Genomic DNA, 57671 nt, shown 5'->3' with positions numbered 1-57671 from the left:
CGGCCAGCTCGACGAGGAAGCCCCCGCCGCCAAGCCCGAGGCTCCGTCGCTGTGGACCAACCCGATGGGAGTCTTCAAGCGCGCCATCGAGCCGATCGCCCCGCCCGAGCCCAAGGTGGACCGCTACCTCACGGTCCAGGGCCTGTCGGCCCTGACCCGCGGCTACGCCCCCGGCGCGGCCCCGGAGCCGGCCGCCCGTCCCGAGACGGTGCTGGGCCGGATGCAGACCGTGGTGCGCGGCCCCTACCCGACCATCGCCTACTGGGATCCCAACCGCGTACGCATCGCCGTGCGTCGGCCGGACGACAAGTCCAAGGCCACGATCTTCACCTTCCAGCGGCGCGAGCTGTTCGTCTGGAAGCTGGTGCACATCCGCCTGCCGGCCGACGAACGCTGACCACCGGACGGGAGCGCTCATGGTGTCATCCGACGCTCATTTCGCCCCGCCCGCAGCGCCGACGCTTGGCCAAGCGCCGCTTTGACCCCGGCGTGGCGGCGATGCTATCCAGCGACCCGCGTTTTCCGCCGAGGCCCCCGCGTATGACCCTTCCTTCGCCGTCGCAGGCGCGTTCGACATGATCGCCCTGACGCTGGAGGTGCTCGCGCGCGCTCTGCCGTTCTTCCTGCTTGTGGGGGCGGGCGTGACCCTGGCCCGGCTGCGGCTGCTCGACGGCCGCATGGCCCAGGGCCTGTCGGCCTATGTCTACTGGATCGGCTTTCCGGCCCTACTGGTGCATTCGCTGTCGCGCATGGGCCGGCCCGGCCACGACCTGACCCTGGGCCTGGCCGCCTATGCCGGCTGCCTGGGCGTGATCATGGCGGTGATGGTCGGCCTGGGCCTGGCCTTGCGCTGGAACCGGGGCGAGCGCGCGGGCGCGGCCATGGCCGCCGGCGTCGGCAACAGCGCCTTCCTGGGCCTGCCGGTGGCGGCCGCCGTGTTCGGCCCCGAGGTCGCCCGCGTCGGCGCCGGCATGGTCGCCATCGATTTCGTGCTGGCCACCGCGGTGGGCGTCGCCCTGTTGGGCTGGGCCGGCGGGCGTTCGGTGTGGCGCTCGACCATGCAGGCGTTCCGCAACCCGATCGTCGCCGCCGCCCTGTTCGGCACGGCCCTGGCGCTGCTCGGCCTGCAACTGCCCGGCGTGCTCGACCGCGCGGTCGGCGCGGCCGCCGCTTCGGGCAGTCCGGTGGCGCTGGTGGCGCTGGGCGTCGTGCTGGGCCTGCCGGCCGAGGCCGACGCCGCCCCGCCGCGCTGGAGCCCCGTGGCCGCCGCCGCCATCGCCAAGCTGGCGATCCTGCCGGTCCTCGTGTGGTTCGTGGTCGGCCTGACCCCGGCGCCGCCAGCCTTTCACCTGGCCGCCACCTTGCTGGCGGCCACGCCGACGGCGGTCAACGTCTTCATCCAGACCCGCGCCTATGGCGTCTTCGCCCGCGGCGGCGCGCGCACCGTGGCCCTGACCACGGCGATCGCCTGCGTGACCCTGTCGGCCGTAGCCGTGTGGCTGAAGGCCTGAGCGCTACTTCTTCCTTCCCAGCCGCGCGAACCACGGCTGGGTCGGATAGGCGATCGAGCCGGCGACGCTCAGCGCAATGGTCGTGCCCTTGCCCGAGGCGCTCTCGATAGCCAGCTGGGCGCCCATCTTGCCGGCCCGCTCGTGCATGCCGATCAGGCCGTAATGGCCCTCGCGGCTGGCCCAGGCCATGCGGTTGGCGCCGATGCCCACCCCGTCGTCGCGGATGGTCACCTGCAGCTGGCGAACACCGTACGAGACCTTCACCAGCACCTGGCTGGCCTTGGCATGGCGGGCGGCGTTGAACAGCGCCTCGCCGGCGATGCGGACGATCTCCTCCTGCACCAGCGGCTGCACCGGACGCGGTGTTCCCTCCGCGGCCAGCTCGACCTTCACGCCAGGCTCGAACGGCTGCTCGGCCATCAGCTCGCGCAGCACCAGGTCGAGGCGTCGCACCTCGGCCCCGCGCAGGTCGCGCACCCGGTCGCGGCCCTCGACCAGCATCTGGTCGGCCCGGTCGAGGGCCTGGTTGATCACCTCCCGCGCCGGCAGGTCGTCGGGGATCTGGTAGGCCACCGACTGGAACCGCATGATCAGGCCCTGCACGCTCTGCAGCAGGGTGTCGTGCAGCTCGCGGGCGATGCGTTCGCGCTCGGCGGCGCGCTGCTCCAGCCGGTCCTTGATCTGGGCCGACACCCGCCGCAGGCGCAAGGCGTAGACGCCCCACAGCGCCAGGGCCACAGCCAGCACGCAGGCGGCCCGAAACCACCAGGTCTCCACCAGGGTCGGCGGAATCTCGACGGTCAGGGTCGCGCCCTGCTCGTTCCAGACGCCGTCGCTATTGGCCGCCTTCACCCGGAAGTGGAAGGTCCCCGGATGCAGGTTGTCGTAGATGACCTCGCGCCGGTCGCCGGCCTCGATCCAGTCCTTGTCGACACCCTCCAGGCGGTACTGGAAGCGCACGCGGTCGGGCGCCGGGAAGCTCAGCGCCGTATAGTGGATGCGCAGGCCCCGCGTGCCGGCCGGCAGGCGAAGGGCGGCCGGATCGCGAAAATGCTGGTCTCCGACCATGACCGCGCGGATCGCCACCGGCGGCGGCAGGGTGTTGACGCTCAGGCGGGCGGGATCGACGACCACGACGTTGCGGCGGGTCAGGATCCAGATGCGGCCGTCGCCCCCTGCGGCGATCTGCTGGCCCGGCGACTTCTGCACGAAGCTGTTGAGACCGTCGCGGAAGTCGAACACCCGGCGCGGCAGCGCCGCGCCCGGCTTGTCGAGGGCCTGGTCGAGATCGGCCGAGCGCATGCGCACCACGCCGGCGTCGCCGATCGTCCAGGTGTCGCCGGCCGGGGTCTGGACCAGGCCGTTGACGGAGGTCAGCCAGGGATAGCGCTCGGCGTCGAGGCTGGCGACCGCCCCGCCCCGCAGCCGCGCGAAGCCCTGGCCGCCGCTGACATACAGAGCCTCTCGTCCCGGCAGCAGGCCCTCGATCTCGCCGATGCTGAACCGCGCCTTGTGGATAGGCTCGAACGGCGGACGGCCTTGAAGCGTCGGGGCGTTGCGGAACAGGATCGCCGCCCGGCCGTCCGGCTGCAGCGCGGCGTTGGAGGCGATGCCCTGTCCGCCGGACCAGCGGCTCCACGCCCCGCCCTCGCGCCAGTAGAGCCCCTTGTCCAGCGCCGCCATCCACAAGCGGCCGTCCTCGCCCTCGGCGCAGCCATAGGCGCTGGCCTCGGCCGGCTTGGGGAAGGTCTCGACCTTGTCCCTCCGCACCCGCAGCACCGTGTCGCGCAGCGTCACCCAGACCGCATCGCTCCCCGCCGCGCACAGCGATCCGGCCGACCAGTCGGTTCTCAGGACCGGCCTGGGCGCCCGGCCCGGCGCGATGGCGTAGAGGGTGTGGGCGTCGGCGACCCAGACCGAACCGTCCGCCGTGGCGGTCATTCGGTAGCCGCGCGCGGAGTTGGGCGGGATGGCCTGCTCCACCGTCACCGCCGCCGGCCGCATCATGTCCAGGCCAAGCTCTGTGCCGAACCAGATGTTGCCCTCGCGGTCCTCGAACACGGCGTGGGTCTGGTCGGAAGTCAGGCCGTGGACGGCCTTGTAGGACTGGATGCGCAGGGCGCCGGTGTCGGCGCTGCGGGCGGCCACGCCGGGCGCCGGGATATGCACTACGCCGTCGGTCCAGGTGGCGCCCCACAGGTCGCCCTTGCGGTCGAACAGGATCCGCGAGGCGCCCACCTCGTCGCGCCGTGGATAGGCCTGGGTTAGAGAGGAGGCGGCCGGGGCCTCGCCGCTCATGAGGCGCGTGCTGGTGGAATCCGACAGCCACAGCCGTCCCAGGGCGTCCTGCGCCAGGCTGGCGCGGCGGGCGACCTTGGCGCCGGTGGGCGAGAAGCGGGTCTCGCCGGGCGCGCGGCGCAGCACCGTGTTCGTCAGCACCAGCCACTGGACGCCTTGGCGGTCGAAGAAGACCTGCCAGATCTCCTGCTCGGGCAGGCCAGCCTCCGGGCCGAACTCCGTCCAGCGGCCGTCATGCCAGCGGGCCAGGGTCGCGCGCTTGCGGCCGCCCCGGGCGACCCAGATCCCGCCCTCGCGGTCTTCGGCCAGGCTGGTGACCTCGCGCGAGGGATCGGGCATGCGGGCGTCGATCAGCCGGCCGTCGCGATAGACCACGACGCCGCCCCCGCGCCCCAGGCCCGCCCACAGCGCTCCCGAGCGCGCGCCCAGCACCTGCGAGACGTTCAGCCGCCCGGGCTTCGGCCCGTCGCGCTGAATCGGCTCGAAGGCCACGCCGTCGAAGCGGAACAGTCCATCGACGCTGCCGATCCACAGATAGCCGTCCCTGGACTGTCCGATGGTGTTGACCCGGCTGGGCGCCCCGCCCTCGATCGACCAACTGACGCGCTTGTATTCTGCCAGGGGTTCGAGCGCTGGCGCGGCCTGGGCGATCGCCGCCAGCCCCAGGGCGAGCGCCGCGCCCGCCAGTCCGATGCGGAGCCCCCCTGCCCGGCTCAAAGGTCGATGATGCCGCGCTTGGCGGCGACGGTCACCGCATGGGTCCGGTCGTTCACATAGAGCTTGGCGAAGATGCTCTTGATGTTCGACTTGATGGTGTCTTCCGACAGGTTCAGCTCGCGGGCGATGTGCTTGTTGGAATTGCCGTTGGCGATCAGCTGCAGGACGGTGATCTCGCGGGCGTTCAGCGCCTCGTCGATCGCGTGGATGGCGATGCGCTCGGCCACCTCGGCCTGCAGATGGCGGCGGCCGGCGTGTACGCCGCGGATGGCGTCCAGCAGGTCGCGACGCAGGCTGCTCTTCAGCAGATACCCGGCCGCCCCGGCCCGCAGGGCGTGCAGGGCCTGGGCGTCGCCGGTGAAGGTGGTCAGCACGATGATCCGCGCCTCGGGGTGCGAGCGTCGAATGGTCTCGATGGCCACCACGCCATTGCCTGGCATCTGCAGGTCCATCAGCGTGATGTCGGGACGCAGCCGCTCCCATCCGGCGATCGCCTCGTCGCCGGTGGCGGCCTCGCCGACCACCACCATGTCGGACTGTGTCTCGAGCACCGCGATCACCCCTTCGCGCAGCATGGGATGGTCGTCGGCGATCAGTACGCGGATACGGTCGTCGCCGGCCTGCGTGCTGGCGGGGTGTTCATTCATTCGGCGGCGTCCGGGGACCGGTCCTTGCGCATGGGACTCATACAGTTGGCGTTTGGCCAGTTGGCGGGTTTGGCGAACCGCGACCATACACGAAAGCGGCGCACGATTACCCTTTCGGGGCTTGACCCGGAAGCGTCGCGCGAACGGCGGGCGCCGCGGCCCTCCCATTGGCCAGCGCCCAGTCGAGGGCGAAGTCGGCGACGTCCTCCCAGCCCGACTCGTTGCACAGCCAGTGCGAGCGACGCGAGAAGCATTGCAGGTCGGTGCGCGAGGCGGCCCTGCGCTGGTGGCGCGCGGCGGCGGCGACCATGGCCGGCGGGGCCATGCGGTCCTCGTCGCCCGCGATCAGCAGCAGCGGCGGACGCCGTCTGGCGGCCCCGGACGCGCGGCCGTTCCGCCCCAGCAGGGCCTGGCGCACAACCCGCGCGGGCGCGGGAACCACGTGCTCGGCATAGGCCGCGATGCGCTCGCCCACCGGCAGGGCCTGGGCGAACAGCGACGCGAAGCCATGCGGTGACAGCGGCGCGGCGCCGCCCCAGCGGGTCAGCAGCCGCCGCAGCGCCCAGGCCGCACGCGGCCGGGCCAGCAGGCCCAGCGGCGGAGTCGAGGCGATGGCCACACCGCAGGCGCCGCAACCGCCGTCCAGCAGCCGCTGCACGATCAGTCCGCCCATGCCGTGGCCGATCAGGATAGGCGGCTCGACCAGGGCCACCGCGTGGGCGGCGTAGGCGTCGACCACCGCGTCCAGGGTCAGCCGGCCCAGGACGCGCGGCGACAGGCGGCGCAGATCTTCCACCGGCGCGTCCAGCAGCGGCCAGGCGGGCGCGACCACCGTCAGCCCCTGGGCCTCGTAGCGGGCCTTGAAGCGGTCCCAGGCGCGCGGCGTCAGCCAGGCGCCGTGGATCAGCATGACGGCGGCGGTCACGGGTCTGTCTCTCCGTTCAGCCGACCGCGGCCATCTGCCAGTTGCTCTCGACCTCGGCGGCGTCGGACGCCCCGCCGCGCAGACGCCGCCAGACGCTGGGCGAGACGCCCTCGAAGCGGCGGAACATGCGGCAGAAGTGGGCCTGGTCCGAAAGCCCGCAGGCCAGGGCGATGGCGGCCAGCGAGTCGCCGCTTTCCAGCATCATGGTTTTGGAGCGGGCGATGCGGCGGCGGTTCACATAGGCCTTGGGCGCATCGCCGAAGCTGATGCGGAAGGCCCGCGAGAAGTGGCTGGGGCTGAGACGGGCTTCGGCGGCCATCTCGGCGCTGGAGATGCGCCCCGTGAGGCGGGCCTCGACCAGGGCCTTGACCCGCAGCACCTGCCAGGGCGCCAGGCCTCCGCGCTGAATGACCGGGGCGGCGAAGACCTTGGGCTCGCGCGTGGCCGCGTCGATCTGGGGCAGCAGGCGCACCGCCACGGCGATGCAGCGCTCGGCGTCGGCAGGGTCGGTGGCCAGGGCATGGCGGGCCTGCATCAGCAGCAGGCGGATCTGGTCCCTGGCGGGCTCCGAAAGGGATTCTGGGGCCGGTTCAGGGACGCGTGTCGATACTGTGTGGGCTTGCATCGTCGCTCTCTTCGGCTGGTCTTCGGCGCGCCAGCGCGGGGCCGGCGTGTAGCGAAACTCAACCAATGGGCGCCCCTCCGCCATTCCCGCCCGGGTGAACCTCAGCTACCCAGGCGGGTGAAGCCCGCGACCCGAATGGGACCGTTACCCCCGCTGGCTGCGGGCCTCGGCCGAGAACAGCGACAGGAAAGCCAGCACGGCCGACAGCGAGAACGCCCACGTCCCGCCGAAGGCGAAGGCCAGGGCGCCCAGGCCGCAGCCGGCCGCGAACAGGCCCACGGCCGCCGACAGCTTCCTGATCCGCGCCACCGAGGCCGCTCGGTCCGGACCGCCGCCACGGATCAGTTCGGCCACGTCGAGCATGATCTGGGTGGTCGAGCCGGTCATCAGCGTGGTCGGCGGGGCGGTCGGAATGTGCACCCGGTGAGCGGCGTTCTGGATGGCCATGGCGCAGACGAACAGCACCGCCACCAGGATCAGCTGCCAGCTGTCGCCCTTGGCGAACGGCGCCAGCACGACGGCGGCGACCGAACCGGCGATCAGCAGCACCGTCTTGACCGCCAGCATGATCCGCAGGGTCGGCAGATTGGCCGCCTCAAGCTTGAAGGTCACCAGCCGGCTGATCACCACCGCCGCGCAGAACACCGGCAGCACCAGCAGCTTGGCGATCGCCCCGTCCGCGCCATGGATCATGGCCGCGCCGAAGGTGACGAAGTTGCCGGTCACGTGGGCGACGAACACGCCCTGCAGCGCCAGGAAGCCGACCGTGTCGAGATAGCCGCCATTGAAGCTCATCAGCTGGGAAAGGCTCGGGAATCTCATGGTCACCATCCGTACTTGAGCTCGACGCCGAGATAGTCGCTGTCGTCCCGGCCAGAGGCGCGCAGGGCGCTTCCGGCTTCATAGTAGACGGCCTCGATGGTCCCGGTCAGGCTCGGGTTGAAAGCATAGTCCGCCCGCAGGTGGGCGTAGGCCCCGGTCCAGCGTCCGCCGCGCCCAGCGGTGCCGGACAGGGGGATGAAGGGCTGGGCGTAGATCGCGTCGGTCGTTTCGCGCCGCCACTGGCCAGCCAGGGCGGCGGTCACCGAGAGGCCCTTGACGGGCGTCACGGTCACCGACGGCTTGACGTGCACGAGGTTGGCGTAGCCGGTGTAGGCCGCGCGGGTGAAATAGGCGGCGTTGGGATAGAGGGGGTCGAAGGTCCCCACCTTCCCGTCGCCGGCGCGGTCGTCGCCGCTGGCCGTGTCGACCTGGAAGCCCAGACGCGGCTTCCAGGCCAGGCTCTTCAGCGTCCAGCCGATCCGGCCGCCGGCCGCCCAGGCGCGAGCGTCGCTCGCCCCCACATCGCCGCGCTGGACCATGGCCTCCAGATCCCAGTCCAGCGCCCCGGCCGCACCGAGATAGCGCAGGTCGTAGGCCAGGCGGTCCTCCTCGCCGACCGCGTCGACATAGCGGGCGGTCGAGCGGGCGAACCGGGCGGCATAGGTTGAGATCGCACCGCCGGGCGCGCGGCGCTCGACCCGAACGAGGTCGAGCCGCACATTGCCGCTAGAGGTGTCGTCGAACGCCTCGCCGTCATGATACTGCACCGGTTGGCTGACGAAGCCGGCCAGCTTCCAGTCGCCGCGCGACCAGTCGGCCCACACCGCGTCGAACGACTGGCGCACGCCCGGACCATCGCGCGCCGACAGGAACCGCTGCTGGTCGATCGGGAAGTCCTGGCGACCGACGCGCACATTGGCCTTCCCGCCCCAGACCTCGGCCTGATAGCCGACGAAGGCCAGGCGCAGGTCCAGGCGGTTCTGGTCGGCCGGACCGATGTCGCGACGACCGAAGGCGCGCACGTCCTCGAGCTGGACGAAGCCCTGCCAGCCGCCCTTGCGGGCGTCGGCGTGGACCTGCAGGCGCTGGGACAGGCTGGTGTCCGACGGCTCGCCGCCGAAGCTGGCCGCGTCGCCCGTCTCGACCCGCTCGCGCAGGGTCAGACCGAGGGTCAGGGACGTATCGGGCCGGTCCTCCTGCCAGCGGTTGGCCTTGATCGCGGGGCGCTCGGCCGCGAGAGCCGGAACCGCGACGAGAACGAGCGCCGCGGCCGCCAGCGTTCTCATGACCTGTCTCGCGGTTGCAGGTCGTGCCAGGCCGCCAGCAGGAAGCCGCCGATAAGGCCCAGGTGCTCGAAGAAGCTGTTGGTCGCGCCGAAGCGTTCGGGCGGGGCCATCTCCCAGAAGCGGTTGGCCATGAAGGTGGCCCCCAGGGTGAAGGCCGCCAGGGCCAGCGCCCCCAGCCAGCGTAGCCGGCCGGTGAGGATCATCAGCGAGGCGACGAGTTCCAGCACGATCACGAGCACCGCGAAAGGCGCGGCAGGCGACAGGCCGAAATGGGTCATCTCGGCGAGCGCGCCCGGGAAGTCGAAGGCCTTGGTCAGGCCGCCCTGGATATAGGCGGCGCAGAGGCCCAGCAGGGCGATCCAGCGCACCGCCGGCGCGAGGAAGGCCCCGCGCAGGCGGTTGTCGACAGAGGCGTTCATCAGACGGCCCAGCACGCGCAGCCCAGCGCGCCCCAGAACGACTTCAGGTCGGCGATCGGCAGGCTCTTGGTCCAGGCCGTGGCGTGGTCGTGGCCGTGGACGCCGCAGCTGCTGGCGCAGCCGCACGAGGCCGCCGCCTGGCGACGCAGGGTCTTGTCGGTCTCCGGCTCGGCCCAGGCCGCATAGCCGCCGAACACCCGCACCGGCGACCAGTCGGGCATGGCGGGCGGCACCTCGTTCTCGTCGAGCTTGGAGAAGTCGCCGGCGCCGTAGACGATCTTGCCGCCGACCATGGTCAGGTCGGAGGTCATGTCGGCGATCTCGTCCTCGGGCACGCCGAAGAAGTCGCGGTCGGGCACGATCAGGTCGGCCAGCTGGCCTTCCACGATCCGGCCCTTCTTGCCTTCCTCGTTGGAGAACCAGGTCACGTTCTCGGTCCACATGCGAAGCGCGCTCTCGCGGTCCAGGCAGTTGCGCTGCGAGTAGATGCGCGTGCCCCCGACGGTCTTGCCGGTGATCATCCAGGCCAGCGAGACCCAGGGATTGTACGAGGCCACGCGCGTGGCGTCGGTGCCGGCCGAGACCTTCAGGCCCTTCTCCAGCATCTTGGCGATCGGCGGCGTCGCCTCGGCGGCGGCCGCGCCGTAGCGCTCGACGAAGTATTCGCCTTGGTAGGCCATGCGGTGCTGCACGGCCACGCCGCCGCCCAGGGCGGCGATGCGGTCGATCGACTTTTCCGAGATCGTCTCGGCGTGGTCGAAGAACCAGTTCAGGCCCCCTAGTGGAACATCCCGATTGACCTTCTCGAACACGTCCAGCGCCCGATCGATGGTCTCGTCATAGGTGGCGTGCATCCGCCAGGGCCAGCGGTTCTGGGCCAGGATGGTGACCACCTCCTCCAGCTCGCCCTCCATCTGCGGCGGCATGTCGGGGCGCGGCTGGCGGAAGTCCTCGAAGTCGGCGGCCGAGAACACCAGCATCTCGCCGGCGCCGTTGTGGCGGAAATAGTCGTCGCCCTGCTTGTACTTCGACGTCTTCGTCCAGTTCAGGAAGTCGTCCTTCTCTCCCTTGGGCTTCTGGGTGAAGAGATTGTAGGCGAGGCGGATGGTCAGCTGGTTCTCGTCGGCCAGCTTCTGGATGACCTCGTAGTCGTCCGGATAGTTCTGGAAGCCGCCGCCGGCGTCGATCGCCCCGGTCACGCCCAGGCGGTTCAGCTCGCGCATGAAGTGGCGGGTCGAGTTGACCTGGTAATCGAACGGCAGCTTGGGACCCTTGGCCAGGGTGGCGTAAAGGATCTGGGCGTTGGGCTTGGCCAGCAGCAGGCCGGTGGGGTTGCCCTGGCTGTCGCGGATGATCTGGCCGCCGGGCGGTTCGGGGGTGTCGCGGTCGTAGCCGATGACGCGCAGGGCAGCCTGGTTCAGCAGGGCGCGGTCATAGAGGTGCAGGATGAACACCGGGGTGTCGGGCGCCACCGCGTTCAGTTCCTCGATGGTCGGCAGGCGCTTTTCGACGAACTGGTGCTCGGTGAAGCCGCCGACGACCCGCACCCACTGCGGCGGCGGGGTGATGGCCACCTGGCGCTTGAGCATGCCCATGGCGTCGGCCAGCGAGCGCACGCCGTCCCAGCGCAGCTCCATGTTGAAGTTCAGGCCGCCGCGGATGATGTGCAGGTGGTTGTCGATCAGGCCCGGCAGCACCCGGCGGCCCTTCAGGTCGACGACCCTGGTGTTGGGGCCGGCCAGGGCCATGACCTCGGTCTCGGTCCCGACGGCGGTGAAGCGCCCTTCGGTGACGGCGACGGCCTGAGCGTTCGGGTTGCTGCGGTCCAGGGTGGTGAAACGGCCGTTGCGCAGGATCAGGTCGGGCGAGGTCATGGGCGGAACTCCGGGAGAAACTTCGGGGGACGACGGACTTGGGGGAGACGCGTCTTCAGGCCTTGGGGGCGGCCGGCGGCTCGCTCTGGGCCAGCTGCGTCGGCTTCTCGCCGCATGGCAGCGGGCCGAACATGTGCGGCTTGACCTGGTGGTTCAGCCACGAGACGGCGGCGGGCTTGCGAGCCATGAAGCCCTTGACCAGCGGCGGGATCTGCTCGCCGACGAGAATGCCGAACAGGCCGACCAGGGCCACGACCGGCGGCGCGGGCGAGCGCACTTGCAAGAGGCCGTAGAACACGCCGACCGCAAGGCCCGCGGCGAGCGAAAGGATATAGATCTTCATCATGGGACGCCTTGCTGGGGCGCGCCGCGCCGGCCCGGGATCGAGCCGGCGCGGGCGGGCTCTTTAGCCTTCGTGGGCGTTGAACATCGACTTGGCGTAGATGATGCCCAGGCCGTAGCCGCCGCCGTAGGTCTTGGCGATGCCGGTGGTCATGTCGTAGGTCTCGGTGCGGGCCCAGTCGCGCTGCATTTCCAGCAGGTACTGAAGCGCGGTGATCGGGCGGGCGCCGGCCTGGACCATGCGGTCGATGGCGCGCTCGTGGGCCTCGGCCGAGACGTCGCCGCAGGCGTCGGTGATCACATAGACCTCATAGCCCTGGGCCAGCGCCGAAAGCGCCGGGCCGACGATGCAGACGCTGGTCCACAGGCCGGCCAGCACGATGCGGTCCTTGCCGATCTTGTTGATCTCCTCGATCACCGGGGCGTCTTCCCAGGTGTTCATCGAGGTGCGGTCCAGCAGGGTCTTGCCCGGGAAGGGCGCGGTGACCTCGGCGAACATCGGGCCCGAGAAGCTCTTTTCGGCGACCGTGGTCAGGATGGTCGAGACGCCGAAGCCGGCGGCGGCGCTGGCCACCAGGCCGGCGTTGTTGCGCAGGGTGATCGCGTCGATCGAGTGGGTCGCGAACGCCATCTGCGACTGGAAGTCGATCATGATCAGGGTGTGGTCGGTCGGCGTCAGCAGCTGGGCGCCGGGGGTCGGGGTGGCCTTGATCGGCATCGACTTTGTCCTTGGATGAGGAGTGGAAGAAGTCCGCGGAATGTGTCGACGGCGACAAGAACGGTCTTGTTCAGTCGCCCCGCGATTTGGCCAAGCGGGCCATCGGGGCGAGAACCGACGTTCGTCGTGAACTCGAAGCGTAACCACGCTATGATGCGCCCAAGGGTTGAAGACCAGGGAGGGGCGCCATGGCTCACGTCTATGCGGGGCTCGGCCACGACGGGCGGAAGATCTTCCTCTACGCCGCCGACCGGAAGACCAAAGCGCGCCAGGTGCTGTGGGGCGACTGGCTCAGCCTCGACGGCGAAGAGCCTGACGGCTGGCTACGCATCAAGTGGTCGCCCAACGCCAATCCCCAGACCCTCTACATCCCCAAGGCCGACACGGTCGCGACCCGGCCGCTGGAGATCGTGTTCCTCGACGTAGGCCAGGGCGACGGGGCGGTGCTGATCACCCCCGAGACCGGCGAGAAGGAGGGCGTGATCGTCGTCGACGCCGGCGAGGGCGACAACATGGAGCGGTTCCTGAACGGGCGCTTCAAGGCCTATCGCGGCTTTTCGTTCGACTCCGCGGTGATCACCCACCCCGACAGCGACCACTACCAGGGCTTCGAGGCGATCTTCGCCAACCCCAGGATCGGCTTCAAGCGCATCTGGCAGAACGGCCTGGTCGAGCGGGCCGTGTCGGGAACCTGGGCCAAGCTCGGCGCCTTCGTGAAAGACCCCGCCAGCAAGATCACCTACCAGACCGAGCTGGCGCAGACCGAGGCCGACGTCCGCGCCCAGCTGCCCGACCGCAAGGCCAACGCCAGGTACGGCTATCCCAGCGTGATGCAGGCCGCGCTCGACAATCCCAAGGTCGGCGAGATCGGCATGTTGTCGACCGAGCACGGCCAGGTCGAGGACGGCCGCAGCTACATGCCCGGCTACGCCCCCTCGGACGGCCGCGGCTACGCCATCGAGGTGCTGGGTCCGGCGGTCGAACGCGACGCGGGCGGCAAGGCCCGCCTGCGCCGCATCGGCGGCTCGTACGGAGAGACCAAGAACGGCCACTCGATCCTGCTGCGCCTGACCTACGGCCGGTTCAGCGTGTTCTTCGGCGGCGACCTCAACGAACCGGCCGAGCGCTACCTGCTGACCCGCTACGCCGGCCTCTCGGCCTTCCCGGCCGCCGGCGGCGCCGAGTACCGGATGATGGTCGGCAAGGTCGCCCAGCGCCTCCGGTCCGACATCATGAAGGTGTGCCACCACGGCTCGGAGAAGGTCACCGACGCCTTCCTCGAAGCGGTCAGCCCCGCCTGCTTCATCATCTCGTCGGGCGACGAGGAGGGCCACGTCCATCCCCGCCCCGACCTGCTGGGGCGCCTGGGCCGCGCCGGCCGAGGCGCCTCGCCGGTGCTGCTGTCGACCGAGCTGCAGCGCTCGACCCGCGAAAAGAGCGACCAGGTGCTGATCGAGAAGGTGAGCAAGGCCGTCGCCGAACTGGCCGCAGCGCCCTCCCCGGCCCTGGCCGAGACCATCAAGGCAGACCTAGCCAAGCTCTCCAAGACCAATGTCGACGTCTATGGCGCGATCTACCTGAAGACCGACGGCCAGCGCCTGATCACCGCCTTCAAGATCGAGGCGAGCAGCCCGACGGACCTGTGGTTCTACTATGAATACGTTTTCACGCCAGGCGGGGAGCTGGTGCTGGTGACCTAGAACGGCGCCAGCCGCACGTTGGCCGGCAGGGTGACCTGGGCCTTCGCCTCTCCGCCCTCGACCTTGGTGGCGATCGCCTTCAGCACCATCGCCAGGGTGGCCGAGTTGGGGCCGTGACCGGCGCCCAGGACCGTGAACATCGCGCCCTGGCGATGGGCGGCGACCGCCTCGGCCTTCAGCGCCTCGCCATGGCCATAGGGAATGACCGGGTCGGCGTCGCCGTGGATCAGGAACAGCGGCTCGTCCAGCGAGGCGATCGCGCCCTTGTTGTCGTAGCGGTCGGTCAGCAGCGGGCGGGCGATGGCCGGGGCCATGGCCGACAGCCGCGTGAAGGTTCCGATGGTGACCAGTCCGTCCAGCTTTCGCCGGCTCGCCAGGCCGAAGGCCACGCCGCCGCCCAGGCTGTGCCCGACGACGATCAGCTTGCCCGAGCCGGCGACCACCCTGGCCCGGTCGAAGAAGGCGTCGGCGTCGGCCGCCAGGCCCTTCTCGCTGGCCCGGCCGGGGTTGCCACTGTACTCGCGGTATTCGGCCGCCACCACGCCGTAGCCCTCGGCGACCAGGGGCGCGAGCCAGCGCACCGAGTTGGTCGCGCTCGACCCATTGCCGTGGAAGATCAGGAAGGTGGGCTTGCCCTCGCGCGGCGGCGCCTCGACGCCGCGCAGCGCCAGACCGTCCTCGGTCTTCACCGTGATCAGCTGCGCGGCCGACGGCAGGCCCGCAAGGTCCAGCGGCTGCTTCGGCGCGGGATAGATCCGCTCGTGGATCTGCGCCCTCGCCTCGCTCGATGCGACCGGACCCAGGAGCAGGAGAGCTGCCACGACGGCGCTAGCAAGGCGTTTCATGCCGCGATGTTATCGCCCTGGTGGCGCCCGGCAAGCCTCTCGCGCGGCCAGGCGTCGACAATGGCGCCAAGGCCCGTCGATTGGGCTTGTCGCCCCCGGTCAAACCGCTAGGACGGACGTTTCGTGTTTCATATGTGATGCGGATGCGACACCGGGGGGCTGCCGGCGTCGGGCCGCCGCTTTTGCTATGTACGGACGGACAGCCTGACCAAGTTCATCAAGACCTCGCAGTTCACCTTCCGTCGCCGTCGCTGGACCCCGTGGCGGATCGCCGCGGCCGCCGCCGGCGTGGCCGTGCTGGGCGCCCTGACCTTCGGCGTCGTGCGCTGTACGCGCGCCCCCCAGGCCGCAGACGACAAGACCATCGCCGCGGCCGCCACGCCCATGGTGCTGCCGCTGAAGCCTCAGGACTGGCGCGGCGAGATCGACTACCGCGCCCTCGACAACCGCGTCCAGGCGATGATGCGCGACCGCTCGATGACGGGCCTGGCCGTCGCCGTGGTCGAGGACGGCCGGCTGTCGTTCGTCAAGGGTTACGGCGTCACCATGCCCGACGAGGGCGAGGCGGTGGGTCCCGACACGGTGTTCCGCTGGGCGTCGCTGTCGAAGACCATCGCGGGCTCGCTGAGCGCCCGCCTGGCGCAGGACGGGGCGTTCTCGCTGAACGATCCGCTGGGCAAGTTCGACACCAGCCTGCGCCTGCCGGCGGGCGCCCAGGCGACCCTGACCATCGAGCAGTTGCTGTCCCAGCGCACGGGCCTGCCGCGCAACGCCTATGACGGCTGGCTGGAGGGCGGACGCGCACCCAAGATGATCCGCCAGGCCCTGGGCGATGTACCGCCCCAGTGCCCGCCGGCCACCTGCCACACCTACCAGAACGTCGCCTTCGACACGATCCGCGAGATCGTCGAGACCGCCACCCGCCGGCCCTATGCCGAAGAGGCCCGCCAGCGCCTGTTCCTGCCGCTGGGCATGAGCAGCGCCACCATCGGCATGACCGAACTGAGCGACGCCAGGCACTGGGCCCGGCCCACCCGCTACGGGCGCCGCCTGACCCTGGCCGAGGCCTATTACCTGACCCCCGCCGCCGCCGGGGTGAACTCCAACATCGTCGACCTGGCGCGCTGGATGCAGGCCCAGATGGGCCTGGCCCCCGCCGTGCTGCCCGCCAATGTGCTGGAGGAGATCCAGCGTCCCCGCGTCAACACCGGCAAGCCCTACGGCAACTCGCCGCTGGGCCGCACGCTGGAGAAACCCGGCTACGGCCTGGCCATGCGCAGCTTCGGCTACCAGGGCCACCGCCTGGCCGGCCACAGCGGCGCCGTCGACGGCTATCGCGCCACCATGATGTTCGACCCCGCCAGGAAGACCGGCGTCGTGATGCTGTGGAACAGCGAGAGCAGCCTGCCCTTCAAGCTGCAGGCCGAGGTCTTCGACCTCTACTACCACCTGCCCTTCAACGACTGGCTGGAGCTGGGCAAGGGCCAGGCGCAGCTGGATCCGTAGGGTCGGCGTCTACCGCTTCTTCTGTTCCGCCAGGAGGCGCATCATCTCCTGGCAGACCGGGGCCGACAGCGAGGTGTCGGCCTTGCCGCGCTCATAGGCGCCAGCGATGTGAGCCTGAAGCGGGGTCGGGGCCTGCCCGGCGGCGGGCGTGAAGCCGCGCTTGACGCCCTTCACCTGCTCGGGCGTGAAATGGCGCTCGCAGGATCCGAGCGTCGTGAAGATCTTGGTCATGCCCTCAAGCGCGGCCTGCCCCTGGGCCTGGGCGTCGTCGGGCGACGGCCCGGCCGAAGCCTGCGTGGCGAGGATCGCGGCGATGAGCAGGCCGATCATGGGAACTCCATCAACTGATGGAGGCGACCCTGGCCTACCGGCAAGGCGAGTTCAACCCAGAGACGCCAAAACCGGGGCGACGATGTCGCCCCGGCTACCAGGGCCTATCAACCAGCCAGCACGGCCTTGATCGCCGCCAGGCCGTCGTCGGCCTTGCTGGCGTCCGGGGCGCCGCCCTGGGCGAAGTCGGGCTTGCCGCCCGCGCCCTGGCCGCCCATGGCGATCACGGCGGCCTTGGCGAGCTCGGCGGCGCTGAACTTGCCGACCAGATCGGCGGTGACGGCTACGGTGACGGCGGCCTTGCCATCGGTCGTACCGACCAGGGCGACGACGCCCGAGGCCAGCTGCTTCTTGAACTCCTCGGCGACGCCGCGCAGCTCCTTGCCGCCGACGCCGTCGAGGACGCGGGCGATCAGGGCCGTGCCATTGACGTCTTCCGGACCGGAGGCCGCGCCGCCGCCGCCCAGGGCCAGCTGCTTCTTGGCCTCGGCCAGTTCCTTCTCCAGCTTCTTGCGCTCGGCCACCAGGACGTCGACGCGCGAGAGGACCTCGGCGACCGGGGTCTTGAACTGGTCGGCCAGGGCCTTGGCGACGCCGGCCTGGTCGAGCAGGAAGCGGCGGGCCGCCTCGCCGGTCAGGGCCTCGATGCGGCGCACGCCGGCGGCCACGCCCTGCTCGGAGACGATCTTGAACAGGGCGATGTCGCCGGTGCGGGCCACGTGGGTGCCGCCGCACAGCTCGACCGAATAGGCCTTGCCGGCTTCGGTCAGGCTGTCGCCCAGCGTCAGCACGCGCACGCTGTCGCCGTACTTCTCGCCGAACAGCGCCACGGCGCCGGCCTCGATGGCCTCCTGCGGCGCCATTTCCTTGGTCTGGGCGGCCACGTTCTGGCGGATGACCGCGTTGACCTCGGCTTCGATGCGCTCGATCTCGTCGGCGCTCAGCGGACCGCCGTGGCTGAAGTCGAAGCGCATGCGCTCGCCGTCGACCATCTGGCCCTTCTGGGCGACGTGCGGACCCAGCACATGGTGCAGGGCCGCGTGCACCAGGTGGGCGGCGGAGTGGTTGGAGCGGGTGGTGTGGCGGCGCTCGGCGTCGACGCTGGCCACGACCTGGTCGCCGACCTTCAGAGGCCCGGCCAGTTCGACACGGTGCACGTGCAGCTCGCCGGCCTGCTTCTGGGTGTCGAGGACGCGGCTTTCGGCGCCATTGGCCTCGATCACGCCGGTGTCGCCGGCCTGGCCGCCGCTTTCGGCGTAGAAGCTGGTGCGATCGAGCAGCACGTCCACGGTCTGGCCGGCCTGGGCGGACTCGACCTCGGCGCCGTCGGCGACGATGGCCTTCACGACGCCCGTGGTCTCGGTGGTCTCGTAGCCGACGAAGTCGGTGGCGCCGGCCTTTTCCTTGATCGAGAACCAGGCGGCCGCCGCGCCCTGCTGGCCCGAACCGGCCCAGTTGGCGCGCGCCATCTCGCGCTGCTTCTGCATGGCCGCGTCGAAACCGTCGGTGTCGACGGTCAGGCCCTTGGCGCGCACGGCGTCCTGGGTCAGGTCGAGCGGGAATCCGTAGGTGTCGTAGAGCTTGAAGGCGGTCTCGCCATCCAGCACGTCGCCGGTCGACAGGCCCGCGGTGGCTTCGTCGAGCAGGCCCATGCCGCGACCCAGCGTGGTGCGGAAGCGCTCTTCCTCCTGGCGCAGGGTCTCGACGATCGAGGCCTCGGCGCGGCGCAGTTCCGGATAGGCCTGGCCCATCTCGGCCACCAGGGTCGGGGCCAGGCGGTGCATCAGGGGCTCATTGGCGCCCAGCAGGTAGGCGTGGCGCATGGCCCGGCGCATGATCCGGCGCAGCACGTAGCCGCGGCCTTCGTTCGACGGCGTCACGCCATCGGCCAGCAGGAACGACGACGAGCGCAGGTGGTCGGCGATCACGCGGTGCGACGGGGCCTGGTCGCCCTCGGCCTTGACGCCGGTCAGTTCGACCGAGGCCGCGATCAGCGCCTTGAACAGGTCGATGTCGTAGTTGTCGTGCTGGCCCTGCAGCACGGCGGCGATGCGCTCCAGGCCCATGCCGGTGTCGATCGAGGGCTTGGGCAGCGCCACGCGCTCGCCGCCGGCCATCTGCTCGAACTGCATGAACACCAGGTTCCAGATCTCGATGAAGCGGTCGCCGTCTTCATCGGGGCTGCCCGGAGGGCCGCCGAAGATGCCTTCGCCGTGGTCGTAGAAGATTTCCGAGCACGGGCCGCAGGGACCGGTGTCGCCCATGGACCAGAAGTTGTCGCTGGTCGGGATGCGGATGATCTTGTCGTCCGACAGGCCGGCGATCTTCTTCCACAGATCGGCCGCCTCGTCGTCGGTGTGGTACACCGTGACCAGCAGCTTGTCCTTGGGCAGGGCGAACTCGCCGGTCAGCAGGGTCCAGGCGTGGGTGATCGCCTGTTCCTTGAAGTAGTCGCCGAACGAGAAGTTGCCCAGCATCTCGAAGAAGGTGTGGTGACGGGCGGTGTAGCCGACATTGTCCAGGTCGTTGTGCTTGCCGCCGGCGCGGACGCACTTCTGCGAGCTGGCCGCGCGCGGATGGGCCGGCGTCTCGGCGCCGGTGAACACGTTCTTGAACGGCACCATGCCCGCATTGACGAACAGCAGGGTCGGATCGTTCTGCGGCACCAGCGGCGCCGACGGCGTGACGGCGTGGTCGGCCTTGCCGAAGTAGTCGAGGAAGGTGCTGCGGATCTCGTTGAGGCTAGGCATCGTCGTCTCGGGAATCTCGAAAGGTCCGGCAGCGCCGGAAGTCGGGGCTGCATAGCGCGGTTTCAAGCTTTGTGGAAATCCAACGTCGAGATGGTCGGCCCGCGGCGCGCCGGCAAGACGTTTGTGACGCTTTTCATTCAGCGCGATCATCCCGGCCTCGCGCCTCATGCGAGGACGTCTTGCCCGCCCGGGCGAGGGATGCCTAGCGTAGGGCGGGCAGGCTCAGCGGAAGCTGAAAGCGCCCCCCTTCCGGCCCGTCGGGCCACTTCCCCCAGAGGGGAGGATCTTGGGGCGGCGCTCCGTCACTCGCTCCCGCCGTCACGAGACAAGGGGGTGGATCTCAACGAAATCGGACGCCTGGCATGGGGTCCAGGCGTCCGGGGATCGCGGCCGTCGACGGCGGTGTCGTTCCGCCGTGGGCTATAAGGCGGGGTCGCCCTCGGCGGGCGGCGGCCGCGAAGTTCGGCGCAGGCGCGCGCCGAATGGCTTAGTCTTCGTCGCCGTCCTCGGGACCACCGACCAGCAGTTCTTCCTCGATCTTCTGCGAGGCCTTGCGCACGGCCGTCTCGATCTCGTTGGCCAGGTCCTTGTTGTTCTTGAGGAACTCGCGGACGTTGTCGCGACCCTGGCCAATGCGCTGGCTGTTGTAGGAGAACCAGGAGCCGGCCTTGTCGATGATGCCGCCCTTGACGCCCAGGTCGATGATCTCGCCGAGCTTGGAGATGCCCTCGCCGTACATGATGTCGAACTCGACCTCGCGGAACGGCGGGGCCACCTTGTTCTTCACCACCTTGACGCGGACGTTGTTGCCGATGATCTCGTCGCGGTTCTTGACCGAGCCGGTGCGGCGGATGTCCAGGCGCACCGAGGCGTAGAACTTCAGCGCGTTGCCGCCCGTGGTCGTTTCCGGGCTGCCGTACATCACCCCGATCTTGTGACGGATCTGGTTGATGAAGATGACGATGGTGTTGGCCTTGTTGATCGAGCCGGTCAGCTTGCGCAGCGCCTGGCTCATCAGGCGGGCCTGGAGGCCGGGCAGGCTGTCGCCCATCTCGCCCTCGATTTCGGCCTTCGGCGTCAGGGCGGCCACGGAGTCGACCACGACGATGTCGACCGCGCCCGAGCGCACCAGGGTGTCGGTGATCTCCAGGGCCTGTTCGCCGTTGTCCGGCTGGGAGACCAGCAGGTTGTCGAGATTGACGCCCAGCTTATGAGCGTAGGAGGGATCGAGCGCGTGTTCGGCGTCGACGAAGGCGGCGGTCCCGCCGGCCTTCTGGACCTCGGCCACGACGTGAAGCGCCAGGGTGGTCTTGCCGGAGCTTTCCGGACCGTAGACCTCGATGACGCGGCCCTTCGGCAGGCCGCCGATGCCGAGCGCGATGTCGAGCCCGAGAGAGCCGGTGGAGACCGACTCGATCTCGACCTTGCCCTTTTCGCCGAGCTTCATCACCGAGCCCTTGCCGAAGGCCCGATCGATCTGCGCCAGAGCCGCCTCTAGCGCCCGCGCCTTGTCGCCTTCTTCCTTGCCCACGAGTTTCAAAGCCGCCTGACTGGTCATTGGATGATCGCCTTATTCCATGATTCCGACCGCTGGGCCGGAAGTTCGGGCGCCGCTACGCCCACCGCCTGTGGAATGATTAACACGTACACATTTTGTTCTATGTTCGCAAGATGTTCTTTTCAGCCATGACGATCGCTTGCGCGACCGCTCGCCGCAGCCCGTGAAACCCGCCCCATGCACGGGTCCTTAAGCTAAGGTCGGCCAGAATGGGCTCCTCTGGGGGAGCTCCGTCCTGTGTCGATCGATCCACGCCGCCTGCTGGGCCTAGCCTTCACCAGCGCCGACCTGCTGCTCGAACTGGAGGGCGATCGGGTCAGCCTCGCCCTGGGCGCGGCGCAGAAGATCATGGGCAAGTCCGAAGTCTCCCTGATGGGCCGGGTCTGGCGCGACCTGTTCACGCCTGCCGACCGCCCGTTGATGGACGCTACGCTCTCCGCCCTCGACGACGGCCAGCGCCGGGGTCCGGTCACCGTCCGCGTCGCCGGCGAGCCGGAGCGCTTCGTTGGAGTCACTCTGCGCGCCCTCCCCGACAATTTCGGACGTACCTCTGTCGCGATCACCGCCGCCCGCGCGCCCGCCGGCGGCCTGGACGCCACGGGCCTGCGCCCGCGCGAGAATTTCGACGAGATCGCCAAGGGCCTCTTTGAGGCCGCACGCGTCACGGGGCTTGAACTGGAACTGGCCATGGTCGAGTTCGCGGGCCTGGCCGCATTGCGCGACGGCCTGGCTCCGCCCGAGGCGCTGGCCCTCGACATGAAGATCGCCGGCGCCGTGCGGGCCGAGTCGCACTCCGGAGCCATGGCCACCCAGGTCTCGCCCGAGCGCTTCGCCCTGCTGCGCGCCAAGGACGACCGGCCCGAGGCCCTGGCCGCCCGCCTGACCCGGATCGCCGCGCTCGACGCCAGCGCCCATGTGGTGCCGCTGGACGGCGGGACCTCGTCGCGCGGCCTGCGGGCCCTGCGCTATGCTCTCGACGACTTCCTGCGCGAGGGCCTCAAGGACACCCCGCCGATGACGCTGTCGGAGGCGATGAACCGCTCGGTCAAGCGCACCCTGGCCCGCGCCGGCGCCCTGGGCGCGGCCGTCAGCCAGCGCCGCTTCACCCTCGCCTACCAGCCCGTGGTCGACCTCTCGTCCGGCCAGGCCCACCACCACGAGGCGCTGGTGCGCTTCGAGGACGGCGCCAGCCCCTTCGCCCTGATCCGCATGGCCGAGGAGTTCGACATCATCGAGGAGCTGGACCACGCCATCGCCGAGCAGGCGGTGCGCCGGATCGCCTCCGACCGCAGCGGCGCCGTCCGCCTGGCCGTCAACGTCTCGGGCCGCACGATCGTCAGCGAGACCTTCGTCGACCATATCGGCCGCCTGCTGGTGGCTGCCCCGGCCGCCAAGGGTCGGCTGATCTTCGAGGTCACCGAGACCAGCGCCATCGACGACCTGCCGCGCGCCAACCGCCACATCCAGGCCCTGCGCGGCCTGGGCTCGCTGGTCTGCCTGGACGATTTCGGGGCCGGCGCGGCCTCGTTCGCCTACCTGCAGGAGCTGACCCTCGACATCGTCAAGATCGACGGGCGCTACGTGCGCGAGCTGGCCGGCAACAGCCGCGACGGGGCCATGGTCCGCCGCCTGGTCGAGCTGTGCCGAGACCTCAACGTGCGCACCGTGGCCGAGATGGTCGAGACCGCCGAGGTCGAGGACGTGGTCCGCAAGGCCGGCGTCGACTTCGCCCAGGGCTGGCTCTACGGCAAGCCGGCCGACCAGCCGCAACCCTCGCAGCGCCCGTCGTCCGTCACCCCGATGGCCCGCCGCGCCGGCGTATCCGAGGGCTGGGGCTAGGGAACCTCAGCCCCCCCCCCCCACAAGCTTTACCTTGGTTGCGTGGAACCGTTGGACGCGTCATGCGTCTAAGCGACTGATCCTGCGCGCCGGCGTCGGGAAGTCGACAATGGTCGGGGACCGGGGGCCTTAAGTTCGCATGCATGCCGCCGATCCGTCGGAACGCGAGGCCCGTCGCCTCGCGGCGCTCTACCGTTACGACATCCTCGACACCGCGCGCGAGCCGGCCTTCGACGAGATCGCAGCCCTGGCCGCCGAGATCTGCGGAACGCCCATCGCGGTCGTCAACCTGATCGACGAGCACCGCCAGTTCTTCAAGGCCGAGGTGGGTCTGGGCGTGCGCGAGACGCCGCTGGAAACGTCCTTCTGCGCCAAGGCGATCCTGGAAGACGACTTCCTGCTGGTCCCGGACGCCACGCGCGACCACCGCTTCGACGGCAATCCCCTGGTGACCGGCGAGCCGCACCTGCGGTTCTACGCCGGCGCCCTGCTTAAGACCGCCGAGGGCCTGCCGATCGGCACCCTGTGCGTGCTCGACACCTCGCCCAAGGACCTGTCGCCGCTGCAGCAGCGCACCCTGCAGGTGCTCGCCCGCCAGGTGATGAGCCAGCTAGACCTGCGCCTGTCGCTGCAGAAGAGCGCCGAGAGCGAGCAGCTCTACCGCACCCTCTTCGACTCGATGGACGAGGGCTTCTGCGTCATCGAGTTCCTCGACGGCCCGCACGGCCCCGACAGCGACTACATCCACGTCGACGCCAACGCCGCCTACGCCCGCCACGCCGGGATCCCCGACGTCGTCGGCCAGAGGCTGCGCAAGATGGTCGGCGACGAGGCCGACGCCTGGGTGGCGCGCTACGGCCACGTGCTGCGGACCGGCGAGCCGATCCGCTTCGAGCAGGAACTGGTGGCCACCGGCCGCTACCTGTCGCTGTCGTCGTTCCGCATCGAGCCGCCCGAGCGCCGGCAGGTGGCCGTGCTGTTCCAGGACATCACCGAGCGTCGCCGCGCCGAGGTGGCCCTGCGCCGGCTGAACGAGACCCTGGAGCAGCGCGTCGCCGCCGCCCTGGCCGAGCGTCGGGTGCTGGCCGACGCCATGGAGGGCGCCAACGCCTTCATCCAGGTGGCTGACAAGGACTTCCGCTGGCTGGCCATCAATAGCGCCGCGGCAAAGGAATTCGAGCGGGTGTTCGGCGTAACGCCGCGCGTGGGCGACAGCATGCTGGGCCTGCTGACCGACCAGCCGGAGAACCAGGCGCAGGTGCGCGCGGTCTGGGCGCGAGCCCTGGCCGGCGAGGAGTTCGTGCAGGTCGAGGCCTACGGCGATCCCGACCGCTATCGCCGCTTCTACGAGATGCGGTTCGGGGTGCTGCGCGACGACATGGGCGTGCAGACCGGCGCCTACCAGTTCGTCTACGACGTCACCGCCCGGCTGGAGGAGCAGGAACGCCTGCACGACGCCGAGGAGGCCCTGCGCCAGGCCCAGAAGATGGAAGCCGTCGGCCAGCTGACCGGGGGCCTGGCCCATGACTTCAACAACCTGCTGTCGGGCATCTCCGGCTCGTTCGAGATGATCGGCGCGCGCCTGGCCCAGGGCCGCTCGCGCGACGTCGAGAAGTATCTGGCCGCCGGCCAGGGCGCGGCTCGCCGCGCGGCCGCCCTCACCCACCGCCTCCTGGCCTTCTCGCGCCGCCAGACCCTGTCGCCCAGGCCCATCGTCATCAACCGGCTGATGGCCGATTTCGTCGAGCTGGTGCGCCGCACGGTCGGTCCGTCGATCAAGGTCGAGACCGTGGCCGCCGCCGGCCTGTGGCCCACGCTGGTCGACGACAACCAGCTCGAGAACGCCCTTCTCAACCTGTGCATCAACGCCCGCGACGCCATGCCCGACGGCGGCCGCATCACCATCGAGACCGGCAACAAGTGGCTCGACCGCCGCGCCGCCGACGAGCGCGGCATGGAGCCGGGCCAATATGTCTGCGTCTGCGTCAGCGACACCGGCGTTGGCATGGACAAGTCGATCCAGGAGCGGGTGTTCGACCCGTTCTTCACCACCAAGCCGATGGGCGAAGGCACCGGTCTTGGCCTCTCCATGGTCTACGGGTTCGCCCGCCAGTCGCACGGCCACGTGCGGATCTATTCCGAGGTCGGCCAGGGCACGATGGTCTGCATCTACCTGCCGCGCCATTTCGGCGAGGAGGCCGCGCCCGAGGCCGACGTCCACGCCGTGCTGCCCGCTCCGGCGGCGGCCGGCGAGACGGTGCTGGTGGTCGATGACGAGCCTACCGTCCGCATGCTGATCGTCGATGCGCTGCAGGAGCTGGGCTATGCCTGCGCCGAGGCGGCCGACGGCCCCGCCGGCCTGCGTCTGCTGCAGTCCAACGCCCGCTTCGACCTCCTGATCACCGACGTCGGCCTGCCCGGGGGCCTTAACGGCCGCCAGGTCGCCGACGCCGCCCGGGCGATGAGGCCCGAGCTGAAGGTGATGTTCATCACCGGCTACGCCGAGAACGCGGTCCTCAACCACGGCCACATCCAACCGGGCATGGAGGTGCTGACCAAGCCCTTCGCGGTGTCGGACCTGGCCGGCCGCGTCGACCGGATGCTGCGAAGCTAGGCCGAAAACGCCCGCCGCCCGCGATCCACCCGCATGCGGTGGCTGCCGGCAAGCTCGGTCGAGCGGGCCTTGATGGTCTGCAGGAACAGCCATTCGCCGGCGACGCTCCTGGGCGTCACCTCGATCATCATGTAGCCGCGCCGGCTGGTGTCGGCCCATTTCAGCTCGGGATTGGCCGTCATGAAGCCCTGGGCCACGACCTTGGGATCGGCCCCCATGTCGCCTTCCATGCCGTTGGAAGTGACCGCCTGGCCGGCGAACTCCACCCCGGCCGGGCGGCCGTCCTCGATCAGGCCATAGGCCCAGGCGTTGTGGCTGTCGCCCGACAGCATGACGAGATCGGCGTCGGCGGCCTGGGCGGCCTTCAGCAGGCGCGAGCGCGCGGCCGGATAGCCGTCCCAGCGGTCCATCCACATCGGCAGGCCCTGCTGGGCGGCGCGGATGTTGTTGCGATAGCCGGCGACCTTCCTGTCGTTGACCTCGGGACGCAGCCAGTCGACGGCGTCCCTGGGCATGACGGTGCGGCCCAGGATCGTTCCCATGCCGACCAATTGCCAGGCCTTCGACGAGGCCTTCATCTCGTGCGCCAGCCAGCTTTCCTGGGTCGAACCCAGCATGGTGGCCGACGGATCGCGCCAGGCCCCGTCGCGAAACGCCTTCAGCGCCGCGTCTGGATCGGACGCCTTGAACGCCGCGCCGAGGTCGGCGGGCTTGGTGCGGCCCAGCAGCCGCGACTCCGTGCGGTAAAGCGTGGCCAGGACGCCGATCGGATAGGCCTTCCACGGCTCGTCCGACACCGGCATCCACTCGCGATAGACCTGCATGGCCGCCGCGCGGCGGACGTTCCAGTCGCCTTCCTTGTCGGGCTGGTGGTTCTGGGCCCCGCCCTCCCAGCTGTCATTGGCCGACTCGTGATCGTCCCACAGGGCGACCATCGGGGCCATCTGGTGCAGGCGCTGCAGATCGGGATCGGCGCGGTAGCTGGCGTAGCGCAGGCGGTAGTCGGCGACGGCCAGGATCTCATGACCCGGCTGCGGCAGGCGGCCGGCCACCAGGTCGGCTTCCCTGATCGAGCCCGAGCCGTATTCGTAGATGTAGTCGCCGGTGTGCAGCCACAGGTCCAGGTCCCGGCGCGCGGCGGCGTGGCCATAGGCGTTGAAGTAGCCGTATGGCAGGTTCGAGCACGAGAACACCGCCAGGCCGAAGCGCGACACCGGGCCGACCGGCAGGGTCTTGGTGCGGCCGACCGGCGATTTCGAGCCGTCCGGGGCCACGAAGCGGTACCAGTAGACCGTGCCGGGCTTCAGCCCGTCGACCGTCACCTTGGCGGTCCAGTCGCGATAGGCGCCGGTGCGCACGACGCCGCCGGAGACCACCTTGGTGAAGGCCTGGTCCAGAGCCACCTCGGCCTGCAGCGTAATCAAGCCGCCGTCGCCGGCCGGGACGTACCGCGTCCACAGCAGCATGGCGTCAGGCCCCGGCTCGCCGCTGGCGACGCTGTGGGTGAAGCCGCTGGCGCCCAACAGCTGTTGGGCGGCCGCGCGGCCGGCCGGCAGGGCCAGGGCGCCCAGGCCAAGCCCGCCCAGCACCAGGCTGCGGCGATCGATGTGCAGAACCACGGAACGACCTCTTCGGTGCGTTGAGAAGGAATATCGGAAAGAAAAGCGGCGGCCGCGCCGAGGGGATGGGGACGCGACCGCCGGGGAGCCTCGGGCGCCCTAGAAGACGCCCTTCAGGCCCACGTTCCACATCGAGCCGTAGATGCTGTACTGCTGCACCCGGCTGCGGACGTTCGAGTAGACGATGTCCGGCTCGTTGAAGATGTTGCGTCCAGCCAGCATGACCTCGAAGCGCTTGTTGATCTTGTAGCTGGCGCTGACGTTCCACAGCTGGCGTTCGGCCCGGTAGAGGATGCCGTTGTTGGCCGTGGTCGGCGTGTTGCTGAGCGCGCTGGTCCGGTAGGCGTCCTGCCAGTTGCCGGTCAACTGGACGTCGAACTTGCCGTAGCTGTAGCGCAGGCCCCAGTTGGCCGAGGTCTTGGGCAGGTTCACGCGCTCGCCGTCGGGATCGACCTTGGTGACCGAGGCCCGCAGGCCCAGGCCCCGCAAGGCGCCAGGCAGGAAGACCAGCTGCTGGTCGTACTCCAGCGTGATCCCCTTGTTGGTGCTGGTGCCCGGCAGGTTCTGGGCGCTGCGGAAGGTGTAGCCGGCATAGTCGCCCGGATTGTAGCCGACGTCCTCGGGGTCGACCGTGATGCCGGTGACCTGCATGTCCTTGACGTCCAGCTGGTAGGCCGAGACGCCGATCACGCCCGACGGCTCCAGATAGTACAGCAGGCTGGCGTAGTACTTGGTCGAGTGCTCGGGCTTGAGCAGCGGGTTGGGCACGGTGACGATCAGGTTGTTGTCGTCGACGGCCACCACGCCGCCCAGGTTGCCGTAGTCGGGGCGCAGGATCGACTGGCTGAAGGCCAGCTGGCCCACCAGCCGCTTGTTGAAGTCGTACTTCACCCCGCCGCTCAGGAACCAGTCGTCGTACTCGCCCTCGCGGGTCGTGTAGGTCCCGTTGCGGTACTGGTACATCAGTCCGGCGACCGTGCTGGTCGACAGGCCCGCGGCGGTCACCTCCTTGGCCGAGCGAATGTCGGCGACGCGCGCCTGGGTCTTGGTCTTCTCGTAGCGCAGGCCAAGGTCGAACTGGGCCTTGCCCAGGCGCGGCTGGGCCTCGACATAGGCCGCGCTGACCTCCTCGCCGATCTTCTTGTTGTTATCCAGCTGCCGCTTCAGGTTGCCCACGGTGTCGGGCACGAAGTACTCGGGATGGGCCTGGTAGATGTCGTAGACGGCGTAGTTGTTGTCGGCGCGCCAGCCCTGCTCGTTCATGTTGCCGGCGTCGAAGCCGTGGATCTTGAACTGGTAGTTCTGCGTCCAGGGAATGACCGCCTCGGGTGCCTTCTGGGTCAGGTCGCCGGTCGGACCGACGTACTGAAACTGCTTGTACGAGCCTTCGTTGGTCTTCCACATGTTGGTGCGGAAGGCCGCCCCGCCCAGCAGCTTCAGCTGCACATCGCCGATGGCCAGCTGCTTCTTCAGGTCCAGGTTCACGCCATACATCTGGTTGTTGGCGTTGGACTGCGAGGTGCGGATGTTGTTGCCGATATCGTCGTCGCGGTTGAAATTGGCCGGGTCGCTCCACGAACGGCCGGCCGTCTGCTTGATGGTCCAGGCGTTGCTGTCCTCCGACGCGCGATCCAGCGTGAAGCCGATGCGGGTCAGGTAGCTGTCGGTGCGGACGAAGAAGCCCTGGTCGTTGTCCTCGAAATTGAACTGCGAGCTGGAATAGTTCGCGCGCAGCAGGGCCTCGAAGGTGTCGCCGCGATATTCCAGCTTGGGCGCGAACACCCAGGCCGGCGTGCCGGCGTAGCGGTGCGAATACTGGGTGTGCAGCCGGGTGTTGGTGGTGCTGGGGTTCACGACGATATGGGTCGGCGTGGAGTCGGCCGTCGCCCGCGACACCGTCGTCGTACCGAAGATCAGGTAGGTGTACTGGTTGAAGTACTCGACGTCGTAGAACGAGTAGGTGCTGCGCAGCGACAACGCCAGCTTGTCGGTGATCTTGTAGTCGACGCTGAGGTTGGCGGCCTTGCGGCTGGTCAGCTTCGGCCCCGGACGCCACATCACCTGATAGGGCATGATCCGGCCGTCGGGCAGGTATGACCAGTCGGTCTGGACCCGGTCCTGCTGGACGAAGTTGGCGTTGTAGCTGGCGTTGAACGCCACGCCCAGACGGCCGTCCAGGAACACGTCGCCATAGCCGACCTGCGCCGAGGGATAGATCGTCATGTGCTTCTTGTCGTCGGGCAGGTACTGCCGCGACAGGGTCGAGTCCGAGGTGCCCACGCCGCCGACCTGGAAGCGCAGAAGGCGGCTCCTGCGCAGGAAGGCGTACTTGCTGCGCAGGTTGATCGAGCCGCCGGGGCTGTCGGCGTCCATGCTGGCCTGCAGGGTGTTGTTCAGCTCGATGGAGTCGATGCCGGTGATCGACATCTGCTCGAACGAGTTCTGGCGCCCCGAATTGTTGTTCGACGTGGCCGTGGCCATGCGCGCGCCGTCGGTGGTGAAGGTCGAGTACTTGGGATCAAGGCCGCCGATCCGCACGGCGGTGGCGTCCACCTCGGTGTAGTCCAGCGAGACGCCCGGCATGTTCTTCATGAACTCGCCCACGTCGCCCATGGTCAGGGCGCCGAAGTTGTCGGCGGCCACCACGTTCTTGGCGTTGGTCGAGGCGCGGCGCTCCATGATCGCGGCCGCCTGGCCGTCGCGGGCGGCGGTGATCGTCACCGCCTCGACCGCGTCGCCGCCGGCCGCGGCGTAGGCCGTCAGGTCGAAGTTCAGGAGCGCGGCCTGGCCGGGTTCGACATTGATGCCGGTGCGGGAGGTCTGCAGGCCAGCGTACTTGGCCACCACCGCGGCCTCGCCAGCCGGCACGCCGTTCAGGCGAAATTCGCCGCCGTCATCGGAGAAGGCCACGATGGTCGTGCCCTCGACACGGATCTCGGCGTTGCGCACGTACTGGCCGGTGGCGGTGTTCAGCACCTTGCCGCGCACCACGCCCGACCCCGCCGCCGCCGAGGGGCGGGGCGTCGCCGGACCGGCCGACTTCAGGGTGATCACCTGGCCATCGTCGCTGTCGATGCGCAGCGAGGTGTCAGCGATCAGCCGCGTCAACGCCGTACGCACGTCCATCCGGCCCTTCACGGCCGGTGTGCGCACGCCGTCCAGCAGGCGGGCCGGAGCCAGGATTTGCACCTGGCCCTGGCGGGCCAGTTCGGGAATGGCGCGCACGGCCGGCTGGGCCGGAATGTCGAAGTCGCGTTCCTGCGCCTGGGCTTGCGAGGCGACGGCGATCGCCACGGCGGCGACGCCGCAGGCGAGGATGGAGTAGCGGGAAGTCATCGGCGGTCAGCCCCCAATCGTCGCCCAGATCGCGACGTCGCGGGTTGAGAGCCCCCGGCCGCGGGCTTCCGTGACCGGTCACAAAAATTTCTCAGTTCGAGGCCGGCGCCGAGGCGGAAGGACGGCTCAGGACGACGAGATCGCCCTTCTGGTCCAGGCGAGCGTCGAACACCCGCGCTATGGCGCGGCTGAAGCCCAACGGATCATTGGCCGCGAACAGGCCGGCCACGGGCTCGCGCGCCAGGACCGGGTCGGCGATCTCGATGCGGGTGTCGCTGTAGCGGGCGAAGGCCTGGGCGGCCTCCTTCAGGCTTTCGCCCTCGAAGGCCAGCTTGCCCTCGCGCCAGGCCAGCTCGCGCGTGACTACCGACGGCGTGATCGGCTGCGGACGCGGCGCGAGGTCGGCCATCACCAGCCGCGTGTTGCCCTCCAGGACCAGGCTGGTGGTCGGCGCCGTCAGCCTGGGGATGGTCACATCCACCCGGCCCTGCTGCACCAGGAGGTCGACGGGATCGGCGGCCAGCTTGCGCACGCGAAAGCCCGCCTGGCGAGTGCGCAGCCGGCGGCCGTCGACCTCGACGACGAAAGGCCGCTCGTCGCGCGCCACCGAGAAATAGGCCTCGCCCTTCAAGAGGGCGACGAACCGCTCGGTCTGGCCGTAGCGCACGCGGATGCGGCTGTCGGTGTTCATCAGCACGGTCGAGCCGTCCTTCAGCGGCACGAGCTGGATTTCGCCGCGCCGGGTGCTGGTCACCGCGCCCGCCGCCGGCACGCCCACGGCCAGGGCCGCCAGCGAGGCGGCCGCCCCGGCGCCGCCCGCCCACAGCAGGGCGCCGCGACGCGACAGTCCGCGCGGCGTCGGCGCCGCCGGCTCCTGGAAGTCGGCCGGGTCGTACCCTGCGCCAAGAGCCTGGGCGGACTCGCTCATCATGAACAGCGACTGGGCGCGCAGCAGCGCGCCCCGGCTGCGGGGGTCACCCTTCAGCCAGTCCTGGAAAGCCCGTTGTTCCTCCGGAGTCAGCGGCCCGCGATCCAGCCGCGCCGTCCAGCCGGACGCCGCTTCGTCAATGTCTCGACTGGTGTCTCGTTCGGCCATCTGGCGAGGCGATCTCCGCATCCACTGTACTAGAGGTTTGGGACTGCTTGTTTCCGCTACGGCCAAACCAATCAATCAAGAACGAAACGCCGCGTGAGATATGGGTCTCGACCGTATTCTCCGAAATGCGCATCCGCTCGGCGATCTGGCGCTGGGAGAGCCCGTCCACCCGCCGCAGCACGAAGGCCTCGCGAACCTTGGCCGGCATGGCCGCAATCGCCCGGGCCAGTTGCCGCAATTCGTCCCGGTCGAGAGCGTGCTGCTCGGGCGAGGCGGCGTCGTCGGGATGGTCCAGCCGCTCCAGGTCGCCGACCGCGTGGATCGAGACGATCCGGGCCCGCCGCACGTGGCGCATGATCACCGAGCGCGCCACCTGGAAGAGATACGCCCTCGGATAGCGGATGGTCTCCACCGTCTCCAGCTCGGCCAGGATGGTGTAGGCTTCCTGGATGACGTCCTCGGGGTCGACGCCTGCCGGCGTGCTGCGCGAAAGCCAGCCGCGCAGGGCCGGCTCATGCGGCAGGATGTTGCGCACGAACCATCGCTGTCTTTCCCTGTCGGCGCCGGTCATCCTGATCCGCTGGCTGGACGTTGCGCTGGCGCGGGGCGGTCTGGGACCGGACGATTCCCCGCAGCGAGTCGGCGCCTTGCTAGACGCGGTTTGTGACAGTCAGTGCCGGACGCTCGCGAAGCGCGAGCGCAGGTCGGCCGCTGTCGCCGGAACCAGCGGTCGCTCGGCCTCGCCCGTCCAGCGCATCAGGGAAAGGTCCGCCGTCTGCCGGCCGTCGACCTTGGCGTTGGCCGCCACATAGACGAGGCCGCCGCCGACCGGCTGGAAGCCGACGTCGGCCTTCTGGCTCCAGCCACGCACGCCGCTGGCCTCGTCCTTCAGGCCATCGGCGGCCAGAGGCAGCAGCCTGCCCTGCTCCCAGCCCCTGCCCTGCGGCCCCGGTACGCCGACCAGGTCGCCCGTGACCGGCGCAGCCTCCGCGTCGACCGCGAACAGCAGATAGTTGGGAAAGGCCGGCTTGGCGCCCTGGTAGACGCCCATGAACCAACGCTGCTGTGTCTCGTCATAGGCAAGGGTCTGCACGCCGAAGCGGGTGTTGCCGGTGCGCACGAACACCTTGTCGCGCGGCGCGGCCGGACCCTCGTGATGCGGCGCGGCCTCCGACAGCGGCCTGGCCAGCTTCGCCCAGTCGGCGACGTCGTACTGCAGCAGCACCTGGTGGTCGTTGTCGGTGCGACCGTTGTCGCCATAGATGCCGTAGGCGACGGTCAGATAGCGCGGACCGTCGCTGCGCCCGAAGGCCGGCCCGAAGCTGACGCCGTCGATGCCCGAGCAGCCGTAGCGATGATCGCCTGTCCTGGCCGTATCGCCATCGAACCTGCCGTCGCCATTCAGGTCGGCGGCGTAGTCCTTGGTCACCTCGGACAGGTGGACGGTGCGGAAGAGATCGCCATCGGCGGCCTTCATGCCTTCCCGGTCCAGCCGGGAAACGTCGATCACGGCGATGTAGAAGGCCTGATCCTTCTTGTACTCCAGCGAGCCGTACAGCCTGCCGTCCTCGGGGTTGAAGTCGAGGTCGCCCAGGTGCCCGGTCCAGCCGACCAGGGTCCCCACCAACTTGCCCTCGAAGTCGTACTTCGCCAGCAGGTTGGTGAAGGAGTAATAGACGTAGCCGCCCTTCATATCGACGGCCACGCCCTGCACATGGCCCGAGGCCCAGGTCCCGCCGTTCTGGGTAAGGGGTGGAACCGGCGGCGCGGCCGCCGCCGGCTGGGCGAGCGCCAGAACGCCGGCGGCGAGCAGCAGCGAAAGACGCGTCTTCATCCTGGGGAACCGGGCGCTGGCGGAACGGGAAATCGCCCTCTAGCGCCCGTCCGTGACGGTCCGGCGACAGCGTCGGCTGGGCCGTAGGTCACTGTCCGCGCCCAGGCGCCTCAATAGAACGCCACGTCGTCGAGTTCGAACCACAGCTTGGTTCCTGCCGCGCGCTCGCCCTCGACGCCGACCTGCAGCAGGTCGGTTCCGGTGAAGGCCGGGGCCTCGCCACGCACGGCGACCGGCTTGAAGGCGGTGAACGGCAGCTCCACGCCCTTCCACCGCGGGCCGGCCTCGACCTTGGCCGTCCAGCGCCCGGTCGCACCGACCAGGGTCACCACATAGGGTCCGCCATCTCCGCGAAGGGCGAACTTCAGTCCCTTGAACGCGGTGGCGTCGGCCGGAACCACCGAGCCCTGGGTCAGCGGCAGCAGCACGCCGGCCGAAGCGTCGTCCTTGGTGGCCATGCGCGCGCCGACGCTCAGCACCTTGCCGCCGCCCTCGCGGGTGATGACCTGCGAGACTTCCAGGCTGCGATCGCGACCGCCGTCGAAGTCGTCAAGGCGCAGGGTGTCGAGGCTGGTGCGGCCGTCGGCGCGCTCGAAGTCGTCGATCAGCGCGGTCGCCTTGATCGCCGGCGGCGTCAGCCTGTCGTTGGCCGGGGCGCGCACGGCGCCGGGACCGAACACCGCCTGGCCGTCGAGGAACACCCGCTCGGTCCTGCGGACGTCCGTGATGGTCTCCCACGGCTTGCCGGCCACCAGCACGAAGTCGGCGCGCTTGCCGACCTCCAGCGTGCCGCGATCGGCGAGCAGGTTCATGGCCTGGGCGCTGGTGGCGGTGCCGGCCACGAGGGCCTGCGACGGGGTCAGGCCCGCCTGCACCAGGAGCTCAAGTTCGCGCAGGGTCGAGGGACCGTGCGGCGTGCCCGGCATGCCCGCGTCCGTGCCCAGGGCCACCGGCACGCCGGCGTCGAACAGCGCCTTCGCATTGCCCAGGGCGTAGCCGAACTTGCGGCGCGCCTGCACATTGCGCGGGCTGTCGGGATCGGCTGGCGGCTTGGCGCCGGGCTTGACCGGCTCATAGACCGCCAGGGTCGGGGCGTCGAACAGGCCAGAGGCCTTGATCGCCGCGATCGCATCGGCGTCCAGCGGCGCGTCCTGCAGGCTGTGGGCGATGACGTCGACGCCGCTGGCAGCCGCCACCTTGCCGCGCTCGACCGTGACCGTGTGGGTCAGGACCTTCAGATTGTGCTTGTGGGCCGCCTCGGTCAGGGCCTTCAGCGTCCAGGCGTCCATGCTGGTGTTGTCGGGCGCGCTGCCATAGCGCCAGCCGTCGGTGAAGGCCTTGATCGCGTCGGGCCTGTAGGCGGCGATCTCCTCGACCGCGAGCCGGGCGCTCTCGGGGGTGTCGACCCAGCGGGTGGTGGCCTGATCGGCCCAGTCTGCGCCGTGACCGCCCGGCGTGCTCATCCGTGCGACGAAATTGACGTGCGGCGCGGTCAGGGTCCCGAGCCACGCCCGACGCGGTGCGAAGCTCTCCGGCTGCTGATGGAAGTCGTTCACCGTCGTCACGCCCGAGGCCAGGTAGGCGTCGGCGATCTTCGGCGTCACGGCCGGCGCCCCCGCCGGGGTCCAGTGGGTGTGGACGTCGAACAGACCCGGGATCAGCGCCGCGCCCTTGGCGTCGACGATCGTCGCCCCCTTGGGCGCCTTCACCTTGGGACCGACCGCCAAAATCCGCCCTTCCTTGACCACTAGCGTCCCGCGATAGGGCGCAGCGCCCGTGGAGTCGAAGATCTCGGCGTTGACCACCGCCAGGGGCCGGGTCTGGGCGGCGGCGATCGAGGGCGACAGCGCCGCGGCGCACAGGCCGCCGAGCAGGAAGCGGGCGGAACGCGATGTCATGGGATTTCCCTTGAACTCATGGAAGGAAGGCCCCGGGCCGCGCCTGGCCCGGGGGTTTGGGCGCGGGCCTAGAACCGCTTCTTGACGTTGAAGTACCAGTAGCGACCGTACGGCGTGTAGATCGTGCCGTCGTAGCCGGCCGCGCTCAGCGGCGGCTGCTCGTCGGTGACGTTGCGCACGCCGATCCGCACCCTGGTCTGGAACTCCGCCACGTCGACCTCGCCGTAGAGGTTGCCGGTCAGGGTCGAGTCGACCACCCACGACTGGCCCGAGCTGTCGATCAGGGCGGTGTCGTCATAGTCGCCGATGTATTGGGTGAAGCCGCCGACCGTGAAGCGGTCGTAGCGCCAGGTCAGGGCCGCCGACCACTTCCATTCCGGCTTGCCGTTCTGGCGCAGCAAATCACCGCCGCCGGTGATGGTGGTGCCCGCGTTGATCGTGCCGTCCGACCGGGCCTTCAAGAGCTCGGCGATGCCCGGCGACGGCGACTGGTAGTACTTCAGCAGGTGGGCGACGTTGACGTTCAGATCGAAGTCGCCGAACCGGTCGGTGCCCAGCTTCCACAGGAAGCCGAAGTCCAGCCCCTCGACCACCTGCGGCTGGAGGTTGGTGTACTTGTCGTTGACGTACAGCACCTGGCCGGCGGCGCTCAGGCCCGTGCCCGCGAAGGCGGCGATATCGTCGGCGGTCGCCGCCGCGCGCACTACGTTCGGATTGCTCGAACCCTGCTGGCGCAGCAGGTAGTCGAGGATCAGGGCGTTGCCCTCGCCGAACACGCCGATCAGGCCCGTCTGCTTCACCTTCCAGTAGTCGGCGGTGAAGGTCAGGCGGCCGAAGGCCTCGGGCACGAACTTCGGCTCGAACACCACGCCGTACGACAGGGTTTCGGACTCTTCGGGCTCAAGGTCGGGATTGCCCGCCCGCCGCGCCGTGGTCAACTGCGAGCGCGAGCACGACGAGAAGGCGCCGATCCGGCCCGATCGCAGGTCGGCCTCGCAGAAGGCGTAGTCGGTGCGGGTGTTCGAGCGCGAGATCACCGAGGCGTTGATCTGCTCCAGGTTCGGCGCGCGGAAGCCCTGGGCCCACGAGCCGCGGAAGCGCACGCCGTCGATCACGTCCCAGGCCAGGGCGACCTTGGGCTTGGCGGTGTCGCCGAAGTCGCTGTAGCGCTCGTAGCGGCCGGCCAGCTGCCCTTCCAGGCGGTGGACCAGCGGGATCGACATCTCAGGCGAGACCAGCGGCACGGCCAGTTCCAGATAGGCCGAGCCCACCGTGCGGTGACCCTTGGTGTCGGGGTTGATGCTGGAGTTGATCAGGTCGCTCAGCACCGCCCCGCTGGTCGGGTCGGTGAAGGTGGTCGTGCCGTCGATGCGGCCGTCGCGGTCGTCCAGCTGGGTCTCGCGGCGGAATTCGACGCCCGAGGCGATCCCCAGGTCGCCGCCCGGCAGGGTCAGGAGGTCAGGCCGCGAGACCTTGAAGTCCCACAGCGCCAGGGTGCTCTTGGTGCGGCGGATGGTCTTGACGCGGATGGCGTCGATGGCCGCCTGGCTGTTGCGGGTGCTGTCGGGACCGCTGGTGTAGGTCAGGTCCGAGCCGTTGAAGACGTTGTAGGCGTCGGGCGTCGACAGGGCGAGCTGGGCGTAGAGCTTGGTGGTCGAGATGTTGTCGGCCACGTCCTCGGCGGTGGCCTCGGAGTAGACGAAGGCCGACTCCCAGTCGAAGCCGAACTTCTCGCCGCGCAGGCCGCCCAGCACGCGGTACTGCTTGTTGGTGACGTCCACCTCCGTCAGGCCAAGGTCGGCGAAGGTGTAGCCGCGCAGGGTCACCGCCAGGCCCGAAGCCGGGACGTTCAGGTTCGGCAGGCGGTTGGGATTGACCGAGCCGTTGGCGAAGACCGTCGGGCCGAACGGGTTCCAGTAGTTGCTGGCCGGGATGGTGATCACCCCCGACGACAGGGTCTGGATCGGCGCCTGCCCGGCGTTGGTCTTGGCCTGGTAGATCCCCAGCTCGCCAAAGGCCGTGACGCTGTCGTTGATCTCGTACTTGCCGGTGGCGAACAGGTTGGCGCGCTTGACCGACGGGATCACCGTCGTGCCCAGCGAGGCGGCGTCGAAGCGTAGGTCGCGATCGACGCCCGAGGTCGCCAGGGCCCCGTCGTCGATGCACAGTCCGTTGCCGATGTTCAGCTGGCAGCCCGAGAAGGTGGTCGGCTGGATGTGGAAATAGCCGGCGCTGCTGGTCAGGGCCGTCGTCCCCTGCCGCACCGTGCCGAAGCTCTGCGGCGTCTGCAGATAGGCCCAGGGCGTAGTGGTGCTGCGGCCGTACAGGCTGGTCGCGCCGGCGAAGCGGGTGTCGGCGAACAGGGCGCGCCGGTCGGCCGAGGCGGTGTAGGCCTGCTCGTAGGAGCGCAGGTGCGAGCGCTCGTCATAGGAGAAGAAGGCGCTGACATTGCCGCGGCCGCCGGCGAAGTTGTGGCCGCCATAGGCGTTGAAATTGTACTCCTTGAGGTTCGTGCCCTCGGCGAAGCCGTACTGGGCCGAGACGTCCAGCCCCTCCAGGTCGTCGCGCAGCACGGTGTTGACCACGCCCGCCACCGCGTCGGCGCCGTAGATGGCCGCCGCGCCGTCGCGCAGCACTTCCAGACGGCGAAGGCCCGTCACCGGAATGGCGTTGGAGTTGTAGGTCAGCACCGGCACCAGGTTGTCGTTGGCCTGGCTGGTCGGGTGGGTCACCACCCGGCGGCCGTTCAGCAGCACCAGGGTGTTGCCGATCCCCAGGTTGCGCAGGTTCACCGAGCCGACGTCACCGCGGGCGCTGTTGCTGGTGCCCGGCAGGTACTGCGAGTTGAAGTTGACGTCGCCCATCTGCGGGATGGCGCGGAACAGGTCATCGCCCGAGACCGCCCCGGTCGCCTGGATCTGATCCTCGCCGACGACCGTGACCGGCAGGGCGGCGGTGACCTTGGCGCCCTTGATCTGGGAGCCGACGACGGTGATCTCCTCGACGGTGGCGGCCTCGCCCTCCTGGGCGTAGGCGTGCGCCGACAGCACGGCGGCGCAAAGGGTCGTGGTCGCCAACAGGGCGACGCGCAGGCGAGTGTTCATGGTATCCCCTCCAGAACTGCGACCCGACGCTCCCCGCCGGGGAAGCGCGCCCGCAATCCACATTTCAGGAAATGCCGGCGCATCGTCCCGATGCTGAGGAAACGAACAGGTCGTGCCGGATCATTGCCGGCGCCGGTCAATTCCCACCGACTCGATGGGAATTGAATTCGAGATTTTCTGAACCGCTTGCGACCAAGTTTGCCGTCGCTCCGTCAAAAAATGGGTTGGAACGGCAATTTTCACCACGCGCCGTTCGCACCGGGCTTCAGGTCCGCGGGACGTGGAACGCGGTTTCGGCGCCGGATCATGCTTCGCCGATCAGTTCCGGAAACCCGCTGCCGGCGTCGCCGTGCGCGCATGATCAAACGACGTTATCCCAGTTGCCGGTGTGATGATCAGCACCTTCCGGAAACCTCTGGCCGGCGCCCTGAAATGTGGCGTGCGTATACGAACTAGGCCCACAAAGCCCTTCCGCGCGCCCTCCCCCATTGCCGAACCCGTCGCCCTGATCAACGCTGAACCGCGGTCAAAACCGCTGTTCAGTCTAGTATTCGCGTTCCAACGACAAGAACACGATTAGGGCGGACCCCACGAAGGAGCCATCAGTCATGCATTGACTATGCGGAGAGGGGCACTAGTGAACAATAATCTCAAAAAGATTCTGACCGCGAGCATTTCGACTCTTTCGATCGCTCTGAGCGCTTCCACCATCGCACATGCGGCCGAGCCTGCGCCGGATCCTTCCGTCGAACTCGACACCGTCATCGTCACCGGCACGCGCCAGACCGGCCTGCGGGTCGCCGACAGCCCGGCCCCCGTCCAGGTGGTCGACACCGCCACCCTCGAGCGCACCGGTCAAGTCGACCTGCGCCTGGGCCTGGCCAACCTGGTGCCGTCGTTCAACGCCCAGGCCTTCGGCGGCGACACCGCCAACCTGACCCTGTCGGCGCGCCTGCGCGGCCTGTCGCCGAACCAGGCGCTGGTTCTGATCAACGGCAAGCGCCGCCACACCACCGGCAACCTCGCCGTGCTGTCGGGCCCCTACCAGGGCGCGGCGGCGGCCGACCTCGGCTTCATCCCGATGGCCTCGATCGGCCGGATCGAGGTGCTGACCGACGGCGCCGCGGCCCAGTACGGCACCGACGCCATCGCCGGCGTCGTCAACATCATCCTCAAGAAGTCGGAGTCCGGCGGCGCGATCTCGGCCACCGGCGGCGAGTATTTCGACGGCGGCGGCAAGACCGCCTCGTTCTCGGCCAACCTGGGCACGGCCCCGACCGAGAACAGCTATCTGAACTTCACGGTCGAGAGCAAATACCACGGCTTTTCCAACCGCGGCCTGCCCGACCAGCGCGTCTACAACCCCGCCAGCCCCGGCTACTCGGCCGCCAACAACGCCGTCGAGAGCCAGATCAAGGGCTATCCGAACCTGAACCTGATCTCGGGCGACGCCGAGTACCGGATGCACGTCCTGGCCTTCAACGGCGGGGTCGAGCTGCCCGGCGACTTCGAGGTCTATTCGTTCGGCACCTACGGCCACAAGGACGCCTCGGCCTACGAGAACTACCGCCGCTACAACCGCATCCAGGGCAGGATGGGCGCGACCGACCGGCCGTTCCCCAACGGCTTCAGCCCGCGCGAACGGATCATCGAGGACGACTACGCCATGACGCTGGGCCTATCCGGCGTCGTCGCGGGCTGGAACTTCGACCTCAGCGCCACCTACGGCAAGGACGACATCGAGGTCCGCGTCGAGGACTCGGCCAACGCCAGCCTCTACACCGACACCTCGACCCTCACGACCAGGGGCTTCACCCCGACCTCGTTCCACGCCGGCAGCTGGCAGACCACCCAGTGGACCAACAACCTCGACCTGTCGCGCGGCTTCGACGTGGGCCTGGCGACGCCTCTGGACGTGGCCCTGGGCGTCGAGCAGCGCCGTGACACCTATGCCATCGGGGCCGGCGACGCGGCCTCCACCTACAAGGAAGGCTCGCAGTCCTATCCAGGCTTCTCCAAGACCGACGCAGGCGGCCACAGCCGCACCAGCTGGGCGCTCTACACCGACCTGGCCGTCTCGCCGGTCACGCCGTGGAAGGTCGACGTGGCCCTGCGCTACGAAGACTTCAGCGACTTTGGCGACACCACGGTCGGCAAGCTGACCAGCCGCTACGACTTCAACGAGATGTTCGCCGTCCGCGGCACGGTCAGCACCGGCTTCCGCGCCCCGACCCTTGCGGAGTCGTTCTACTCGGCCACCAACGTCTCGCCGACCTCGGCCTTCGTGCAGCTGGCTCCCAACTCGGCCGCCGCCGCCCTGCTGGGCATCGAAAAGCTGAAGCCCGAGAAGTCCACCAACTACAGCTTCGGCGTCGTGGCCCACCCGCTGCCCAAGCTGACGGCCACGATCGACGTCTACCGCATCAAGCTGGAAGACCGGATCTTCGGCTCCAGCTCGGCCTACGGCTTGCGCAACGGCGTGGTGGTGAACCCCAACGTCAACGCCGCCATCGCCGCCAACGGCAACGTGCTGGACAGCACCGTCACCAGCACCGGCATCAACATCTTCTCCAACGGCCTGGACACCCGCACCACGGGCGTCGACGTCGTGGTGTCCTATCCGACCGACCTGGGCGACTTCGGCCGCATCGACTGGACGCTGAGCGGCAACTACAACAAGACCAAGATCACCAAGGTCAAACCCGCCCCCGCCCCCCTTGGCGTGACCAGTGCGGCCTTCCCGACCGGCCAGGTCCTGTTCGCCGGCAACGCCGCCTCGCTGCTCGAGACCGCCGCGCCCAAGTACAAGATCGGCCTCAACGGCCTCTACAGCTTCGGCCCGGTCACGGTCAGCCTGACCGAGACCTTCTACGGCAAGGCTTCGGCCCTGGCCGATCCGGGCACCGGTCCGCTGCTCGACACCGTGGTCAGCGCCACCGCCCTCACCGACCTGGAGATCGCCTACAAGTTCCCCGTCGGGGTCACCGCCGCGATCGGCGCCAACAACCTGTTCAACGAGTATCCGGACAAGTTCTCGGCGGCCTTCCAGTCGGCCTGCATCGCCTCCGGCGGCGGCTGCGTGACCCAGTATCCGGCCTTCTCGCCGTTCGGGATCAACGGCGGCTACTACTACGGGCGCCTAACCTACAGCTTCTAGGTCGCCCCTCCACCGCATCCGAACCGAGGGAGTCGGGCGTCCGCCCGGCTCCCTTTTCCGAAAGGTTCGACGGGAGCGCGGTCCTCGCGCCCCAACTTCGCCCAAGCCGCGATCAGGGCGCCCAAGCAGGCGGCACAACGCCGTTCCGCGACAGGCGGGCCGTCCTGGCCGGCTTAAAGGGATTGCCCCGCCGGGACGGGGCTTTCGAGATGGAACCGCCGCCGAAACATCCGGCAGGCGGACAAGAGCACGGGGTGGCGTATGGACGGTCGAGCGACTTCGGCATCTGGCGCGGTTCTGACGCGCCGACGGTTTTTCGAGAGCCTGGCGGCCTATGGCGGGATGTCCCTGGCCATGGCCGGCATGGACGCCCTGGGCTACGGCTTCGCCTCGGCCCAGGCCGCGCCGCCTCCACTGGAGGGCGGCGGAAAGGGGGTCAAGGTGGTGGTGCTGGGCGCAGGCCTGGCGGGCCTGACCGCCGCCTTTGAGCTGACCAAGCACGGCTACGAGGTGCAGGTGCTGGAGGCCCGCGACTTCGCCGGCGGCCGCTGCCAGACCGCCCGCAAGGGCTTCCGCCACGTCGACCTGCTGGGCAACGACCAGACCTGCCAGTTCGACGAGGGCCTCTACATCAACCACGGCCCGTGGCGGATCCCGTATCACCACCGCTCGACCCTGCACTACACCAAGCTCCTGGGCGTGCCGCTGGAGAGCTTCGTCAACGACAACGACGCGGCCTATGTCTATTTCGAGAAGGGCGAGGGTCCGCTGAAGGGCAAGGCGGTGCGCAAGGCCGAGATCGCCGCCGACGCCCGCGGCCACGCCGCCGAGCTGATGGCCAAGGTCGCCTCCAAGGGCGGCCTGGACGGCGCCTTCACGACGCAGGATCGCGAACTCTTCGTCGCCTACATGGTCAACGAGGGCCGCCTCTCGCCGACGGACCTGGCCTATACCGGCGCCGACGGCCGCGGCTTCGACGTCCACCCCGGCGCCGGCGTCTCGCCCGGTCCCGGCAAGCCCTCGACCCCGCGCAGCATGGCCGACGTGCTGCATTCGGGCGCCTGGCGCACCCTGACCTCGGTCGCCGGCTACGAGCAGCAGCGCACCATGCTCCAGCCGATCGGCGGCATGGACCAGCTGGCCAAGGCCTTCGAGCGCGAGGTGGCCGACAAGATCAGCTATTCCTGCGTGGTCGAGACCATCGGCCAGGACGCCAAGGGCGTGAAGATCGGCTATCGCGACGCCGCCGGAAAGAAGGCCCAGGTCGTCGCCGACTACTGCATCTGCACCATTCCGCTCAGCGTGCTGCGCAATGTCGACCTGCAGGCCTCCAAGCCGTTCAAGGCGGCGATGGAGGGCGTGGCCTACGCCCCGGTCAACAAGATCGGCCTGCAGATGAAGCGCCGCTTCTGGGAAGAGGACCACTTCATCTACGGCGGCCACATCTACAACGACATGCCCGGCATCGGCACGATCAGCCTGCCCTCGACCGGCTGGCAATCGCAGAAGGGCGTGCTGCTGGGCTACTACTCGTTCGGCGGCGAGGCCGCGAGGATCAGCGCCAAGACCCCGGCCGAGCGCGCCGCCTTCGCCGTGGCCGGCGGCCAGAAGGTGTTCCCCGAATACGCCGACAGTTACGAGAACGCCTTCTCGTTCTGCTGGCACCTGGCCGAGCACAATCTGGGCGGCTGGGCCGAGTGGGGCGAGGAAGGCCGCAAGACCGCCTATCCGGTGCTGTGCGAGCCCGACGGCCGCCTCTACCTGGCCGGCGAGCATCTGAGCTATCTCGGCGGCTGGCAGGCCGGGGCCATCGAGTCCGCCTGGCAGCAGATCGCCAAGCTGCACGCCCGCGTCCGCGCCGCGTGATGAACGCCATCCAGACCCTCGGAGACCTGATGCTTCGCCACGCTTTCCCGGCGCTCGCCGCTTTCGGCCTCGTCGTCGGCGCCGCCTCGTCCGCCCTCGGCGCCCCTCCCGGCCAGACCCTCTACGCCGACAACTGCTCGGCCTGCCACCAGGCCACCGGCAAGGGCGTCAAGGGCGCCTTTCCGGCCCTGGCCGGCTCGCCGCTGGTGCAGGGCGACGGCAAGGCCATGGCCGGCGTCGTGCTGAACGGCCGGGCCGGCATGCCCGCCTTCAAGGACGACCTGTCCGACGCCGAGCTGACCGGCCTTCTGAACTATGTCCGCACCGCGTGGGGCAACAAGGGCAAGCCCGTCAGCTTCGCCGACGTCTCGGGCGTCCGCGCCCAGTCCAAGGCCGGCGCCAAGGCGCGCGGCCTGCAGGCCCACTAGTCCCGCGCCCTCGGATTTCGGTCCAGGTTGAGTTCCCCAGGAGAGAAACGCCCAATGAAACGCCTCGCCCTCGCCCTCGTGGCGACCGCCGCCGTCAGCACGCCCGCCCTGGCCCAGGAGATCGTCCGCGGCGGCGACCCCAAGTCGGCCATCGCCAGCGTGGTCACCGTGCCGGCCGGCTACGACACCATCTATGTCAGCGGCATGACCCCGCCGGTGGTCGACGCCAAAGCGACCGGCGTGGCCAAGTTCGGCGACACCAAGACCCAGACCATCGGCGTCATCAAGCGCCTGGAAGACGCGCTCAAGAGCCAGGGCGCGACCCTTTCGGACGTGGTGATGATGCGCGTGCTGCTGGTCGGCGACCCGGCCAAGGAGGGCAAGATGGACTTCGCCGGCATGATGGAGGGCTACAAGACCTTCTTCGGCACGGCCGAGCAGCCCAACAAGCCCTCGCGCATCACCAGCCAGGTCACCGCCCTGGTCGCCGACGGCATGCTGGTCGAGATCGAGGTCCAGGCCGCCCGCAAGCCGAAGAAGTAGCCGCGGCCGGCCAATAAGGGGTCGGGAAACGCAAGCGCTCCGGACGGTTTGGCGACATCATCGCCGGACTGTCCGGACACTGCGAGGAAGGCCGCCCCGATGAGCTGCACCCACCTGTCGACCATCGCCGTCGTGACGCCCAGCGCAGACGGCTGCGAGGAATGCCTCAAGACCGGCGGCTGGTGGGTGCACCTGCGCCTCTGCCGCGCCTGCGGCCACGTCGGCTGCTGCGACCAGTCGCCCAGCCGTCACGCCAGCGCCCACTTCGCCGCCACCCAGCACCCGATCATCGAGGGCTACGACCCGCCGGAGGGCTGGGGCTGGTGCTATGTCGACGAGGTGATGTTCGATCTTTCCGAGTACAAGACGCCCCACCCGCGCCCGATCAAGCGGTGGGTCGAGGGGTAAGACCGTAGCGCCTTCCCGCCCTTGAGTGCTACACGCCCGCCCGCAACTCACTCCGGAATTCAGAGACAAGCGGGCGATGATCCAACCTGGCGCGACCTTCAAGGACAACCTTCAGCAACTGCCGGCCGTCGAAGGCGTGCAGCGCATCGACCTGGTCGACGCCGGCGGGACCGTGGTCGCCAGCATCGAGAACCAGCCGGGCAAGCAGGGCTCGCTGGCCGTCTATCAGTATCTGAACCAGGCTTTCGGCGCCCTGGACGCCAAGGCCGCCGAGCACGGCCTGGCGGTGTTCGCCGAGCACACCGCCGACGCGCGCCAGCGTCCCGGCGCGCACCCCAATGTCGACCGCCTGCTGGCGATCGCTGGCGGCGAAGCGCCGCTCGAGATCGTGATCGTCGCCGGCTGATCCTGACCGGACGCCGAGCCGGCGTCCCTAGACCGCCCGCAGCGCTTCCAGGTCCCGGTGGATCGCAGAGACCACCACCGAGCCCTCGCCCACCCCGGCGGCGACCCGCTTGATTGAGCCCGAGCGCACGTCGCCCACGGCGTAGACGCCCGGGCGATGGGTCTCGTAGGCCGAGCGGGCGGTGGGGGCCTGGCCGCTCTCGCCGGTCAGGACGAAGCCGCGCTCGTCCAGGTCGAGGCAGCCGCGCAGCCAGTCGGTGTTGGGCTCGGCGCCGATCATCACGAACAGCGCGCCCGCGTCGACCACCGTCTCCTCGCCGCTGCGATGGTCGGTCCAGCCGATCCGGCTCAGGGTGCGTTCGCCTTCCAGCCGCGAGACCTCGCTGAACGGATGCAGGGTGATGCGGGCCGAGCCCTCGATGCGCTGGACCAGATAGTCCGACATGGTCGCCGCCAGCCCCTCGCCGCGCACCAGCATGTGCACATGGCCGACGGTGCGCGACAGGAACATCGCCGCCTGGCCGGCCGAGTTGCCGCCGCCGACCACCACCACCGCCTGGCCCCGGCAGAGGTCCGACTCCATGGCCGTGGCGGCATAGTGGATCGCCTGGCCGTCGAAGCGGTCATAACCCGCAACGTCCAGCTTGCGGTAGCGCGCGCCCGAGGCGATCACCACCACCCGCGCCTGCAGGGTCTGGCCGTCCTCCAGCTTCAGCCGGTAGGGGCGCTTGTCGCACTCGACCCCGACCACCGCCCGCGACACCGCCAGCCGCGCGCCGAACTTCTGGGCCTGCACCTGGGCGCGGCCGGCCAGGGCCTGGCCCGATATACCGGTGGGAAAGCCCAGATAGTTCTCGATCTTCGAGCTGGCGCCGGCCTGGCCGCCGGGCGCCATGCCCTCGACGATGACGGTCGCCAGCCCTTCCGAGGCCGCATAGGTCGCGGCCGACAGGCCCGCCGGCCCGGCCCCGACCACCGCCACGTCGAACACCTCGTCGGGGTCGAAGCGCTCGGTCATGCCCAGGCGATCGGCCAGGTCCATGGTGTCGGGATTGAGCAGCAGGCTGCGGTCGGGCAGCACCACGGCCGGCAGGTCGGCGACATCCAGGCCGTGACGGCCCATGCAGCCGGTCGCGGCCTCGTCGTGCTCCACGTCGACCAGCCGCAGCGGATAGCCGTTGCGCACGGCGAAGCGCTCGATGCGCAGGGTGTCGGGGTCGTCGGGCCGGCCGATCAGCACGATCCCGGCCTCGCCGTGATGCAGGAAGCCCATGCGGCGCAGGATGAAGGCCCGCATGACGATCTCGCCGATGTCGGGCTCGGCCGCCATCATCCGCGGCACGTCGCGGTTGGCCACCCGCACCACCCGGCCGTCGACCAGCGCCCGGGCGCTGACCAGCAGGGCCCGGGCGTTGACCTGGTCGAGCTCGCCGCTGAACTGGCCCGGGCCGTGGATCGTCAGGATTTCGTCGTCGCCCTCCTCGCCGCTGCGGGTGATGCTGACCTGCCCGTCCAGCACCAGGAAGAAGTCGGCCCGCCGGTCGCCGCGCCGAAACAGCACCTGGCCCTGGGCGATCGCCTCCTCGACGCCATAGCCCGAAAGCCGTCGCACCATGTCGGGCGACAGCACGGGAAAGATCTGGGCGGTGCGGGCGTAGGGATCGTCGGCGGCGAGCGGTCTGCCTGCTAGAGGGTCGTTCACGGCGGGGTCTCCTGATCGTGCGACCCTAGTTCACGGAACGCGGCGAGGCGACGTCTTGAATGGAAACGGCGCCGCGTTCAGGCGCGGTGCGCGGGGCCACGGCAAGGAACGCCGTCAGGGCCAGCAGGGCGGCGGTCGCGGCGCTGAGCGCCAGTTTCTGGACGCCGGTCATAAGGGCGCTCTTGTCGAAAGGAGGCGGCCCCGCCCGCCGCCTGGGGGCGCGGCGGGCGGGGCCTTGCGGAACCTTCGCCTGGGGGGAAAGGCGGCGCAGATTCCGAGCGGGTCGGAGCCTTAGCTGCGGTCGCGGCGGCCGGACTCGAACAGGAACCAGACGCGCTTTTCGGTCTCGTCGATCCAGTTCTCCAGCAGGCTGGCGGTGGCGATGTCGCCGTGCTCGTCGCACAGCGAATGGACGGCGCGCATGGCCGCGGCCAGGCCGCCGTTGTCGTCGCGCAGCTCGGCCAGCATGTCGTGCGGCTCCACATAGTCGGCGTCGTTGTCCAGCACCCGCTGGGCGCGGGCGATGTGGCCGATCGAGCGCAGGGTCGCGCCGCCCAGCTTGCGCACGCGCTCGGCGATCGGGTCGGTCATCGCGTAGAGCTCGTCGCCCTGCTCGTCGAACATCAGGTGATAGTCGCGGAAGTGCGGGCCCGAGACGTGCCAGTGGAAGTTCTTGGTCTTGATGTAGAGCGCGAAGACGTCGGCCAGCAGGGCGGTCAGGCCGGCGGAGATGTCCTTGGCGGCGGCCTCGCCCAGGCCGGTGGGCGTGGTCAGCGGGGCCAGGCGCCGGGCGCGGGCGATTTCGGTGTCCATGGGTCGTCTCCTGCGAAGGGCGGGGCCTGGCCGCGCCGTTGAAGATCATCCTGCGCCACAAACCTTCGGCGCTCTTGGCGCGAGACGCGCCGGCTTGAACGTCGGCGCCGCCTCAGACCTCGTCAGCTCAGGCTCGGCGAAGCGAACCCATGACCAGGGACCGGCCCCACGGCCGGTTTTCGCGTCGCCAGACGTTGGGGGTCTGACCGATGTAGCGGCGGAACAGGCGCGTCAGGTGGGCCTGGTCGGCCAGGCCGCAGACGGCGGCGATGTGGGCCAGGCTCTCGTCGGTCTCCAGCATCATCGCCTGGGCGTGCTCCAGCCGCCGGCGCATGATGTAGGCGTGCGGCGTCTCGTCGGTGCTGACCTTGAAGGCCCGGCAGAAATAGCTGGCCGACAGCCCCACCCGCGCGGCCAGCGCGCCGACAGAGACGCTGACGCCGATATTGGCCTCCACATGGACCGCCACCGCCCGGATCTGCCAGCCGGCCAGGCCGCCGCGCGCCGGCCCCGTGGACCGCACCCGCGAACCCGGCAGGAAGCTGCGCTCCTCTCGCGGCGCGGCGCTATTGAGCACCACCGCCAGCCGATCCAGCATCTCGCGGGCCGAGCCGACGTCCGCGTCGAGGGCGGCCAGCGCCTGCTCGACCAGCCAGATCGCCTGGGGCGGGGTCTTCTGGGTGTCGATGGTCTGCAACATGGCTCCGGTCTCCTGCCGCCTTGGATGACCGCAACCCTAGCGAGGCCTGCTCGCGACACACACCGTACGGACGTTCACCGGGCGTATCGACTTGGTTGGCACGCCCCAGACCTTGGTATGGGGTCCCGGCCTGGGGCAGGCTTGCGCTATGAATCGCCTGATGCGCTTCTCGCCCTTTCCTTCGTCCCGCCCCTCGCCGCTGGGGCGCCGCCTGCGCCTGGGCGGCGCGGCCCTGATCGCCGCGGCGGTGTTCGTGATCGACACCTTCACCCCGCTCTCCAGCGCGGTGGCGGTGCTCTACGTCCTGGTGCTGCTTCTGGTCGGCGAGGAGCTGCCGGGCCGCAGGCTCTGGGTGGTCACCCTGGCCTGCGCGGCCATGGCCACGATCAGCTTCGCCTTCGCCCATGGCGAGGACGTGGAGCTGGCGCCGACCCTGCGCCTGCTGGTCAGCCTGGCCGCGCTGGGCGTGGCGGCCTTCCTGACCGGCCGCAACCTAGCGGCCCGCGAGATCCTCCAGGCCCAGGCCCGGCTGCTCGACGTCACCTCCGACGCCATCTTCATCCGCGACGCGCAAGGACGGATCACATTCTGGAACCGGGGCGCCGAGCGGCTCTACGGCTGGGATCGCCGGGAGGCCTTGGGTCAGGACGCCCACCGCCTGCTGGAAACCGCCCTGCCCGCCCCGCCCGGAGAGATCGCCGCCCACGTGGCCCGCGACGGCGCCTGGCAGGGCGAGGTGACCCAGCGCCGCAAGGACGGCGCGGTCCTGACCGTACTCAGCGAATGGATCCTCGAGCGCGACGCCGAAACCGGCGCCCACGCCCTGCTGGAAAGCAACACCGACATTTCCGACCTGCGTCGCGCCGACGAGGCCCTGCGCCGCAGCGAGGCCCGCTACCGCACCATCTTCAACACCCTGGCGGTGTCGATCTGGGAGCACGATTTCCGCCCGGTGAAGGCCGCCCTCGACGACCTGCGCGCCCAGGGCGTGACGGACCTGGCCGAGCACCTGGCCCGCAACCCCGAGGTCGCCCGCCAGATCAAGGCCAGGGTCGGCATCACCGACGTCAACGCCACGGCCCTGAAGATGATGGGCGTCGCCGACAAGGCCGGCTTCTTCCAGCGCCTGGACGAGCTGCTGCCCGAAACCGACGACAGCTTCGCCCAGTTCCTGATCGCCTTCGACGCCGGCGCCCCCCGCTTCGAGACCGAAACCACCGTGCGCAGCCGCACCGGCGAGCTGATCCCGGTGATGGTCGCCCTGAACTTTCCGCCGGACGCCCAGGGGCTCGACCGCGTCCAGGCCTCGATCGTCGACCTGACCGAGCAGCGGCGTATGCAGGAGCGGCTGGACCGCGCCCGGTCCGAGCTGGAGCACGCCCTGCGGGCGGCGACCCTGGGGGTGCTGTCGGCCTCGATCGCCCATGAGGTCAACCAGCCCCTGGCGGCCATCTCCAACGCCGCCGGCGCGGCCCAGCGCTGGCTCGACCGCGAGACCCCCGATCTCGACGAGGCCAAAGAAGCGGTCGCCGACGTCGTCCACGCCGCGGCCCACGCCGCCGAGGTGGTGCGCGGCATCCGCGGCCTGATCGCCCAGACCCCCGCCGACCGCGCAGCCCTGCCGGTCGACGGCCTGCTGGCCGCCTCGGCCGGCTTCGTCCGGCGCGAGATCGCCGAGCACGGCGTCGAACTGATCCTCGACCCGCAGGCACCCGACACCCTGGTCCAGGGCGACCGCGTCGTGCTGCAGCAGGCGCTGGTCAATCTGATGCTGAACGGCGTCCAGGCCATGGCCGCCGTCCCGGCCGAGGCCCGCCGCCTGCACGTGCGCTCGCGCCGCGAGGGCGACGAGGCCGTCATCGAGATCGCCGACACCGGCCCGGGCTTCCCGCCCGAAGAGGTCGACCGCGCCTTCGAGGCCTTCTTCACCACCAAGCCCGGCGGCATGGGCCTGGGCCTGGCCATCTGCCGGTCTGCGGTGGCGGCCCACGACGGCCGGATCGCCGTGCTGCCGCCCGCGCCCGGCCGGATCGGCGCGCGGATCGAGATCAGGCTGCCGGCCTCCTAGGCGGGCGCGGCGCCAGCGCCGTCCGGCATGGCCCACCACCTCGAGCACGTGAGGATTGGGCCGGCCTCCTACCCCGCCCGGTCGCGCTCCAGGGCTTCGGCCATGCGCACCAGTTCGGCGAAGGAGCCGGCGCGCATCTTCTTCATCAGGCTGCCGCGGTGCAGCTTGACGGTGATCTCCTGCAAGCCGAGCTCCCCGGCCACCTGCTTGTTCAGCAGGCCGGCGGTGACCAGGGTCATGACCTGCTGCTCGCGCGGGGTCAGGGCGTCGAAGCGGGCCTTCACCTGCGCGACGTCGCGGGCCAGGGCGCGGCGCTTGCCGTCCTTGGCCAGGGCGGCGGTGACGGCGTCGATCATGTCCTGGTCGCGGAACGGCTTGGCCAGGAAGTCGACGGCGCCGGCCTTCATCGCCCGCACCGTCATCGGCACGTCGGCATGACCGGTCATGACGATCACCGGCGCCCGCACGCCTCGCGCCGCCAGGGTCTCCTGCAGGTCGAGGCCGCTCATCTTGGGCATGCGCACGTCCACCAGTATGCAGCACGGGGTGTCGGGCAGGGCCGCGTCCAGCAGCGCCTGAGCCGAACCGTAGAGCGCCGTGCGCAGGCCCACCGACCGGAACAGCCTGTCCATCGAGCCGCGGAACATCTCGTTGTCGTCGACGACCAGCACGGTCTGCACCGTCTCGTCGATCGCGCTCTCGGCCTTGCCCGGCATCCCCATCACCCCTTCCACTTCCGACGCGCCCCCGCGCCTCACGCCCCGGCCTTCAAACCTCGCCTAGCATCCGCTTCAAGGTCGCCTCGATCCGGTCGGGCGCACAGGGCTTTTCGAGGAAATCGCGCGCGCCGGCCGCCATGGCCTGGTCGCGCATGTCCGGAAAGGCCGTGACCACCACCACCGGCAGGTCCGGATGGCTGGCCTGCAGGCGGCGCAGCAGGTCGAGGCCCGAGATCTCCGGCATGTGGATGTCGGTGACCACGCAGCCCCAGGCCTCCACGCCCGAGGCCAGGAAGCTGGCCGCCGAGCCGAAGACCCCGACCTCCAGCCCGAACGAGCGGATCAGCCGCGCGAGGCCGGAACGGACTAGGGCGTCGTCGTCGATGACGGCGATGGCGCGCCGGCGGGACATGGCGTTTGCTCTAAACACGCCCGGAACATGGACGCTGACGAGGACTGGATTAGACCACGCGCCCCGCCGCCGACACCCATACGCTGGTTTATCCCCCGCTCCCGCCCGCGCGGCGCATGACGACCACCACCTCCACCTCGCCGGGGCGCCTGGCCAGGGCGTCGCGCAGCATGGCCAGCAGGGTCTCGGGCGAGACGTGCAGGTCGACGATCCGCGCCGTCTCCTCGTAGATCAGGTGAAAGTGCGGCTCCGGCTGGGTGTCGAACACCGGCTCGGCCGTGGTGGTCGGCAGCCGTCCCAGGAGGCCGTGGTCGGCGAAGGCCTCGACCTGGCGGGCGATCTCGGCCGGCGGCAGGGCCAGGCCGGCCTCGGCGGCCAGCTCGGCGATCTCGTGCGCCGTCAGGTGCGTTTCCTCGGACTGGCGCAACAGCGCCAGCAGCCGCGCGGTCGGCCCGCGAAACGGCAGGCCCGCGCGACGCAGCTCGTCCTGCAGGACGGCGTCCACGGCATGAGGCATCCAGGCGTCCTCCCGGGCGGCAAGGACGGCCGGGGTCGTTCGAGCGCCACGGCCTGTCCCGCCTCACGCGAACCTTCGCGCAGGCGGGCCTTGAATAGAAGCGCCAAAGATCAATGATATCGATAGGCGTCACCTATCGAGACCCGGCCATGAACCTGCGAGACCTCCGCTACCTGCTGGCCGTGGCCGAGCACGAGCACTTCGGCCGCGCCGCCCGCGCCTGCGGCGTCAGCCAGCCCACCCTGTCGGTGCAGATCCGCAAGCTCGAGGACGTGCTGGGCGTCGTCCTCTTCGAACGCGGCGGCAAGGTCGCCGCCCCCACCGCCGCCTGCCGCCAGCTGCTCGACCACGCCCGCGCGGCGGTGACGGCGGCCGAGGGCGTGCTGGCCACCGCCCGCAGCCTGCGCGATCCGCTGGCCGGCCGCTTCCGCCTGGGCGTCATCCCCACCCTCGCCCCCTACCTGCTGCCGCTCGTCTTCGGTCCGCTGCGCGAGGCCCTGCCGTCGCTGGAGCTGGAGCCCTGGGAGGACCAGACCGCCGCCCTGCTGGAACGCCTGCGCGCCCACGAACTCGACGCGGTGCTGCTGGCCACCGACGAGACCGCGCCCGACCTGATGGGCGTGCCGCTGTTCGCCGAGCCGTTCCTGGCCGCCCTGCCGCCAGAGCACCCCCTGGCCGCGCGCGAGGCCGTGGCCGAGACGGACCTCGCCCGCGACATCCTTGTTCTCTCCGACGGCCACTGCCTGCGCGACCAGGCGCTTGAGGCCTGCGGCCAGACCACGGCGCTCGGCGCGGCCCTGCGCGCCTCCAGCCTGACGACCCTGCTGAACATGGTCGCCGCCGGCTATGGCACCACCCTGATCCCGGGCCTGGCGGCCGGAGCGGCGCAGGACGCCGGCATCGTGCTGCGCCCCCTCACCACCTGGACCGGCCGCACCATCCGCATCGTCTGGCGCGCCCACTATCCCCAGCGCCCCGCCGCCGAGGCCGTCGGCGAGGTCATCGCCCGCCGTTTGCGCGGGTACACGGAGAGTACGGCCGCCACCGCCGCCTAGTAGGTTGGCTGCGTCTATCGAAGCGATAGGAACAATCAATTGTACCAATGGCGGCAAGGACGCGTTGACTAGGCCCGACGGGGGAAATGGCGAACGCAACAAGCCAACCGGAGGAAGCCGACAATGGATGGGAACGTCGATCCTAACGCGCAGGGCCAGTGCCCGGTGGGCCATGGCCGCGGACGAGCAAACCGCGACTGGTGGCCTCAAAAGCTCAGCCTCGAAAGCCTGAACCAGCATAATCCGCGCTCCAATCCGCTGGGCGCGAGCTTCAACTACGCCGAGGCGTTTCGGAGCCTCGACCTCAACGCGGTGATCGCCGACCTCCACGCCCTGATGACCGACAGCCAGGACTGGTGGCCCGCCGACTTCGGCCACTACGGCGGCCTCTTCATCCGCCTGGCCTGGCATAGCGCCGGCACCTATCGCACCAGCGACGGCCGCGGCGGCGCGGGCGGCGGCCAGCAGCGCTTCGCCCCGCTCAACAGCTGGCCCGACAACGCCAATCTCGACAAGGCCCGCCGCCTGCTGTGGCCGATCAAGCAGAAGTACGGCGCCAAGCTGTCCTGGGCCGACCTCTATGTGCTGGTCGGCAACGTCGCCCTGGAGTCCATGGGTTTCAAGACCTTCGGCTTCGGCGGCGGCCGCGCCGACCAGTGGGAGCCCGAGGAACTCTACTGGGGCCCTGAAGGCAGCTGGCTCGGCGACGAGCGCTACAGCGGCGAGCGCCAGCTGCATCCGGCCCTTGGCGCGGTGCAGATGGGCCTGATCTACGTCAATCCGGAGGGCCCCAACGGCAATCCCGACCCGAAAGCCGCCGCGCGCGACATCCGCGACACCTTCGCCCGCATGGCCATGAACGACGAGGAGACCGTCGCCCTGATCGCCGGCGGCCACAGCTTCGGCAAGACCCACGGCGCGGGCGACCCGTCCTTCGTCGGCGTCGAGCCCGAGGGCGGCGAGATCGAGGCCCAAGGCCTGGGCTGGTCCAGCAAGCACGGCACGGGCATCGGGGCCGACGCCATCACCGGCGGCCCGGAAGTGATCTGGACCCAGACCCCGACCAGATGGAGCAACCTCTTCTTCGAGAACCTCTTCAAGTTCGAATGGGAGCTGCACGAAAGCCCCGCCGGCGCCAAGCAGTGGCGGGCCAAGGACGCCCCGGCCGACATCCCCGACGCCTATGACGCATCCAAGACGCACGTACCGCGGATGCTGACCACGGACCTGGCCCTGCGCTTCGACCCCGAGTACGAGAAGATCTCGCGCCGGTTCCTGGAGAACCCCGACCAGTTCGCCGACGCGTTCGCCCGCGCCTGGTTCAAGCTGACCCACCGCGACATGGGCCCCAAGCAGCGCTACCTCGGCCCGCTCGTGCCGGACGAGACCCTGATCTGGCAGGATCCGATCCCCGAGGTCGACCACCCGCTGGTCGACGCCGCCGACATCGCCGAGCTGAAGCGCCAGATCCTGGCCTCGGACCTGTCGGTCGCCGAGCTGGTCTCGACAGCCTGGGCCTCGGCCTCGACCTGGCGGGGCTCGGACAAGCGCGGCGGCGCCAACGGCGCCCGCATCCGCCTTGCCCCCCAGAAGGACTGGGAGGTCAACGACCCGCCCACCCTGGCCAAGGTGCTGGGCGTGCTCGAAGGGATCAAGGCGACGTTCGACGGCGCGGCCGAGGGCGGCAAGAAGATCTCGCTGGCCGACCTGATCGTGCTGGGCGGCGCGGTGGGCGTCGAGGAGGGCGCCAAGGCGGCGGGCTCGCGGATCACCGTGCCCTTCGTCCCCGGCCGGACCGACGCCTCGGCCGAACAGACCGACGCCGACTCCTTCGCCCCGCTGGAGCCGCTGTCGGACGGCTTCCGCAACTACCGCCGCGAGGGGACCCAGTTCATGGCCCCCGAGGAGGCCCTGGTCGACCGCGCCCAACTGCTGCGGCTGTCCGCTCCCGAGATGACCGTCCTGGTCGGCGGCCTGCGGGTGCTGGGCGCCAATGCCGGAGGCTCCAAGGCCGGGGTGTTCACCGAGCATCCGGGCGTGCTGAGCAACGACTTCTTCGTCAACCTGCTCGACATGGGCACGACCTGGAACCCGACGGCCGTCAACGCCTTCGCCGGCGCCCCCCGCGCCGGCGGCGACCCCCGCTGGACCGCCACCCGCGTCGACCTGATCTTCGGCTCCCACGCCGAACTCCGCGCCCTCGCCGAGGTCTACGGCTCCTCCGACGCCCAGGACAAGTTCGTCACCGACTTTGTGGCGGCCTGGACCAAGGTGATGAACGCAGATCGGTTCGATCTGCGGTGAGGGCGGGGATCTAGCTCAGGAAGTTGGGGCGCCGGCCGAAAGGCTGGCGCCCTTTCTTTGGGGCCAAGGCCCATCGACCACGGCCGCTGGAGCCTAGCCGTCGTCGGGCTCAAGCTGGGCCCGATAGATTATCTCCTGCCGCAGCCTCATGCGCTCGCGGAAGTAACCCCACACCGGCTCAAGGCCGCTCGCTAGTCGCTCCTTGTTCTCCAGCTCCGTCTCGACCTCTTCGATGGCGAGCAGGCGGCGCAATCGAAAGCGGAGCAAGTTGCCTGGCTCAGGCGCCCATTCCAGGGGTTGCTGCAGGGCGATGCGCAGTCGCGACATGTCGTAGAGCCAATAGACAAGATCCACCCCGGGACGGAGAACCAGGACCGCCCCGACGAAGCCGGCCGTAAGGGCAAGCGCCAGCGAACCCTGGAACGTAAAAGTCAGGCCTCCAAAAAGGCAGGCGACCAGGCAGAACGCCACAAGGACGCTGCCACGCATCCAGATCATCCAGAAGAGATCGACAAACCAGGCGACGGTGATGGCCAAGGTCAGGCAGAGAACGATCGTGGCAGCCGGCAGGATCGGGTCCATGACTATGCGGTCTTTTGCTCGGAGCCGTCGGGGCCGGCCTCGACATCCGCCCCTTCATCGAGAACGTCGTCGGCGTCCTGCTCGTCCAAATGCAGCAGAACCACGTGCCGGATGGCGCTGGCGTCCAGGGCCACGCCTCCTTCGACCTCACCATCCTCTTCATCATGCACGGCGAATGCCGCGGCCTTGCCGGAACTGAACCAGCGCGCGGGCTTGCCGGCCTTGAACGCGTAAAGGAACCGGCGGCACTCGGCGAGAAAGATGCTCTTGATCTCCCCATCCGCGCCTTGCCGGAGATCAGCGATCACGCCCTCGAAACCGACGCCCAAATCGCCCGACGTCAGGTTGGTGAAAACCCGGGCGTAGGGCACGAACCCATGGCGGCCAGGACGGACGATCCTCTGGAAGGCCCACCCTTGGCCCCTCAGGTCGAACTGCTCGAACACGACGTCGAGGCCCGGGTTACGCACCAGGAAGAAGATGAAGGCCGACTGGAGAAGGACGACGATCAGAAAGACGGCCAGGCTGGCCAGCGCCGCCGCGGGCTCGGTCGCGGCCGGACCGGCCGGCGTTCGTGGCAGAGCGAACTGAAAGGCCGCGACATAGGGATCGTCGAAAACCGGTCCGTAGCTCCGGGACAAGATCTCACCGACCTCGACCAACGACTCGCGCAGCACCAGGATCGCGCCGTAGCTGAAGAGATGGGACAGCAGCGACAACGCCAACACCGCGAACAGTGCCGTAAGCGAGGTTAGCTGAAGTTCCTGTCGCCGCGCGGCCTCACCCCCGTGGTTCCAGGCCGCCACGGCGCCTATGCCAGGCAGCAGCAGCAGCAAGCCCGCCAGCAGGGAGAGGGTGAGGTTCACAGGCGCGAAGCCTTATTCCGGCGTCGTGGCCTGTATCTTCCCGATGATCTGACCCCGGCGCAGCCGACGAGTCGATCGCACGACCCAGTCGCCATCGGTCTCTTTGTGTATTTCGACGGCTTCGCCTTGCTTGGCTTTTCGCGCCAATTCGCGCTTGGCCTGGGCAAGGGCCATGAAGCGGTCCACGCCGCCGACCCGCCGGACGGCGGCGCCGATCTTGGTCTGCTGACTTCTGGTCGTGACGGTGGCCATGGTCGTTCCTCGAACTACATAATGCGCGTCGCAAGGAAAGGTAAGCCAAGTTTGGTGAGCCTAGAGTGTCCACCAGATGGTTAACTTGGCCTGAAGAGGCGTCGGCCGAGCTGGTTTCAGCCCGCGGTCTTCGGGTCGGAGGCCCCAGAGGACCCGGCCACCGAGGCGCCCTGCTTCACCTTGAGGGCTTCCTTGATCTTGGGCTTCTGCGGACGCTTCGGGCCCGACGGCAGGGGCAGGTTCTTCGGCCTTTTCAGGTCCGCGAGCGGACGTAGGGCGCGCGTCCCCTTCTGCTTCAGCAGCTTGCGCTTCCGTCTTTTGTTGTAGGTCCTCAGCCCAGTCATCTTGCCGCCTAACCACTTGAGAATCACTCGCTATGGTGGCGATGATTTCAATACTCTCGCAATAAGGTCAAGTTTCCGAGTATTGGCGGCTAACGACGCCCAAAAGCGCCGAGTCCGAACGAAAATGGGGGAGCGCCCTTTCGAACGCTCCCCCGCTTCCAAGTCGAACTCGAAGCCCAGCCCTACTTCCCCGCCTTCGTCGCGGCGATGTAGTCGTCGACCACGCGGTCCAGCACGGTCAGCGGGGTCATGCCCGACAGCAGGCCCGCGTCGTGGAACTTCTTGATGTCGAACTTCTTGCCCAGGGCCTTCTTGGC

The 57671-nt window shown here is 69.5% G+C and carries 48 protein-coding genes and 1 pseudogene (2 of these 49 only partly in view); 16 read left to right on the top strand and 33 right to left on the bottom strand.

Features of this window, described 5'->3' with window-relative positions; genetic code table 11:
- Nucleotides 1-397: the 3' portion of a DUF2939 domain-containing protein gene (locus DDF67_RS11200; protein WP_109100974.1), read on the top strand. It extends 176 nt beyond the left edge of the window; the window shows 397 of its 573 coding nt (coding positions 177-573); its start codon lies beyond the left edge, outside the window; its stop codon occupies nt 395-397.
- Between the two features lie 178 nt (nt 398-575).
- Nucleotides 576-1511 (top strand): AEC family transporter, encoded by a 936-nt coding sequence (locus DDF67_RS11195; protein ID WP_109100973.1) that lies wholly within the window; start codon nt 576-578, stop codon nt 1509-1511.
- Nucleotides 1512-1514: 3 nt separating this feature from the next.
- Here DDF67_RS11195 and DDF67_RS11190 read toward each other — a convergent pair whose 3' ends face one another.
- From DDF67_RS11190 to DDF67_RS11145, 10 genes are all read right to left on the bottom strand, one after another.
- Nucleotides 1515-4526, bottom strand: coding sequence for a sensor histidine kinase (locus DDF67_RS11190; RefSeq protein WP_109100972.1), 3012 nt, complete (start codon nt 4524-4526; stop codon nt 1515-1517).
- Entirely contained in the window at nt 4523-5173 is a 651-nt protein-coding gene (locus DDF67_RS11185; RefSeq protein WP_109100971.1) for a response regulator transcription factor, read from the bottom strand. Before DDF67_RS11185 ends, DDF67_RS11190 begins: the two co-directional genes overlap by 4 nt.
- Before the next feature lie 106 nt (nt 5174-5279).
- On the bottom strand, nt 5280-6098 hold the full coding sequence (locus tag DDF67_RS11180; RefSeq protein ID WP_109100970.1) for an alpha/beta fold hydrolase: 819 nt from the start codon (nt 6096-6098) through the stop codon (nt 5280-5282).
- Between the two features lie 16 nt (nt 6099-6114).
- On the bottom strand, nt 6115-6723 hold the full coding sequence (locus tag DDF67_RS11175; protein ID WP_233247620.1) for a helix-turn-helix domain-containing protein: 609 nt from the start codon (nt 6721-6723) through the stop codon (nt 6115-6117).
- Nucleotides 6724-6867: 144 nt separating this feature from the next.
- Nucleotides 6868-7545: a YoaK family protein gene (locus DDF67_RS11170; protein WP_109101017.1), complete on the bottom strand. Its 678-nt coding sequence runs from the start codon at nt 7543-7545 to the stop codon at nt 6868-6870.
- Between the two features lie 2 nt (nt 7546-7547).
- Nucleotides 7548-8831: an alginate export family protein gene (locus DDF67_RS11165; RefSeq protein ID WP_109100968.1), complete on the bottom strand. Its 1284-nt coding sequence runs from the start codon at nt 8829-8831 to the stop codon at nt 7548-7550.
- A complete protein-coding gene (locus DDF67_RS11160; RefSeq protein ID WP_109101016.1) occupies nt 8828-9250 on the bottom strand; it encodes a DoxX family protein in 423 nt (140 codons plus the stop codon). Before DDF67_RS11160 ends, DDF67_RS11165 begins: the two co-directional genes overlap by 4 nt.
- Nucleotides 9250-11124 (bottom strand): amidohydrolase, encoded by a 1875-nt coding sequence (locus DDF67_RS11155; protein WP_109100967.1) that lies wholly within the window; start codon nt 11122-11124, stop codon nt 9250-9252. Before DDF67_RS11155 ends, DDF67_RS11160 begins: the two co-directional genes overlap by 1 nt.
- Before the next feature lie 55 nt (nt 11125-11179).
- Nucleotides 11180-11467, bottom strand: coding sequence for a XapX domain-containing protein (locus DDF67_RS11150; RefSeq protein WP_109101015.1), 288 nt, complete (start codon nt 11465-11467; stop codon nt 11180-11182).
- A gap of 63 nt (nt 11468-11530) precedes the next feature.
- Nucleotides 11531-12184: a hydrolase gene (locus tag DDF67_RS11145; protein WP_109100966.1), complete on the bottom strand. Its 654-nt coding sequence runs from the start codon at nt 12182-12184 to the stop codon at nt 11531-11533.
- 188 nt (nt 12185-12372) lie between these two features.
- Between DDF67_RS11145 and DDF67_RS11140 the strand changes: the two genes are divergently transcribed.
- Nucleotides 12373-13884: a ComEC/Rec2 family competence protein gene (locus tag DDF67_RS11140; RefSeq protein WP_109100965.1), complete on the top strand. Its 1512-nt coding sequence runs from the start codon at nt 12373-12375 to the stop codon at nt 13882-13884.
- Here the strand turns inward: DDF67_RS11140 and DDF67_RS11135 are convergent.
- Nucleotides 13881-14729 (bottom strand): alpha/beta hydrolase, encoded by an 849-nt coding sequence (locus DDF67_RS11135; protein ID WP_109100964.1) that lies wholly within the window; start codon nt 14727-14729, stop codon nt 13881-13883. The genes DDF67_RS11140 and DDF67_RS11135 overlap by 4 nt on opposite strands.
- A 288-nt stretch (nt 14730-15017) precedes the next feature.
- On the opposite strand from DDF67_RS11135, the gene DDF67_RS11130 reads away from it, so the two are divergent.
- Nucleotides 15018-16235, top strand: coding sequence for a serine hydrolase domain-containing protein (locus tag DDF67_RS11130; protein WP_233247619.1), 1218 nt, complete (start codon nt 15018-15020; stop codon nt 16233-16235).
- A gap of 9 nt (nt 16236-16244) precedes the next feature.
- On the opposite strand, the gene DDF67_RS11125 is transcribed toward DDF67_RS11130, so the two are convergent.
- From DDF67_RS11125 to recA, 3 genes are all read right to left on the bottom strand, one after another.
- Nucleotides 16245-16565 carry a hypothetical protein gene (locus DDF67_RS11125; protein ID WP_109100963.1) on the bottom strand — a complete coding sequence of 107 codons (321 nt, stop codon included), beginning with the start codon at nt 16563-16565 and terminating at the stop codon, nt 16245-16247.
- 107 nt (nt 16566-16672) lie between these two features.
- Entirely contained in the window at nt 16673-19315 is a 2643-nt protein-coding gene (gene alaS, locus DDF67_RS11120) for an alanine--tRNA ligase (RefSeq protein ID WP_109100962.1), read from the bottom strand.
- A 487-nt stretch (nt 19316-19802) separates the two neighbouring features.
- Complete coding sequence (recA, locus tag DDF67_RS11115; RefSeq protein WP_109100961.1) at nt 19803-20873, bottom strand: recombinase RecA; 1071 nt, start codon at nt 20871-20873, stop codon at nt 19803-19805.
- Nucleotides 20874-21110: 237 nt separating this feature from the next.
- Here recA and DDF67_RS11110 point away from each other — a divergent pair, with 237 nt between their 5' ends.
- From DDF67_RS11110 to DDF67_RS26030, 3 genes and pseudogenes are all read left to right on the top strand, one after another.
- Complete coding sequence (locus tag DDF67_RS11110; RefSeq protein WP_109100960.1) at nt 21111-22712, top strand: EAL domain-containing protein; 1602 nt, start codon at nt 21111-21113, stop codon at nt 22710-22712.
- A gap of 139 nt (nt 22713-22851) precedes the next feature.
- Nucleotides 22852-23310, top strand: a pseudogene (locus DDF67_RS25740) (GAF domain-containing protein); the annotation flags it as partial.
- A 3-nt stretch (nt 23311-23313) separates the two neighbouring features.
- Complete coding sequence (locus DDF67_RS26030; protein ID WP_233247623.1) at nt 23314-25326, top strand: ATP-binding protein; 2013 nt, start codon at nt 23314-23316, stop codon at nt 25324-25326.
- On the opposite strand, the gene DDF67_RS11100 is transcribed toward DDF67_RS26030, so the two are convergent.
- From DDF67_RS11100 to DDF67_RS11070, 7 genes are all read right to left on the bottom strand, one after another.
- On the bottom strand, nt 25323-26945 hold the full coding sequence (locus DDF67_RS11100; RefSeq protein WP_109100958.1) for an alkaline phosphatase D family protein: 1623 nt from the start codon (nt 26943-26945) through the stop codon (nt 25323-25325). The two genes, DDF67_RS26030 and DDF67_RS11100, sit on opposite strands and share 4 nt — an antisense overlap.
- Nucleotides 26946-27044: 99 nt before the next feature.
- Nucleotides 27045-30281 carry an outer membrane beta-barrel protein gene (locus DDF67_RS11095; protein ID WP_109100957.1) on the bottom strand — a complete coding sequence of 1079 codons (3237 nt, stop codon included), beginning with the start codon at nt 30279-30281 and terminating at the stop codon, nt 27045-27047.
- A 91-nt stretch (nt 30282-30372) separates the two neighbouring features.
- Entirely contained in the window at nt 30373-31377 is a 1005-nt protein-coding gene (locus DDF67_RS11090; protein ID WP_109100956.1) for a FecR family protein, read from the bottom strand.
- A complete protein-coding gene (locus DDF67_RS11085; RefSeq protein ID WP_109100955.1) occupies nt 31346-31948 on the bottom strand; it encodes an RNA polymerase sigma factor in 603 nt (200 codons plus the stop codon). The genes DDF67_RS11090 and DDF67_RS11085 overlap by 32 nt, the downstream gene beginning before the upstream one ends.
- A gap of 99 nt (nt 31949-32047) precedes the next feature.
- Nucleotides 32048-33211: a hypothetical protein gene (locus DDF67_RS11080; protein WP_109100954.1), complete on the bottom strand. Its 1164-nt coding sequence runs from the start codon at nt 33209-33211 to the stop codon at nt 32048-32050.
- A 110-nt stretch (nt 33212-33321) separates the two neighbouring features.
- On the bottom strand, nt 33322-35109 hold the full coding sequence (locus tag DDF67_RS11075; RefSeq protein WP_109100953.1) for an amidohydrolase family protein: 1788 nt from the start codon (nt 35107-35109) through the stop codon (nt 33322-33324).
- Between the two features lie 68 nt (nt 35110-35177).
- A complete protein-coding gene (locus tag DDF67_RS11070) occupies nt 35178-38213 on the bottom strand; it encodes a TonB-dependent receptor domain-containing protein (protein WP_109100952.1) in 3036 nt (1011 codons plus the stop codon).
- A gap of 637 nt (nt 38214-38850) precedes the next feature.
- Between DDF67_RS11070 and DDF67_RS11065 the strand changes: the two genes are divergently transcribed.
- The 6 genes from DDF67_RS11065 to DDF67_RS11040 all read left to right on the top strand — a co-directional run bounded on the left by DDF67_RS11065 (nt 38851) and on the right by DDF67_RS11040 (nt 45021).
- Nucleotides 38851-41370, top strand: a complete 2520-nt coding sequence (locus DDF67_RS11065) for a TonB-dependent receptor plug domain-containing protein (RefSeq protein ID WP_233247618.1) — start codon at nt 38851-38853, stop codon at nt 41368-41370.
- Nucleotides 41371-41631: 261 nt separating this feature from the next.
- A complete protein-coding gene (locus DDF67_RS11060; protein ID WP_109100950.1) occupies nt 41632-43236 on the top strand; it encodes a flavin monoamine oxidase family protein in 1605 nt (534 codons plus the stop codon).
- Nucleotides 43237-43265: 29 nt separating this feature from the next.
- The gene (locus DDF67_RS11055; protein WP_109101013.1) at nt 43266-43664 is read left to right on the top strand and encodes a c-type cytochrome; all 399 of its coding nucleotides are present in this window, start codon (nt 43266-43268) and stop codon (nt 43662-43664) included.
- A 54-nt stretch (nt 43665-43718) separates the two neighbouring features.
- The gene (locus tag DDF67_RS11050; RefSeq protein ID WP_109100949.1) at nt 43719-44207 is read left to right on the top strand and encodes a RidA family protein; all 489 of its coding nucleotides are present in this window, start codon (nt 43719-43721) and stop codon (nt 44205-44207) included.
- A 99-nt stretch (nt 44208-44306) separates the two neighbouring features.
- A complete protein-coding gene (locus tag DDF67_RS11045; RefSeq protein ID WP_109100948.1) occupies nt 44307-44615 on the top strand; it encodes a UBP-type zinc finger domain-containing protein in 309 nt (102 codons plus the stop codon).
- A 76-nt stretch (nt 44616-44691) separates the two neighbouring features.
- Nucleotides 44692-45021, top strand: a complete 330-nt coding sequence (locus DDF67_RS11040) for a DUF2322 family protein (RefSeq protein ID WP_109100947.1) — start codon at nt 44692-44694, stop codon at nt 45019-45021.
- Between the two features lie 27 nt (nt 45022-45048).
- On the opposite strand, the gene DDF67_RS11035 is transcribed toward DDF67_RS11040, so the two are convergent.
- From DDF67_RS11035 to DDF67_RS11025, 4 genes are all read right to left on the bottom strand, one after another.
- The gene (locus DDF67_RS11035) at nt 45049-46722 is read right to left on the bottom strand and encodes an FAD-dependent oxidoreductase (protein ID WP_199229208.1); all 1674 of its coding nucleotides are present in this window, start codon (nt 46720-46722) and stop codon (nt 45049-45051) included.
- Nucleotides 46723-46747: 25 nt separating this feature from the next.
- Nucleotides 46748-46894 carry a hypothetical protein gene (locus DDF67_RS25530; RefSeq protein WP_158278033.1) on the bottom strand — a complete coding sequence of 49 codons (147 nt, stop codon included), beginning with the start codon at nt 46892-46894 and terminating at the stop codon, nt 46748-46750.
- A 119-nt stretch (nt 46895-47013) separates the two neighbouring features.
- The gene (locus DDF67_RS11030) at nt 47014-47535 is read right to left on the bottom strand and encodes a Dps family protein (RefSeq protein WP_109100946.1); all 522 of its coding nucleotides are present in this window, start codon (nt 47533-47535) and stop codon (nt 47014-47016) included.
- Between the two features lie 127 nt (nt 47536-47662).
- Complete coding sequence (locus tag DDF67_RS11025; protein WP_109100945.1) at nt 47663-48235, bottom strand: AraC family transcriptional regulator; 573 nt, start codon at nt 48233-48235, stop codon at nt 47663-47665.
- 160 nt (nt 48236-48395) lie between these two features.
- Between DDF67_RS11025 and DDF67_RS11020 the strand changes: the two genes are divergently transcribed.
- Complete coding sequence (locus tag DDF67_RS11020; RefSeq protein ID WP_158278032.1) at nt 48396-50303, top strand: PAS domain-containing sensor histidine kinase; 1908 nt, start codon at nt 48396-48398, stop codon at nt 50301-50303.
- Between the two features lie 68 nt (nt 50304-50371).
- On the opposite strand, the gene DDF67_RS11015 is transcribed toward DDF67_RS11020, so the two are convergent.
- From DDF67_RS11015 to DDF67_RS11005, 3 genes are all read right to left on the bottom strand, one after another.
- On the bottom strand, nt 50372-51019 hold the full coding sequence (locus DDF67_RS11015; RefSeq protein ID WP_199229207.1) for a response regulator transcription factor: 648 nt from the start codon (nt 51017-51019) through the stop codon (nt 50372-50374).
- A 52-nt stretch (nt 51020-51071) separates the two neighbouring features.
- Nucleotides 51072-51434: a response regulator transcription factor gene (locus DDF67_RS11010; RefSeq protein WP_109100942.1), complete on the bottom strand. Its 363-nt coding sequence runs from the start codon at nt 51432-51434 to the stop codon at nt 51072-51074.
- Nucleotides 51435-51522: 88 nt separating this feature from the next.
- A complete protein-coding gene (locus DDF67_RS11005; protein WP_109100941.1) occupies nt 51523-51951 on the bottom strand; it encodes a transcriptional repressor in 429 nt (142 codons plus the stop codon).
- Nucleotides 51952-52100: 149 nt separating this feature from the next.
- On the opposite strand from DDF67_RS11005, the gene DDF67_RS11000 reads away from it, so the two are divergent.
- Nucleotides 52101-53006 (top strand): LysR substrate-binding domain-containing protein, encoded by a 906-nt coding sequence (locus DDF67_RS11000; RefSeq protein ID WP_109100940.1) that lies wholly within the window; start codon nt 52101-52103, stop codon nt 53004-53006.
- 123 nt (nt 53007-53129) lie between these two features.
- Complete coding sequence (gene katG, locus DDF67_RS10995) at nt 53130-55310, top strand: catalase/peroxidase HPI (protein WP_109100939.1); 2181 nt, start codon at nt 53130-53132, stop codon at nt 55308-55310.
- 93 nt (nt 55311-55403) lie between these two features.
- On the opposite strand, the gene DDF67_RS10990 is transcribed toward katG, so the two are convergent.
- The 5 genes from DDF67_RS10990 to DDF67_RS10970 all read right to left on the bottom strand — a co-directional run.
- Nucleotides 55404-55892: a hypothetical protein gene (locus DDF67_RS10990; RefSeq protein ID WP_109100938.1), complete on the bottom strand. Its 489-nt coding sequence runs from the start codon at nt 55890-55892 to the stop codon at nt 55404-55406.
- A gap of 2 nt (nt 55893-55894) precedes the next feature.
- On the bottom strand, nt 55895-56758 hold the full coding sequence (locus DDF67_RS10985) for a hypothetical protein (RefSeq protein ID WP_109100937.1): 864 nt from the start codon (nt 56756-56758) through the stop codon (nt 55895-55897).
- A gap of 12 nt (nt 56759-56770) precedes the next feature.
- On the bottom strand, nt 56771-57010 hold the full coding sequence (locus DDF67_RS10980) for a hypothetical protein (protein WP_109100936.1): 240 nt from the start codon (nt 57008-57010) through the stop codon (nt 56771-56773).
- A 116-nt stretch (nt 57011-57126) separates the two neighbouring features.
- Nucleotides 57127-57381 carry a hypothetical protein gene (locus DDF67_RS10975; RefSeq protein ID WP_146198015.1) on the bottom strand — a complete coding sequence of 85 codons (255 nt, stop codon included), beginning with the start codon at nt 57379-57381 and terminating at the stop codon, nt 57127-57129.
- A gap of 155 nt (nt 57382-57536) precedes the next feature.
- A protein-coding gene (locus tag DDF67_RS10970) for a DUF885 domain-containing protein (RefSeq protein ID WP_109100934.1) crosses the window boundary here: on the bottom strand, nt 57537-57671 show its 3' portion. The gene runs 1704 nt beyond the window's last position; the window shows 135 of its 1839 coding nt (coding positions 1705-1839); its start codon lies off the right edge, out of view; its stop codon occupies nt 57537-57539.

It is taken from the genome of Caulobacter endophyticus (assembly GCF_003116815.1).
Taxonomy (GTDB): Bacteria; Pseudomonadota; Alphaproteobacteria; order Caulobacterales; family Caulobacteraceae; genus Caulobacter; species Caulobacter endophyticus.
Note: the sequence above shows the minus strand (reverse complement) of the source record. Positions and strands in the feature narration are given on the sequence as shown.

What these genes read in the sequence shown, in the direction of transcription:
- DDF67_RS11175 (WP_233247620.1), bottom strand. Translation starts at nt 6,723, where the DNA reads ATGCAAGCCCACACAGTATCGACACGCGTCCCTGAACCGGCCCCAGAA.
- DDF67_RS11160 (WP_109101016.1), bottom strand. Translation starts at nt 9,250, where the DNA reads ATGAACGCCTCTGTCGACAACCGCCTGCGCGGGGCCTTCCTCGCGCCG.
- DDF67_RS11040 (WP_109100947.1), top strand. Translation starts at nt 44,692, where the DNA reads ATGATCCAACCTGGCGCGACCTTCAAGGACAACCTTCAGCAACTGCCG.
- DDF67_RS11085 (WP_109100955.1), bottom strand. Translation starts at nt 31,948, where the DNA reads ATGACCGGCGCCGACAGGGAAAGACAGCGATGGTTCGTGCGCAACATC.
- recA (WP_109100961.1), bottom strand. Translation starts at nt 20,873, where the DNA reads ATGACCAGTCAGGCGGCTTTGAAACTCGTGGGCAAGGAAGAAGGCGAC.
- DDF67_RS26030 (WP_233247623.1), top strand. Translation starts at nt 23,314, where the DNA reads ATGAGCCAGCTAGACCTGCGCCTGTCGCTGCAGAAGAGCGCCGAGAGC.
- DDF67_RS11135 (WP_109100964.1), bottom strand. Translation starts at nt 14,729, where the DNA reads ATGAAACGCCTTGCTAGCGCCGTCGTGGCAGCTCTCCTGCTCCTGGGT.
- DDF67_RS11185 (WP_109100971.1), bottom strand. Translation starts at nt 5,173, where the DNA reads ATGAATGAACACCCCGCCAGCACGCAGGCCGGCGACGACCGTATCCGC.
- DDF67_RS11070 (WP_109100952.1), bottom strand. Translation starts at nt 38,213, where the DNA reads ATGAACACTCGCCTGCGCGTCGCCCTGTTGGCGACCACGACCCTTTGC.
- DDF67_RS11080 (WP_109100954.1), bottom strand. Translation starts at nt 33,211, where the DNA reads ATGAAGACGCGTCTTTCGCTGCTGCTCGCCGCCGGCGTTCTGGCGCTC.
- DDF67_RS11195 (WP_109100973.1), top strand. Translation starts at nt 576, where the DNA reads ATGATCGCCCTGACGCTGGAGGTGCTCGCGCGCGCTCTGCCGTTCTTC.
- DDF67_RS11060 (WP_109100950.1), top strand. Translation starts at nt 41,632, where the DNA reads ATGGACGGTCGAGCGACTTCGGCATCTGGCGCGGTTCTGACGCGCCGA.
- alaS (WP_109100962.1), bottom strand. Translation starts at nt 19,315, where the DNA reads ATGCCTAGCCTCAACGAGATCCGCAGCACCTTCCTCGACTACTTCGGC.
- DDF67_RS11090 (WP_109100956.1), bottom strand. Translation starts at nt 31,377, where the DNA reads ATGGCCGAACGAGACACCAGTCGAGACATTGACGAAGCGGCGTCCGGC.
- DDF67_RS11045 (WP_109100948.1), top strand. Translation starts at nt 44,307, where the DNA reads ATGAGCTGCACCCACCTGTCGACCATCGCCGTCGTGACGCCCAGCGCA.
- DDF67_RS11025 (WP_109100945.1), bottom strand. Translation starts at nt 48,235, where the DNA reads ATGTTGCAGACCATCGACACCCAGAAGACCCCGCCCCAGGCGATCTGG.
- DDF67_RS11030 (WP_109100946.1), bottom strand. Translation starts at nt 47,535, where the DNA reads ATGGACACCGAAATCGCCCGCGCCCGGCGCCTGGCCCCGCTGACCACG.
- DDF67_RS11075 (WP_109100953.1), bottom strand. Translation starts at nt 35,109, where the DNA reads ATGACATCGCGTTCCGCCCGCTTCCTGCTCGGCGGCCTGTGCGCCGCG.
- DDF67_RS11140 (WP_109100965.1), top strand. Translation starts at nt 12,373, where the DNA reads ATGGCTCACGTCTATGCGGGGCTCGGCCACGACGGGCGGAAGATCTTC.
- DDF67_RS11095 (WP_109100957.1), bottom strand. Translation starts at nt 30,281, where the DNA reads ATGACTTCCCGCTACTCCATCCTCGCCTGCGGCGTCGCCGCCGTGGCG.
- DDF67_RS11150 (WP_109101015.1), bottom strand. Translation starts at nt 11,467, where the DNA reads ATGAAGATCTATATCCTTTCGCTCGCCGCGGGCCTTGCGGTCGGCGTG.
- DDF67_RS25530 (WP_158278033.1), bottom strand. Translation starts at nt 46,894, where the DNA reads ATGACCGGCGTCCAGAAACTGGCGCTCAGCGCCGCGACCGCCGCCCTG.
- DDF67_RS11050 (WP_109100949.1), top strand. Translation starts at nt 43,719, where the DNA reads ATGAAACGCCTCGCCCTCGCCCTCGTGGCGACCGCCGCCGTCAGCACG.
- DDF67_RS11125 (WP_109100963.1), bottom strand. Translation starts at nt 16,565, where the DNA reads ATGATCGGCCTGCTCATCGCCGCGATCCTCGCCACGCAGGCTTCGGCC.
- katG (WP_109100939.1), top strand. Translation starts at nt 53,130, where the DNA reads ATGGATGGGAACGTCGATCCTAACGCGCAGGGCCAGTGCCCGGTGGGC.
- DDF67_RS11155 (WP_109100967.1), bottom strand. Translation starts at nt 11,124, where the DNA reads ATGACCTCGCCCGACCTGATCCTGCGCAACGGCCGTTTCACCACCCTG.
- DDF67_RS10990 (WP_109100938.1), bottom strand. Translation starts at nt 55,892, where the DNA reads ATGGACCCGATCCTGCCGGCTGCCACGATCGTTCTCTGCCTGACCTTG.
- DDF67_RS11145 (WP_109100966.1), bottom strand. Translation starts at nt 12,184, where the DNA reads ATGCCGATCAAGGCCACCCCGACCCCCGGCGCCCAGCTGCTGACGCCG.
- DDF67_RS11015 (WP_199229207.1), bottom strand. Translation starts at nt 51,019, where the DNA reads ATGCCGGGCAAGGCCGAGAGCGCGATCGACGAGACGGTGCAGACCGTG.
- DDF67_RS10980 (WP_109100936.1), bottom strand. Translation starts at nt 57,010, where the DNA reads ATGGCCACCGTCACGACCAGAAGTCAGCAGACCAAGATCGGCGCCGCC.
- DDF67_RS11170 (WP_109101017.1), bottom strand. Translation starts at nt 7,545, where the DNA reads ATGAGATTCCCGAGCCTTTCCCAGCTGATGAGCTTCAATGGCGGCTAT.
- DDF67_RS11055 (WP_109101013.1), top strand. Translation starts at nt 43,266, where the DNA reads ATGCTTCGCCACGCTTTCCCGGCGCTCGCCGCTTTCGGCCTCGTCGTC.
- DDF67_RS11020 (WP_158278032.1), top strand. Translation starts at nt 48,396, where the DNA reads ATGCGCTTCTCGCCCTTTCCTTCGTCCCGCCCCTCGCCGCTGGGGCGC.
- DDF67_RS11005 (WP_109100941.1), bottom strand. Translation starts at nt 51,951, where the DNA reads ATGCCTCATGCCGTGGACGCCGTCCTGCAGGACGAGCTGCGTCGCGCG.
- DDF67_RS11000 (WP_109100940.1), top strand. Translation starts at nt 52,101, where the DNA reads ATGAACCTGCGAGACCTCCGCTACCTGCTGGCCGTGGCCGAGCACGAG.
- DDF67_RS11010 (WP_109100942.1), bottom strand. Translation starts at nt 51,434, where the DNA reads ATGTCCCGCCGGCGCGCCATCGCCGTCATCGACGACGACGCCCTAGTC.
- DDF67_RS11165 (WP_109100968.1), bottom strand. Translation starts at nt 8,831, where the DNA reads ATGAGAACGCTGGCGGCCGCGGCGCTCGTTCTCGTCGCGGTTCCGGCT.